The following is a 43,796-nucleotide window of genomic DNA, read 5'->3' as shown; positions in this document are numbered from 1 at the left end:
GTCCTGATGCAAGGTCGTCGGAAGCTCCCACTCTTGTAAATATCCTGTCGCATATGCCTATATTGGCAGATGCCGCAGGGACAAAGCTTCCTACCTGAGCCATGAGAACTATGAGCGCAGTCTGTCTCATATATGTGGATTTACCAGCCATGTTAGGACCGGTGATGATAGATATCCTGCTCTCATGGTTGTTCAGATATGTGTCGTTTGTGATGAACATATCGTTGTTCAGCATCTTCTCAACGACCGGATGACGTCCGTCCTTTATGTCGATGACTCCTTCTGTATTGATCTCAGGTCTAACATACCCATTTGCAACAGCCACATATGAGAGTGAACACAGAGCATCGAGCATGGCTATGCTGTGTGCTGTTCTCTGTACCCTTGTGAGCTCTGCAGCAAGGGTGTCCCTGAGCTCAACATATGTGTTGTACTCCAGCGCAACAAGCTTGTCGGATGATCCGAGTATAACTCCAGCCAGTCTGTCAAGCTCCTCGGTTGTGTATCTCTCAGAATTGGCAAGTGTCTGCTTTCTGATGAAATAATCCGGCACAAGACTCTTATATGAATTGGTTACATCAAAATAATATCCGAACACCTTATTAAACTTTATCTTGAGATTCTTGATTCCGGTCTTTTCCTTCTCTCTGGCCTCGAGTTCTGCTATCCAGTTCTTGCCATCAGTTGTGGCATTCTTCAGAGTGTCTATGTCCTCAAGATAGCCATCTTTGAATATTCCGCCCTCTCTAATAAGTATAGGCGGCTCATCAACTATGGCACGGTCAAGAAGGTCATAGAGATCCTGCAGATCATCTATTCCATCCCTGATCTCGGTGAGCTCATCCGAATGGAATTCACCGAGAAGCTGTATTATAAATGGAAGAAGCTGTATGGACGTCTTAAATGCCAGAAGATCTCTCGGATTCGCTGTTCTTAACGATATCCTCGTCATAAGTCTCTCGAGATCGTATATGGTATTCATGTACTCACGGAGTTCGTCTCTGGTTATGACAGAGTCGTTGAGCTCTGTTATCGCGTCAAGTCTGGCTTCTATATCAGCTTTGTGGATAAGGGGCTGCTCTATCATATTTCTGAGCATTCTCGCTCCCATGGCCGTTTTGGTCTTGTCAAGCACCCAGAGTAGTGAGCCTCTCTTCTGCTTATCCCTGAGTGTCTCTGTCAGCTCCAGATTTCTTCTGGATGAGCTGTCTATGATCATGAAGTCCTCTATGGAATATATATCTATCCTGTTGATATGATCCAGTGAGTTCTTCTGTGTCTCATGTAGATACTGGAGAAGTGCGCCCGCTGACAGCAGCATATCCTCCTGCTCATCTATGCCGAGACCATCTATTGATCCGACCTTAAACTGTCTTTTAATGAAATCCTCACAGGTGTCATCGTTAAAATAATGAGACGGAGCCTCCGATATCGTTATCTTCATCTTCTCCTTCATGTAATCAAAGTTCAGGCCACATGACAGAAAAACCTCATTCCCTATGATCTCCGTCGGTGAATATTTGTTGATCTCATCGTACAGCTTGGATGTGGATGAGATATGACATGATCTGAACTCTCCGGTAGTGATATCACACACTGCCACGCCATACTCATCATTACAGCCAAATATACACATGAGATAATTATTCCTCGTCTCATCAAGAATAGCCTGGGACATATTTGTACCAGGCGTAACTATACGTATAACTTCTCTTTTTACTATACCCTTTGCGAGCTTCGGATCTTCCATCTGCTCACATATGGCTACCTTGTAGCCCTTCTCTATCAGCTTGTTCAGGTATATGTCACAAGCATGATACGGAACACCGCACATCGGTGCGCGCTCCTCCTGACCACAGTCCCTGCCGGTCAGTGTTATCTCAAGTTCCCTGGATGCCGTCAGGGCATCGTCGAAGAACATCTCGTAGAAATCTCCCAGTCTGTAGAAGAGAATACAGTCCTTATACTGATTCTTAACTTCCATATACTGAGCCATCATTGGTGTTAATGCTGCCACTTCAACTACTCCTATTCTGCTAATTCACCCATGTAATAAAATCCCTTACACTCAACAAGCTTTACATTCAGAATCTTTCCAACCATCTCCGCACACCCAGGGAAATGGACAAGTATGTTGTTGGAGAGTCTTCCGGTCAGAAGGCCGTCGCCCTTCTCGTCAAAGCCCTCAACCAGAACCGGCTGTGTCTGTCCCTTTATCGCAATGGTCTTCACATCACTTATCTCCTGCACACGCCTTAAAAGCCTGTTGTATCTATCCTGTATCTCTTCCTTTGTGGAACCATTCTCCATTCCGGCGGCAGGAGTTCCTGTTCTCTTTGAATATATAAATGTAAATGCGGTGTCATACTGTACTTTCTCAACCACGTCCATGGTCTCAAGGAAATCCTCCTCGGTCTCACCAGGGAATCCCACGATTATATCAGTGGTGAGTGATATCTCCGGAACCTTTGCCCTTATGCGGTCAACCAGTGCAAGATATGACTCCTTTGTGTACCGTCTGTTCATCGCATTCAGTATCTTTGTCGAGCCCGACTGTACCGGCAGATGGAGATGTCTGCAGATCTTTTGATTCTCCGCGATGACATCTATCAGTTCATCCGACAGATCCTTTGGATGTGAGGTCATGAATCTTACTCTCTGTATCTTCTCTATGGCACACACACGCCTCAACAGTTCCGCAAATGTGATCGGATGCTCAAGATTCTTGCCATATGAATTGACATTCTGCCCGAGGAGCATGATCTCCACCACTCCGTCGTCAGCAAGCCTCTCACACTCAGCTATGATATCCTCCGGATTTCTGCTTCGCTCCCTTCCTCTTACATATGGAACTATACAGTAGGTACAGAAATTGTTGCATCCAAACATGATATTTACACCTGATTTGAATGGGAATTCCCTCACCGCAGGAAGATCCTCCACGACCTCCTTGGCGTCCTTCCAGATATCTATGACCATGCTTCCGGATTCTATCCTGCTCACAAATATCTCAGCAAGCTTATATACATTGTGTGTTCCAAATACCATATCGACAAACCTATAGCTCTTGCTTATGGTTGTCACCACATGCTGCTCCTGCATCATGCATCCGCACAGAGCTATCTTCATCTCAGGATTTTTCTCCTTGAGGTGCTTCATGAGACCAAGGTGACCATAAACCTTTCTGTTGGCATTCTCCCTGACCGTACATGTGTTATATATTATAAAGTCCGCATGTTCGGACTCGGTCCTAACATATCCCATCTGCTCAAGTATTCCGGCAAGCTTCTCAGAATCCCGGACGTTCATCTGACAGCCAAATGTCTGTATGGAACAGGTAAGGTCACGTCCCAGCTCTTTGCTTCTTGCTGTGACATACTCCCTGCCCTTTTTTATAAAATAATACTGCCTCTCCGGTTCCTCAAACGGAGCTGGAAGCCCCAGATCTATGCCGTCAATAACTTTTTCCAAATCATTCATAATATCTATGTATCCTTATCTATTTCTTTAAAGCTGCGTAAATCCGACTGGAGTTATTCCTCTATGCCTAGCTTACCAAGTATCCTGCCTATGTTATCCATAGTATTTTTCACGCTGGAATCCGCGGCATCCATCCTCATCTGAGTCTGTATATCCGCAAGATCAATATCCCTGTAATGATCCAGCGCCGCGATGTAATCAGGATCATTCTCAAAATGAACCTTAAGTGCCCTCATGGCATCCTTATAACCGAGCAGGCTTCTGAATTTTACTGAATTTGCAGAGAAATTCAAGGTTCCATCTATCAGATCTCCCAGGCTTACACTTGGATATATCTCTATGATATCCGCATCTGTATATGCAGATATGTCTTTCTTTGAGTCGGGATTAAGGCCGCACACAACGATATTCCTATATCCCATATCATACAGAGGTTTCACCGGAACATTGTCGGCGAGACCGCCATCACAATACTCCTTACCGTTATAAGTCACAGACTCATAGAGCATAGGCAGGGTGGATGATGCCATGACAACTGTCCTGATCTCCTCCGCATCCATTCCTGCAAGGCTTATATACTCAGCCTGTCTTTCACCTTCCTGCGCGCACTCAGCTATGGCTGCATACACGGTGACCTGCCCATCAGACAGCTTTCCGTAATCCACATAGCTGTCCATGAGCTTTATCATCTCCCTGCGCGACATGAATCCCGATTTGTCGTTGAACATCAGATCAGGATCAACGTCAAACACCGTCTCAAAATGTATCTTCTTCCATGCCTCCTCGCTTCTGTCAGGATCATTGCACGCGAAAAGCACGGCATTTATCGCACCTATGGAAGTTCCTGATATGGCTGTAACCTTGTCCATAAGTCCATACTCTGCAAGTGCTCTGTACACCCCGAGCTGGTACGCTCCTTTACCGCCGCCACCGCCAAGGCACAGCGCATAGCTGTCAGCCTTCACTCCATGCTCTGCAGATCCCACAACACTTCCTGTGCTGTATGCACCATTTTTTTGCAGCTTATCCATCTGTATCTTCTTTTCCAGTTCAGCGATCTTTGCTGTTATCTCGTCTCTGTTCATTGACCCTCCATTATGATATAACTTCCGATTCTGTTACTATGATATGTGGTCTGATATCTGTAGGTTCACTGTCTATCTTATCAACTATCTGGAATTCATACGCAAGTGCCACCGTGACAAGCCCTGCATGCCTCGCCAGATATCTGTCGTAATACCCTCCGCCAAAACCTATGCGGTTGCGGCTGTGATCAAATGCAATCCCAGGCATGAACATAAGCCCATCTTCGATCTCCTCAAAATCATCAGAAACCGGTTCGAGTATCCCAAAGTTTCCGGATGTAAGTTCTCCGTAGTCTGTTATCTCAATAAACTCCATGTTTTGTCCATAAACCTTTGGAACATATACATGCTTTCCATCCGCCCACGCCCTCTCAACTATGAGCCTTGTATCCACTTCATTCCCTTTGGAAATATATGCACATATATTGAGAGCATTCTCGTATTCAGGAAGCTCAGACAGACGTCTGCATATAAGTTCAGATCTCCATGCACAGTCACCCCTGTCCATGGCATTTCTAACCGCTTTTATTGTTTTCCTTATATCGGCTTTGCTGCCGGGTTTTACACTGTCTTCGCTATTCATAATACAGTCGTGCCTACGCCTTTCTTGTAGGATCAAGGTCCTGAAGTCTGGTTATGGAGCCGTCCTTCTCTTTGATATCTATATTGTTGAGCGTGCTCCTGAGATTATTCTTCACAGCAAATATATATTCCTGCCTTAACTGCTGCTGTTCCTTCTTCTCAGCGTCGGTGAGCCCCTCAGCCTTGGACTTGTGATATAACTCATTTATACGTGCGATCTTTGCCGCATCGATTATCGTCTCTTTCATAACTATATAAGATACTCCTTATTCAAAATAAATCTGACAACGTCAAAGTCATGATCCTTATATTCTGTGAACAGAGTTCCTATACTTTCTCCGTTCATTACCTTAACAATATTGTCCATATCCGCTCCGGATACTATGACCATATCCGAGTTGGAGTTGGTTGCTATCCTGGCGGCTGCGATCTTGGTCGTCATTCCGCCGGTTCCGTACTTGGAGCCTGCACCTTTACCCATATCCATTATATGGTCGTCTATACAGTTCACCTCTGGTATAAGCTTTGCATCAGGGTTATTGTGTGGATCATCAGTGTACAGACCGTCTATATCCGTGAGAAGTATCAGGAGATCTGCATGGATCATGGATGCAACTATGGCAGACAGTGTATCATTGTCGCCAAATGCCACGCTGTCATCCAGCTCATCGATGGCAACCGTATCGTTCTCATTGACGATCGGTACGACACCGAGCTGAAGAAGCTCGTTGAATGTGTTGATGGCATTCTTTCTCCTCTCATCCGACGATATAACATCAAATGTTAGCAGAACCTGAGCTGCTGTGCTGTGATACTCTTGAAAAAGCTTCTGATATATCATCATTAGCTGTCCCTGTCCCACTGCAGCACACGCCTGTCTGAGCGAGGTCGTCTTAGGTCTTCTGGCAAGTCCCAGCGCCTGTACTCCGACTCCGATGGCTCCCGATGATACGAGGACCACATCCTTGTCCTGATTTCTCAGATCACATATGATGCGCACCAGCTTCTCAAGCTTTGTATAGTCAAGTCCACCCGTCTCCTCGTGAATAAGTGAAGATGAACCAATCTTTATTACTATCTTTTTCTTGTCTTTCAAATACTCTCTATCCATTTATATTCTCCTGTGTACCGTCTGTTATTGCCTCATTGCTGAATCTGGATGCTATGGCCTCGGCCACCTTCATACCATCGACAGCGGCTGAGGTTATTCCCCCTGCATAGCCCGCGCCTTCCCCGCACGGGTATATACATGTCCCCTCACAGCGCAGCTCATCGCCTCGTATCATACGAACAGGTGATGAGGTTCTGGCCTCGATTCCTGAGAGAACTGCATCGTCAGATGAATATCCCGGCATCCTCTTATCAAATGACACAACTCCTTCTATTATAGCATCCTTTATATACTCTGGCAAACAGCATTTGAGGCTTGTAAGCCTGTACTTACCCATAATCTGAGGCTTAACACCGCCCAGCTTTTCCGTAGGAATGTCCCTTCTGTAATCTCCGAAGAGTTGCACCGGAACAGCCCCCTGTCCGGCCTCGTATGCGGCCTTCTCCCATCTTCTCTGAAAATTCATTCCCGCAAGAGGATGATCTGACCCGTAATCCTCCGGGGTAACATTTACCACAATGGCGCTGTTGGAATTCTCACCATTCCTGCCGCTGTAGCTCATACCATTCACACACGTCTCACCGTGCTCGGATGATGCATTCACCACGTAACCTCCAGGGCACATACAGAATGAATATACAGCCCTGCCATTTGACGCCTGATGCGTCATCTTGTAGTCTGCCGCCGGCAGCAGCTTTGCATACGCCGGATCATCGCCATACTTCATGACATCTATATCTGCTCGCTTGTGTTCGATACGAAGTCCCATGGCAAATGGCTTTGGCTCCATCGGAACACCTTTTTTGTAAAGCATCTCCACAGTATCCCTTGAGCTGTGTCCAAGTGCCAGAACAAGGGCATTTGTCCTGTATTCCTTCTCACTGCCATCTGAAAGGTTCTTTATATGTACACACACCTCATCCTGTGTGATCTGATCATAACCGGTAAAAAGTGAATCAAAATGTACCTCTCCGCCAAGTCTCTTTATATCCTCACGCATATTCCTTACAATACCAGACAGCACATCAGTGCCCACATGTGGCTTATTTATATACATTATGGACGGATCTGCACCATACTCCACAAATGTCCGCATGACCTCAGTGCGTCTGCCCGAGCCATCCTTTATGACCGTATTCAGCTTGCCGTCCGAAAAGGTTCCTGCGCCGCCCTCTCCAAACTGTACATTACAATTTGGATCAAGTCCTTCCTCACCCTTCCAGAATCTCTCTATATGCTCCATTCTCCTGTCAACATCCATGCCGCGCTCAAAAACAACCGGTCTGTATCCGGCTCTGGCAAGATACAGTGCAGCAAATAAGCCACCCGGTCCTGTTCCTATCACCACAGGCCTATAGGTCATTTTGACATTTCCCGGCTCCGGAAATCTATATTGGGTAGCATTTGTTAACATAACATTATTATTGTGAAGTCTTTTCAATAATTTTTCCGGATTCGGAACATCCACATCTATGGATGCAATATATTTCACCTGGTTTCTCCGCCTGTCATCAAGAGACAGCTTGAAAAAAATATACTCAAACTCCTTATCTGTCTTCAGCGTCTTTTTGATAACACTTCTAACATCTGCCTCTGTAAATCCAAGCTGCAGTTTTACATTGTTAATTCTGATCATCTTTTATTCTCTTTCCTGCAGACTCCCCGGCTCTCATGCCGCTTATAACAGCCCACATTATATTATATCCACCACATTTGCCGGTCACATCGACATACTCTCCAGCGGCGTATAAGCCTCTGTGTCCATCAAGTTCCAGGTTATCTGCCCTGAGCTGCAATGTGTCAACTCCACCGCTTGCCGCCTGGCTGTCCTCATAGCTGCCGAATCCATCTATGTTGAATCTCATATGTTTGAGCATATCACATATGGATGTTATATCAGCCGCGTCAAGTCCGGCCGCTTCAGAAGCTTTGATACCAAGACTTTTTATAATATACCCGGCGATCTTCTCGTTGACAATACCATTGAGCATCGCCTCGACTCTCCGTCTGCCATTTACCTCGGCAAATCGTCTCATCCTGTCCGCCAACATATCATCACTGATGTCCGGAACAAGTTCAAGTTCTATGTATGGCTTTTTGCCAGTCTCCATCAGATTTATACACTGTATACTCATATTAAAAACCGCTATGCCCGAAAGATATCCCGATGCAAACTGAACCTCGCCTCTCTCGTGGTCATACTCCTCTCCATCACACATTAGGCGGACAACAGCCTTTGCACGTACCCCTGACATATCAGATATATATTCATGGCATTTTAATTTACACAGAGCCGGATGCGTTTTCACAAACCGTACATTCAGATCATCCAGAAGTCTGTATACTCTATCAGATCCGCCAAGCTTTGGCGCAGCCGCACCTCCGGGTGCAAGTATCACCTGGGTCGTCCTATACCCGCCTTTGTCTGTGTCTACAATATATGTACCATCTTTCCCCTGTTTTATACTCAGGACTTCCTCCGATGTGCTGTTTTCTATACCAAGAATTTTGAGCCTGTCCGTCAGTGCCCACACTATGGTAGATGCCTGCAGCGATGCAGGATATATATATCCATTATCATCATAGCTGGAAACACCAAGGCTTTCAAAAAAATCCATGACATCATTATGACTGTCCGTTGTTACGAACTGAAATGGGAAAAATTCATTTGCACTGGAATAGCATGACAGATCAAGCTTCGTATTTGCAATGTTACATTTGCCATTTCCCGTCGCATACAGCTTCTTTCCGAGTTTTTTGTTTTTATCTATAAGCTTTACCGAAGCCGATGGTGCTGTCTCTTTTGCTTTTATTGCGGCTGTCATCCCAGCCGGGCCACCGCCGATAACTATAATATCATAAATCATTCCGATACACCTTTCCCATAATCATTTATCATACGTTTTACAGGCTGTCAATAAACCTGTTCATGTCATCTATATCATTGAAATACACGTGCTTGTGGATCAGTTCTCTTATACGTTTGTCCAATGAATCCACTGTACAAGTCGTCTCCCTGCAAAGACTGCCAAATCTGTTGTACACCGCCACATGTCCATTATAAGTGCTCACATAGAAATTGCCATGTGGTGTTCCACCCTCAGCAGCAATCACGAGCCCTCCGTAAAGCTCCGGTTCACTCTCATTTGATATGGGTAATATATGCCCGCTATCCATACCGTCAAATTCTCTATACACACTTTTACTGTCTCCGGATCTGCACGCCGTACTCACCACGATCTCTCTAGTTATAAAAGATAACACAAATACCGCTATAATGATAACAAAAAAATACATAATTCTTTTAAACATTACCACACCTTCTCTTCATAACAAAAAACAGAAGACAGGATATTCCATCCCATCTTCTGTCCTTGTTAATATATGTGGTTTATGTCTGTATTATTCCCATACAACTCCGGCCTTATTGTCACTCTCAAATACTGTGACATATGTCTTGCCCGGATTGAGCTGAAGTTCTTTTCCATCTGCTGTTGAATACTTTGTCACGGAGTCATCGGTTGACTTTGTCCATGTGATAGGAACGATCTTTCCATCTGAAACATAGTATCCGTCTCCTGTGCCAACGAGATCGATCATCTGTCTGTCGTGATCATCAATGCTGGTGTAGTGAGCAAACTGTATGATGATATTCTTGAATGTGAGCTGCTTTCCTGTGAGGTCATCGATCTGCTTGTCACCATACTGGAATCTGTTATATACCTTATTCTTTGAATCATATTCAAACCAAGGCTGTGTGTAAACTGACATGTTGAGTGTGAGCTTGTTTACAGACTCGCCCTCAGGAACCGTATCTTCCTCATTGAACTCAAACTTGCTCTTGTATCCCTTGTTGTGGGTAGTTGAGCATCCAAGATAATCAAGACCAGCCTTGATCATATCGCTGTTTGTGTACACATTGTGTGGAGCCTCGCGGTCTGATGATCTGTAGAAAGATACAGATCCTTCTCCACCAAGTCCGCTTATATGATCTATTCCTGTCCTGTCAAGCTCCTCCTGTCCCTGTGGAGACTGACCATAATGCATGTATATAGCATCAAACTCCATGGCAGTTGTAACATAGTAAGGTCTGCAGCTTCTGATCGAACCGACCTTCTCAAGATTGTCATAGTCGTTGAATATTGCAAGCATTCTTGTTATTCCGCCCTCAACGACAAACTCATATAAAACATCAGCCTGGCCTATGCCTGACTGAGGAATCGCATTCTCAATATTGTTGATCATTATAGCGATCGGTCTTCCGTACTCTTCCTTTCTGTCGGTGTTCCACTCGCCTGTAAGATCATTATATACTCCCTCATGGTAAGTCTCATCAACCGCTGTGGCAGACTTCATCATATCGGCCTGTGATACATCCACCTCTGCCTTAGCCTCCGTTGTAGTGACATTCTCCTCCGTTTTCTTCGAGCCGCATCCAAAAAGTGATAATCCCATCACAAGAGCGGTTGCCAGAACTAATCCCGTCTTAATTCTCCTCATAGTCTCTTGTATATCCTTTCATTGTAAGTATTTTTTCCTGCATCTCTTCCATGACCCTGCGCTCATCGTCCTCCATATGGTCATATCCTGACAAATGGAGCATGCTGTGGGCTACAAGAAAAGCCAGCTCTCTCGTCTTTGAGTGATTGTACTCAGTTGCCTGCTCATACACCTTATCAATAGATATAACGATATCTCCCAATAGCAGTTCATCTGTAGTAAGATCAAAGTAGTCACACCGGCTATCCTCGAGACCATCAAAGTTTCCAGGAATTGTATAATCAATCAGTGGAAATGACAGAACATCTGTCGCCCTGTCTATATTCCTCTGCTGGTTATTGATTTCATGTATGGAGTCATTGTCCGTGAGCAGCACGTTCACCTCGCAGGGATATGGACACCCAACGAATTCCAGCGAAGCCTGGACGATACTTGTTATGACATCCTCATAATTCTTAATATCAATATCTCCATACTCATTCTCAATATTAACTGACATATTATTTTCCTCTGTTTTTCTGAGCAGTTGTGGTTTTTCTAGGCTTTGCCTGTCTGCTCCTCTTATCCTCATATTTCTCATACGCATTTACGATCTTCTGCACCAAAGGATGTCTCACAACATCAAGACTCGTCAGATGGCAAATGCTTATGTCATCAATATCCTTTAACACCTTGAGTGCAACATCAAGACCTGACTGCGCGTCGTGTGGAAGATCCTTCTGTGAAAGGTCTCCTGTTATTATGGCCTTTGAGCCAAATCCTATTCTGGTAAGGAACATCTTCATCTGGGCAGGAGTGGTATTCTGGGCCTCATCCAGCACAATATACGCATTATCAAGAGTTCTTCCTCTCATGTAGGCAAGAGGAGCAACCTCGATCAGTCCCTTTTCCATATTCTTCATAAATGCATCAGCACCCATTATCTCATACAATGCATCATAGAGCGGCCTAAGATAAGGATCAACCTTGCTCTGAAGGTCACCCGGAAGAAATCCCAGTTTCTCACCGGCCTCTATGGCCGGCCTTGTAAGTATGATCCTTCCAACCTCATTATTCTTAAATGCCGTTATGGCTTTTGCCATGGCAAGATAAGTCTTTCCTGTTCCGGCAGGTCCCACTCCGAATACTATCATGGACTTTTCTATTGAATTGACATATGTTCTCTGTCCGACAGTCTTCGGTTTGATCGGCTTGCCGCTCATCGTGTGACAGATTATGTCCCTGTCAAGCTCAGCAAGACTCTCCTTAGCCTCCTGCGGGTGTTCATTGACTATCGATATAGTGTAGTCTACCTTCTGTTCATCGATGGACGAGCCACGGTCTGCCATCTGGAAGAGCTGTTCTATAACCTGAATAGACTTCTTCACGCCTTCCTCGGAGCCGCTGACCTTAAGCTTGTCATCGCGAAGTATCATTGACACACTGTATTCTTTCTCAATCTTTTTTATATTGGCATCAAACTGTCCAAACACAGTCTGTATATAGTTTGATGCAACAGTTACGGATTCTGAATATTCGCTCAATACTTGTATCCCCTGTCATTATTATTTGTCAGTCAGGCTCCACCTCTTCGCTCCCCGATGTATTGTTTACGTCAATATATCTCGGCACAGCAACCGGGAGTCTGATACTGATATCGCCTTCAGCCGAAGCCTCACCGCGTTCATTAGTAATAATAACATTTTTTCGGACAATTTGCACCCCTTTTTCTTGCATTTTGCCAATATAAACATGCAGATGCTGGTTAAGTCTGTCTTTCTGCTCCTTATCCGTAAGCTTACGTGTATTTACTTTATAGAACACTTTTCGCTCTATATTCACGGATAACGGAAAATACATATCGCCGATATGCAGCCGTTTTTCCTCGGCGGAAAGGTCGTATGAGCCGTCTGAGGCAGCAGTTTTATACGGAGTAAATACCCGACGTCCAATTTTTATATCTACTTTGTTTACCTTCCTGTCTGTAGTCTCCTTTTCCTGGAGCTCACTCTCAACCACATCTCTGTACTCTACATCACAAAGACCATATATCTCTCCGGAAGCAGGTACAAACACCGTATCCACAACCTCACTGTCATCATTGTATATGTTAACTGTTCCCGATATAAGAGTATCCCCTTTTTTCACTTCATCTCCAACCGATGCAACAGGCGTCCCCGCCGATGCAACAAGGGAATAGATCGTACAATCCATTGTGGCCACGAGATCACACGGTCTGCCATCTTCCGGAACTGTAAATACATCCACGGACTCCTTGAGCGCAACTGTAAGCTTTGTCCCACTGATGCTGCAGGATGCCCAACATATCTCCCCAAGATTATCCGTCAGCATGTCTGTCAGTTCGCTCAGATCAATACTCTTTTTTCTATGTCCATAGCACGGATACTCCATCTCGATAAGATCTGCAATTTCCTCACTTGTATAATCCTCACATCCGTCAATTTCTATGTACCATACATACCCTGATTCCCAGTATACAAACAGCAAAAATAATAAAACTCCGAGTAATATCGAGATCCTCTTCCTATTGCCCAGCAAACCGGTTCTCAGAGTCTTCTTCTCAGCTATTCGGATATCTATCATACATTTGTCCGCTATCTCTTCAAGTCTTTTTCTGTCATCGGAGTATATGCAGAAGTTTTCTGCCTTGCCATTCCATTTACTGTCATTCTGTTTACTGCCGTTCTTTTTTCTGTTCTTCTTTACATCCCTCTCGCACCATGTACGTATTCCTTTATGGCTGCATATATTCATCAGGCGCAGAGCTGCGCGGCTGTCACAGCTCACATAGCACACACCTCTTATTTCCCTTCTAATATTCATGCAGTCACACTGTCAGCCAATCTACACTGTTTATCGAACCGCATATTTTCACTTCATAGGATGCGTAGTAAGCAATCTGTAATCTTTTCCCATATATATTCAATATCCCTTTCCGGGTCTTAACAGACACTCTCTCGTCGTCAGAGTAGATCACATGTCTGAAATTCTCTATCACCAGCTCATCATTGTTGAACATGGTGAGTCTGGAGGTCGTTCCCGCCGAGTCCGGACACCAGCACGGAGGTTCAAATGCTATAACTTTTTTCGCTCTGTCTTTCATGAATACCACCATAACGCTTTTGGAACATTATATGAATACACATAAAAAAAGAGTACCGAATAAACTCGGTACTCTTAGAAATCAATTTAAAATCAAATATATATACTATGATTTATTTGTACTTGCGCTTTCTAGCTGCCTCTGACTTCTTCTTACGCTTTACACTAGGCTTTTCGTAATGCTCTCTCTTACGAATCTCCTGCTGAATACCAGCCTTCGCACAATTTCTCTTAAATCTGCGAAGAGCGCTATCTAAGTTTTCGTTCTCTTTAACTATTACACTTGACATTCTCTCACCTGACCTCCCTCCAGTTGTAAAATTATGCTACCAAATAACAACTGATTGGGTATTTTTAAGCACAAAATGTATTATATACATAAAATTCCTAATCGTCAACAGGAAAATGACAAATTAATAAAATATCTGTCACGAAACCTTAAGCTATCTGATTCTGAGCCTCTGTAACCGCCTGGGCAAGAGCTGCTTCGATTCCGTCAGGATTCTTTCCACCGGCCTGAGCCATGTTAGGACGACCACCGCCGCCACCACCTACAAGGCCAGCCACGGCCTTGATGATATTACCGGCATGGGCTCCCTTAGCAACTGCGCCGTCTGTAGCCATGGCAATGAGATTTACCTTGCCATCCTTTGCAGATGCAAGAACAACAACGCTGTCACCAAGCTTGCTCTTGAAGTCATCTCCGAGGTTTCTCAGTGAATTCATATCTGTATCCGGGATAGCCGCTGTCAGAATCTTGATTCCATCCTTGTCTATAGCACTTGAAAGAACGTCTCCAGCTGCCTCCTTTGCCATCTTATCCTTGAGCTTCTTATTCTCATTCGTAAGTTCCTTAACCTCTGCAAGAAGCTGTTCTATTCTCGATGCCACACCATAGATATCAGTCTTAGCTGCCTTTGCAGCATCAATGAGCTCCTGCTCTACATTTCTGTAGTAATCAAGTGCTCCGACAGATGTAAGTGCCTCGATACGTCTTGTACCTGCGGCCACACCGGCCTCTGATATGATCTTGAATGTTTTTATAGCTCCTGTGCTGGCAACATGTGTACCACCGCAGAGCTCCTTTGAGAAGTCTCCCATTGATACCACACGGACCTTCTCACCATACTTCTCACCAAACAGAGCCATGGCTCCGGTCTCCTTAGCCTCATCTACAGACATTACATCCGTGCATACAGGTATATCGAGCTGGATCTGCTCATTTACAATATCCTCAACCTTCTTGATCTCTTCCTTAGTCATCGCCTGATCATGTGAGAAGTCAAATCTCAGTCTTCCCGGCTCAACGAGTGAACCTGCCTGCTCTACATGATCTCCGAGAACCATCTTGAGTGCTCTCTGAAGAAGATGTGTTGCGGAATGGTTGTTACATATGAGTGCTCTGTTCTCAGCATCAACTGTGAGTTCTGCCTCATCACCAACATTGAGTTCGCCTGACTCAACATAACCGATATGTGCGATCTTGCCGCCTACAACCTTGACAGTATCCTCAACAACGAATGTACCGTTCTCTGTCTTGATGATTCCCTTATCACCGATCTGACCACCCATGGTAGCGTAGAAAGGTGTCTCAGGAACTATAACTGAAGCCTGTGCTCCCTCAGATACAGTATCTGCAAGAACTGACTTCTTATCATCACCCTCACCAACCTCTGTTGTGATGGCTGATATAGTTGACTTGTATGTCAGCTTGTCATATCCGACAAACTCAGATGTCATGTCAACAGGAAGCTGCTCATATACGGTTGCGTCTGCACCCATGTATGTTGTGGTCTTTCTGGCCTTTCTTGCAGTCTCCTTCTGGATATTCATGCACTCGGTGAATCTGTCCTCATCAACCTCGATCCCCTCCTCCTCGAGGATCTCCTTTGTGAGATCAAGAGGGAATCCATAGGTGTCATAAAGCTTGAATGCCTTGTCACCTGAGAGAACCTTCTCACCTGCAGCCTTAGTCTCGTCTATATAATCCTTGAGGATCGCAAGACCTGTATCTATGGTCTTATTGAAGCTCTCCTCTTCCTTGTCTATCTTATTGAAGATATATTCCTTCTTCTCACTGAGCTCAGGATATGCATCCTCTGACACCTCGATAACTGTCTTTGCAAGCTCTGACAGGAACTTGCCCTTGATGCCGAGAAGTCTTCCGTGTCTTGCAGCACGTCTGAGAAGACGTCTAAGAACATAACCACGGCCCTCGTTCGATGGAACGATACCATCTGATGTCATGAATGTAACTGAACGGATATGATCAGTTATAAGTCTGATCGATACATCCTTCTCATGATCTGTCTCATATTCCACGCCTGCCATCTCACATACCTTGTCGCGGAGAGCCTTGATCGTATCAACATCAAATATAGAATCAACATCCTGAACAACAACTGCGAGTCTCTCAAGACCCATACCTGTATCTATGTTCTTCTGCTCAAGCTCTGTGTAGTTGTTGTGTCCGTCATTGTTGAACTGTGTAAATACGTTGTTCCAAACCTCCATGTATCTGTCACAGTCACAGCCTACAGTACAGCCAGGCTTACCGCAGCCATACTTCTCGCCTCTGTCATAGTAAACCTCTGAACAAGGACCACAAGGACCAGCTCCGTGCTCCCAGAAGTTGTCCTCCTTGCCGAATCTGAATATACGGTCAGCATCGACACCGATCTCCTTATTCCATATATCAAATGCCTCATCGTCATCCTGGTAAACCGATGGATAGAGTCTGTTCTTGTCAAGTCCTACAACCTCTGTGAGGAACTCCCATGTCCATGATATAGCCTCATGCTTGAAATAATCGCCAAATGAGAAATTACCCAGCATCTCAAAGAATGTACCATGACGGGCTGTCTTACCTACATTCTCGATATCTCCTGTTCTGATACACTTCTGACATGTTGTCACACGTCTTCTAGGTGGTACCTCCTGACCTGTAAAGTAAGGCTTAAGTGGTGCCATACCTGAATTGATCAGCAGTAAGCTGTTGTCATTGTGTGGAATAAGTGAAAAGCTCTTCATTCTAAGATGACCCTTGCTCTCCATGAATTCCAGGAACATTTTTCTCAGTTCGTTCACGCCATAATTTTGCATTGTCTAATATCCTCCACTCTATCTTCTGTCAGCCAGTTCTTCTGTAATATCTTTCCAGCTGATTCCTCTCTCTACCATCAGACACATGAGATGATAAAGGAAGTCAGATATTTCATATTTTATATCCTCTGAATCAGGATTCTTGGCAGCTATGACTATCTCCGTAGCTCCCTCACCGACCTTCTTCAGGATCTTGTCAATACCCTTGCCGAACAGATAATTGGTATAAGAATCATCTCCTGGCTGATCCTTTCTGTCGCGTATGGTATTGTATACCTCCTCGAATACCTTCATAGGATTGGTATCATTGTACTCCTTTCTCACCAGATCTGTAAAGAAACAAGTACGGCTGCCTGTATGACACGCAGCTCCTATCTGTGACACCTTGGCAAGTATGGTGTCCTTGTCACAGTCTATCGTAAGAGACTTGACAAACTGATAATGACCGGATGTATCACCCTTGGTCCACAGCTCATTGCGGCTGCGGCTCCAGTATGTCATGCGTCCTGTTCTGATGGTCTTCTCATACGACTCCTTGTTCATATAAGCGACCATGAGCACTTCACCGGTCTTATAGTGCTGTGTAACACATGGAATAAGTCCATCCGAATTGAGTTTGAACGCCTCAAAAGGCATGGACGATTCAAACAGATCCACATCTATATTTGCCTCACGGCAATGCTGTTTAATCTCCATTATATCCATCTTCTGGAGATTGTACAGAGAAATTGATTCAGCATTTGTCTCATTGAGCATCTCTGCCACAGCTTCCCCGTTAGTGGAATAGGTAGAAACTATAACAGGAAGTGCAACATTTTCTCTTATGGATTTTACTATATCCAGATATTCCGGCACCATGTTGTTGTGAAGCAGCAGAAGTTCTCCCGCTCCAAGCGTCTTCAGTTTTCTGGCATATCCGACAGGATCATCACACTCACTAAGATCTATAGTACAGATTATTCGCTCTGAACCAAATCTGTCAGAAGCCTCAGTGACAAGCTCCGGCGTGTTCAGCGCCGCAGATTTCATACATACCTTGGATGCACCTGCATACAGAAGCTTCTTGACATCTTCAAGCTCCCTCACACCGCCACAGGCAATAAGTGGAATATCAACACTGTCACATATCTGTCTTATAATGGCAACATTGGGTTCTCTGCCATCTTTTGTTGCCTTGCTGTCAAAATAAGCTATCTCATCAGCTCCGGCATCATTGTAATATTTTGCCATCTCGACCGCATTGTTCAGATCCAGACATGGAATTATCTTTTTGCAGATCATATCATTATCCATAGTGAACCAGCACCTCCTTAAAGTGTGCCCTTGGTAGAAAGCACCTTTCCGTTTAATCTTCTGTCATAAGTTGTCGCCTCATCAAGAGCCTTCGCAAATGCCTTGAATGCGGCCTCTATGATGTGGTGATCGTTCTCCCCTGAGAACTGCTTAATATTGAGATTCATCTCAGCAGCGTATGATACTGCATAGAAGAATTCCTTGACCATCTGTGTGTCGAAGTATCCAACCCTCTCTGTGCGGAGGTTCAGATCATAGACAAGATATGGTCTTCCCGACAGATCTATGGCACACATTACGAGAGTCTCGTCCATCGGCAGGAAGAAATTGCCAAATCTCTTGATGGCCTTCTTGTCTCCAAGAGCCTCCTTGATGGCCTTGCCCAGCACAATTCCCACATCCTCAATGGTATGGTGACAATCCACATACAGATCTCCCTTGACTGTAACGTTGAGATCAAAGAAACCATGCTTCGCAAAACTTGTGAGCATGTGGTCAAAGAAACCGATTCCTGTGTCGATCTTTGACTGTCCTTTTCCATCTATATTAAACTCGAGGGTTATGTCTGTCTCGTTTGTCGTTCTTGTACATTTGGCGATTCTAGCTGCTTTCTCTGCCATATCCCTGTCTCCTTCCCATATTCTATATCATTATGTCTTATTTTTCAAATCTTACTGCTATTGAATTGGCATGTGCTGTGAGCTGCTCAGCCTTGGCAAATGCTTCAATGTCAGTGTGAACTGCCTCAAGTGCCTCTCTTGAATAGTAGATTATGCTGGATTTCTTGATGAAATCGTCTACTGAAAGCGGTGAGAAGAACTTTGCTGTACCGTTTGTTGGAAGTACATGGTTAGGGCCTGCAAAGTAATCTCCAAGAGGCTCTGATGAGTATTCTCCGATAAATATAGCTCCAGCATTCTTCACTCTTGTCATCACGTCAAATGGATTGGCTGTGACGATCTCGAGATGCTCTGATGCAATGTCGTTGACAGCATCTATGGCATCGCTCATGTTGTCTGCAAGAAGAATATATCCATAATTGTCTATAGACTTTCTCATTATCTCTTTTCTTGAAAGCTCATCGATGAACTTGTCAACCTGAACTGATACCTTCTCGGCAAGCTCCTCTGATGTGGTCACAAGTATGGCTGATGCCATCTCGTCATGCTCTGCCTGTGACAGCAGATCTGCAGCCACGTATCTAGAATTGGCAGTCTCATCGGCAAGTACCATTACCTCTGATGGGCCGGCTATGGAATCTATGCTGACATGTCCGTATACGGCACGCTTTGCAAGAGCGACAAATATGTTTCCAGGGCCAACTATCTTGTCAACCTTAGGTACTGACTCTGTTCCGTATGCAAGGGCAGCTATGGCCTGCGCGCCGCCTGCCTTGTATATCTCATCCACTCCTGCTTCCTTTGCTGCAACGAGTGTTGTGGCGTACACCTCACCCTCAGCATTACATGGAGTTGTCATGACTATCTTCTCAACGCCTGCAACCTTTGCCGGCATAACATTCATCAGAACTGATGAAGGGTAAACAGCCTTTCCACCCGGAACATAGACACCTACAGATGCAAGTGCTGTAACCTTCTGTCCGAGAAGAGTTCCATTTGGCTTGGAGTCAAACCAGCTATACTGCTTCTGCTTCTCATGGTACTCCCAAATGTTCTTCTTGGCTTTTCTGATAACGTCAAGGAGCTCAGGGCTGACCTGTGTATATGCGTAGTCTATCTCTTTCTGTGTAACCTTGACATTTTCTGCTGTTATATCTGCCTTGTCGAACTTCTTTGTGTATGAGAAGAGTGCGGCATCGCCGTTATCTCTCACATCGTCAACTATTTCCTGTACAGTCTCTGCATAGTTACCGAAATTACTTGGACTTCTCTTCAGAAGATTCTTCAGAAGATCCTTCTTTGTCTCTGCATTAAGCTTTACGATTCTCATCTCTGTTATGCCTCCGTGTGATTATCAATTTGTTATATCATAGGTCGTCGTGCGTGAGCGCGATGACCTGCGCATGCCTCAGCGTGCTTCATTATATCATGATTCGCACCTACGGTGCTTTCCGTTGCTTTCGCAACTATCATGATCCAATTCGCCGCTCGCCAATCATGCAAGCATGTTGGCTCACTTGCGCTCATTATATCATCTATATATGCTACTTGTTCTCTTCCTTTATAAGTCTGTTGAGATCTTCCAACAGCTTGTGTATCCTCTCATTCTCCATCTTGAGACTTACCTGGTTCACAACCATGCGGGCTGAGAGTGGACAAATTTCCTCAAGCACCTCAAGTCCGTTCTCCCTGAGTGTGCTTCCTGTCTCAACTATATCTACGATCACCTCTGAAAGTCCAACTATAGGAGCGAGCTCCACTGAACCATTGAGCTTGATTATCTCAACTGTCTGGTGCTTACGGTTGTTGAAGTAATCCTTTGCGATCACCGGATACTTACTTGCAACTCTTATGATCTCATTCTTCTTGAGAAGCTCTCTGGCAGATGCCGGTCCGCATACACACATGCGGCACTTTCCGAAACCGAGATCCATGACCTCATACAGGTTTCTTCCCTCCTCAAGTATTGTGTCCTTACCTACAACGCCTATATCGGCCGCACCATATTCTACATAAGTAGGAACATCTGTGGCCTTTGACAGGAAGAACTTCATCTTAAGCTCCTCGTTCACAAATATAAGCTTTCTTGTGTCGGGATCCTTCATCTCCTCACATGTTATACCTATCTGTTCAAGCAGCGCAAGTGTCTTTTTTGCAAGTCGCCCCTTAGCAAGGGCAAATGTTAAATATCTCATCTCTCCATAACCTTTCATCTAATTCAATCTATTCTCAATCAAGCCGTAAAAGTTTCTTCTATAAATTGCCATCCCACTTGGAGTGTGATCGGCTTATCAGATCGTATGCCACCGCATCGCCTGACTGTTCAAAATATATAAGGCCTGAGAAATGCTCTCTACCCGCATACTCGATATAGTCATCAACCGATTTCTTCTGTGACTTTCTTATGAGCTCTATCTTGCGTCCCTCACTTCTGAGCTTCATACCGGCCTTGATAGCCTTGCCCTGATTCTCTATATCATAGAGGATGATCGTGTTTGAATAATCCACATCTATGTCTATATTCTGTCTGTTCATGGCCATTATGAGCTCCTCAACAGTGAAGGCAAAACCGATAGACGGTGCATCCTTTCCAAACTGCTTGAGAAGATTATTGTAACGGCCGCCCTTGACAACAGCATCACCGGTTCCATAAGTATATCCGCGGAATATGATTCCTGTATAATAGTTGTATCCGTCAAGCATACCGAGATCAAAGCTTATGTGATCCTGATATCCGTAGCACTCAAGGGCTGCATATACTCTTCTGAGCCTCTTCACAGCCTCAAGTGATGTCTCATTTGACACATATCCCTCAGCCTTGTCAAGCATGGATATTCCGCCGAACAGAGAATCAAATGCAACAAATGCTTTCTTAAGAGAGTCACTTATATCAAGTGCATCCACATACTCCTCAAGTCCGAAAAAGTTCTTGATATGGATGTACTCTTTTATCTGATCCTCCTCGTCCTCACTGATACCAGATTCAGCAACCAGACCCTTGAAGTAGTCTATCTGGCCTATCTCTATCTGGAAATCACTGATCCCGATCTCGTTGAAGCAGTCTATCACAGTTGCGATTATCTCAGCGTCAGCAGCGGATGAATCATCATTTACAAGCTCGGCACCGATCTGTGTGACCTCCTTGAGTTTTCCCTGAAGCTTGAGTGTGTTTGTATAGGTATTGCCTGTATAGCAGAGTCTGACAGGAAGTTCCTCATCTGCATAATACTTTGCAACACATCTCGCTATTGAAGGTGTTATATCCGGCCTGAGCACCAAAGTATTGTTGTCCCTGTCAAAGAACTTGTACATCTCATTGGAAGGTGCTGAACCCTTATCTCTGTTAAATATATCAAAAAACTCAAATGTAGGTGTCTCTATATCGTGATAGCTGTATAACTCCAGAATATGATGGAGTTCATGCATAACCTTTCTCTTCTTCTTACATTCTACATCGTAGGTGTCTCTCACTCCATCTGGGGTCTGTAACAGTTTGTCCTGCATAATCATATCTCCTTGTCAATTAAACTTTGCCATGCTTCACGTTCTTTATTATTGCTTTATCGCATTAAAGTGATAATTTGCTACTTTGGTAGCATGTCAACGTGCACATTATATTAAAGCGGATTGTATTTGTCAACCTCTATCATCAAGATCCCTGCTTAGAGGTTCAAGATAATGTACCAATGCACCACCCTTGGCTCTTATAAAGAAATTGGGATCAAGTTCATTGTACTTGAAGTTGTTGGCATGCCCATTCTGGACTCTCTCAAGATACCCCTTAAGCTCCTCGAATCTCATATAATACAGTTCATTTCGTCCGGAGAACATTATGATAAGAAAGCTTACACCGTTCTGTCTCTCGAAATCCTCCATGAACCTTATCTGATGCTCATGAATGTTACGCATTGTAAATGTATCAGTGGCACATTCCTTTGCATCGAAACATACCGGAACTCCCTGGACAACACCTATATAGTCGACGGTTGAATCCTTCTCGAAATACGCCAGGGTGATCTGGCTGCTGTCCTTGTCAATCTTTATCGGCGTGATAGGTGTCGGGATCTTCTGGACCAGCGCGAGGTTCTTCTGTCTGTAATATTCATTTGTGTTGTTTATCATATCCTCCAGTGTGGAGCCACGAAGCCCTCGCGAATTCCATGTAGCCATCTATTCAAACAAATCCTTTTCTATTCTTTTATACATATCAGGCTTGAATGCTGAGAAGCTCTTGCCCGTCAGATAATCCAGTCCACCGACAACATCGGTAAACTCCACCTCGCCGCAGTGCAGAATCTGGTTTCTAAGCTTGTATGTCTGTCTGAAATGTATGTTTGTCTCCCTGTCACCATACTTCTGGTCACCGATCACCGGATACCCCATGTGCTGGAGCTGTGCCCTTATCTGGTGAGTCTTACCCGTTATGAGCTTTACCTTAAGCTCTGTATATTTTCCATTTGTTCTGACCGGCTGGAATATGGTGTGGATCTTATCATAGCCCAAGTCCCCGGCAGCCCTGCGTATCTCCTCCACGCTGTCACGTATTGTCACAGTGTTCTTCTTATCATCCTTCACGAGATATGCCGTAATATCCTGCGTCTCTGTCATATTTCCCTTGACTATGGTGTAGTAATATTTGTCTATGCGTCTCTCCCTTATGATCCTCGAAAGCTCCTGACTTCCCATAAGTGACACTCCACACAGAACAAGGCCGGAGGTATTCCTGTCCAGCCTGTTGCATACAGAAGGCTTGAAGGTTCTGAGCTGAGTCTCAGTTATATACTCATTGTCAAGCAGATAATCGATGACACTCTCATTGATCGAGTAATCGTCCTTCGATGCCTTCTGTGACAATACACCCGCCGGTTTATTGACTATAAGTATGTTGTGGTCGTGATATATGATCTCCGGTTTAAACCTGTTTCCACCTGTGAAAGCACCGGCTCTCACGCTGTCATCCCTGAATGATTCTATGGTCTCATCCGACAGATAGAGCTGTATCACATCCCCAACATACACGATCTCATTTCCAACCGCCTTGCCGTTATTAAGTTTTATGTTTTTCTTTCTTATCATCCTGTAGACGAAGCTTGAAGGAGCCTTGTTAAGGTACTTCATGACCAGCTTGTTAAGCCTCTGGCCGGCTTCGTTCTTTGAAATAACTATCTCTCTCATTTTTGTCTATATTCCCAGCTCATATAATCTGTTTCTGATCTTCTCATCGGCACCGACAAATTCATCTGAAGGTGCTTTGATCTTCTCGGCCTTTGCCACAAAACCATCAATGTCTGTGGCTATGATCACAACATATTTTTTCTGGTCTGCCAGAGCCTCTGTAATGATCTTCTTGAGCGCTGCCTCATCAGGTATCTTTTTGCCATATCCACCATTGTAGTAAAACAGCATTCTGCCATCTCTTATGACCGCAGCAGGGAAATACACTATTCCCTCGTACCTGCTTATCGACACATCATATACAAGTGACGGATCTCCAAAGTATGATAACTTCTCAAGTTTAGCGTACTCATCCTTCGTGAGTTCCTTGAACCCTGCACACATTATGTATGCCACAAGCTGTTTTGCAAGCGGCAGGGCGACGAGTATCGGTATGACTATAAATACAGTCTTTCTTGTGTCAAACATAGCCACAGTAAAGAATACTCCGGCTATAACAAACAATCCAAGTACAATGATACTTATAAGAACATTTCTCTTATGCCTGTTCATGTATCCGTGTTGTCCTTTTTCCATATCATCCTCCATTTATCTCTGGTCTGGCTGTAGAGCTATGTCCGCCTGCAGCCCATATATCTACTTCATAAATCTGATCAGCAAACTGTGAGGCAGGTACTTGCTCACAAGTCTGAACGCCTTCATAAGCGGCGAATACACCGATATATCGCTCATATAATACGCGTCAAACAGTGCCTTTTTTACAACCTTCACAGGATCTGCTCTTAGAATCATCTTATACGGCTTGGACTTTGTGTACTTCTGCGCAACATCGAAGAACTCTGTCTTGACAGGTCCCGGGCAGACAGCCGTAACAGTTATCCCCTTTTCCTCAAGCTCTCTGTTAAGTGCTCTTGAAAAGCTCAGCACCATTGATTTGGATGCCGCATATATAGCAAATGATGGCTGAGGCAGAAAAGCTGCAGATGAAGCAAGATTGATTATATTTGAAGGGCCTGACATATATGGCAGAGATATATGTGTTATGGCAGCCAGCGCCCTGCAGTTGAGATTCAACATTCCAGTCACGTCGTCCACTGTCATATTCTCAAAATGGCCTGCTATTCCGTATCCAGCTGCATTTACAAGTACTCTTATTGATGGAGCCTGTCTCTCAAGAAGATTTCTGTAGAACTTGATATCAGTCTCATCGGTTAGGTCAAGCGCAAGTATCCTTACAAGCTTTCCACTTACCGCGTTTATCTCGGTCTTAACCTCAGCAAGCCTGTCTTTTCTCCTTGCTATAAGCCATATCTCGTCGATTGTCCTGTATCGCTGTGCTATCTGAAGTGCAAATTCTCTTCCAATCCCTGAAGATGCTCCTGTGATTATCGCTACCTTTCTCATGACATCATCCTCCATCCCGATAAATATTTGTTTTTTAATACTCCTCTGTTGTTCTTGGCCCACCCGAGCGGATATCCATCCACGCAGACAAGCACATACCCATTCTCTATATCCTGATCATCTTCCAGCTCGACGGTCTCTCCCTTTAAATACTTTATGACCCTTATGTCATCCGCCAAAAAACTCACAACATTGTCAAACTGATCTGACTTGAGATACATCGCAAGTGACTGACTCGGTTCAAATCTGTTCTTCTTGACCTCACCGAGGAACAGTCCATGCCTCAAAAGCCTGAGTCCCTTAACATCAGGCATTCCCTCTGATATATAATAAAGTCTTCCATTATTTTCCTCTATCCTGTCTGTCTTTATACCCGCAGACTCAGATACATGCTTTATAAATGCGATGAAATCCTCATCCGGCCTGTACGACTTGAACGAGTATGTTGAGTTTCCTCTATATGAGTCATCCTGATCCTTTTCAAACAGAGCTATGAAATGACCTTCGCCCTTCACGTGATGAGGCCACAGTCTTGAACATTTCACAAGCTCAGGATTGCCGGTCTCTCCCCAGGCCGGATTGCCGTCATCAAATTTCTCATATTTAGGAAAATCCACAAGATGCATACTGTCATCTATCGACAGCAGATACTCCACCGACCTCTCATCCTCCTCGGGGGAAAATGTACATGTGGAATAAAGCAGCTTTCCGCCCGGTTTCAACATCTTGCACGCTTCATTTAATATTCCTCTCTGCAGTCCGGCAAAAAGTTCAGTTCCGTTGTTCTCCCATGCAGTCATCATCGATGAAGATTTTCTGAACATGCCCTCTCCGGAACACGGTGCATCTATAAGTATCTTATCGAATGTACCCTCAAATGCCTTTGACAGATTATTTGGAGGTTCACTTACCACACACATGTTTCCTATTCCGAAAAGTTCCAGGTTCTTCAGAAGCGCCTTGGCTCTCGAGTTGCTTATATCATTGGATATAAGTATTCCCGTGCCATTAAGCTTTGCCGCAAGCTCGGTGGATTTGCCTCCCGGTGCCGCGCATATATCTAGTACCACATCTCCATCCTCTATATCCAGAACGCTGGCAGGTGTCATGGCACTTGGCTCCTGTATATAATAGAGCCCCGCATAATAGTATGGATGCTTGGACGGCGTATACTTCCTGTGATCATAGTAAAAACCATTCTTAGTCCACGGCACAGGCTCCAGCTCGAAAGGACTTATCTTAAGAAAGTCCTCCACGGATATCTTGGATGTATTCACCCTGATTCCATGATACATATCACTGTCAAAACACTTTATATAATCCTCGTATTCATCGCCAAGCTGTATTCTGATCCTCTCGTCAAACGCCTTTGGTAAAGTCATAACAAACTCCTTTATCTTACGCTCTGGGCCTTGTAACCCTCAGCTATTATGTCAAGCTGCTTTGCAAAATTCTCAAGCAGCTCCATATCATCCTTCTTATATATAGAATAAAACTCATCCTGAATCTTCTGGATCTCTCTTGGATTTCCCACCTTGTACAGATTCTGGATATTAACAATGATCTCCGAAACTATATTCGCCTTGATATTGAACGAATTCTGTGCATCCATGATCTCTCCGCGGACATATGACATCTCCCTGTCAAGTGCAACGGTGGCATCCGCAGCATTCTTGAGCTTCGCCCTTATGTCCTCTGGAATTCCCTTCCTGTACTTGTACTGCAATGAATGTTCTATGGTTGCCCAGAAGTTCATCGCCATTGTCCTTATCTGGATCTCCGCCTGTATGGTGGTGCATCCATTTACCGTATATACATCGTAATCAAGTATGATGTGATAGCTCTGATAGCCGCTGGCCTTGGCATTTGCTATATAATCCTTCTCCTCACGTATCCTCATGTCCTGTCTGCCACGTATAATCTCAACCACCTTGCTGATATCCTCGGTGAACTGGCACATGATCCTGATTCCGGCTATGTCATCCATCTCCTCAACGATCCGGTCCATAGGAATATTCTTCTTCTGAAGCTTATCGATAATACTGGAGACCGTTTTCACCCTTCCGGTCACGCTCTCTATAGGTGAGTACTTTCCCATACTCTTGTACTGCATTATTATGTGGTTGAACTTCACGAGAAGCTCATCAACCGCCTGCTCGTAAGGAGACAGTATCTCCTTCCAAAGCTGAATCTCCATATAAAATAACTCCTCCCAATACAAATACTACTGTGACACTCTTGTGCTCAGGAATGTATACTCCTTCTGTCCTTTCTCATAATCCGGATACTCAGACACAAGCTGTCCCGCTATCTCATAAGCCTTATCGTAATCCTCGTTCTTCTCATAATATGTTATCTCAAGCATCAGGAGCTCTTTTCTGTATATCTTGTCTCCACTGTCAAGTCCATTTGTAATATATGCGATCGCAGACTCCATATCACCGTTATTCAGATAATATGAACCGTACATGGCATATACATACGAGTTGAATCCAAATGTCTGGACATATTTTTCATAGCTCTCAAACATCTTATCGGACTCATCAGTAACTGCGTAGCATGTTCCTATGTACATATAAAGCTCCGGATATGTCTCCGCCTGCTTCAGAAGAACATCGAGAGCACCGCCATAATTTCCCTGTGAGAAATCACTGAGTGCAGTTGCCAGTTCCTTCAGATCTTTTACATTTGATCCGGTAAATGAATCCTGTATCAATTCGTTGTATGTATTTGCGGCCTCTGTGTACTGCGCACTCTTGAGATACGCATCAGCCAGATACAGCTTTATATTCTGATCCTTTTTCTTTGAGAACAACTGATTCTCTGCCAAGGCATTGTCAAATGAATCTATTGCCTCCTGATACGAACCTGACTTGTAATATTTTACGCCCTGATCGTAAAGTTCATCCTTCTGTGACACTATTGCCGATATAGCGTATGAGATCAGCAATACAGCCACACACGCAAGTATCACCAATGCAAAAATTAGTTTATAGTTGATCTTTCTTCTCTCTTTAAATATGCTGCGTTTACGTCTAGACATATGTTATCTCCTTTGAATCACAGTATTTTTATTACACGGCATAGCTACCGCAGTTTATACATCATTTTATATTAGCACAATCCAACAAATATATAAAGTAAAAAAGCGGCTTTGCTGATTTTCATCAGCAAAACCGCTCTCAATTCTTCTATAAATACAATATCTGACGCCGACAGGTCTGGCAGATTAGTGATGGAATAATCTGATTCCTGTAAATACCATGACCATATCGTACTTGTCAGCACACTCGATAACAAGATCGTCACGAACTGATCCGCCAGGCTGTGCAATGTACTTGACACCGCTCTTGTGAGCTCTCTCTATATTGTCTGAGAATGGGAAGAATGCATCTGATCCAAGGACAACATCTGTGTTCTGCGCAAGCCATGCCTTCTTCTGCTCTGCTGTGAACACCTCAGGCTTAACCTTGAATCTCTTCTGCCACTCGCCTTCCTTAAGAACGTCCTCATACTCATCACCCATGTATACGTCGATGGCATTGTCTCTGTCGGCTCTTCCAAGTCCGTCAACAAACTGAAGTCCCATAACCTGTGGTGACTGACGAAGGAACCAGTTGTCTGCCTTCTGTCCTGCAAGTCTTGTACAATGGATTCTTGACTGCTGTCCGGCTCCGATACCTATAGCCTGTCCGCCCTTTACATAGCATACTGAGTTTGACTGTGTATACTTGAGTGTGATGAGCGCGATCTTCATATCGATCTCAGCCTGCTCTGGAAGATCCTTGTTCTTTGTAACAAAGTTTGACAGAAGATCCTTGTCGATCTTGAGCTCATTTCTTCCCTGCTCAAATGTAACACCGTATACCTGCTTTCTCTCGATCTCAGCAGGAACATAGTTCTCATCTATCTGGATGATGTTGTAATTTCCCTTCTTCTTTGCAAGAAGAAGTTCCATAGCCTCATCTGTGTATCCAGGAGCGATAACACCATCTGATACCTCTCTCTTGATAAGGCGTGCTGTGTCTGCGTCACATACATCTGAAAGTGCGATGAAATCGCCGAATGATGACATTCTGTCAGCACCTCTTGCTCTTGCATATGCGCATGCAAGTGGTGAGAGCTCTCCGAGATCATCTACCCAGTAGATCTTTGCAAGTGTATCTGTAAGTGGAAGTCCAACTGCAGCGCCTGCTGGTGAAACATGCTTGAATGATGTTGCTGCTGGAAGTCCTGTTGCCGCCTTGAGTTCCTTTACGAGCTGCCATCCGTTAAATGCATCAAGGAAGTTGATGTATCCAGGCTTGCCGTTTAAAACCTTAACAGGAAGATCACTGCCATCCTCCATATATATTCTTGATGGCTTCTGATTTGGATTACAACCGTACTTTAACTGAATCTCGTTCATGATCAAATATCTCCTTTATTCTTTAATTACTTATTCTTGTTCACGATCTTTGTCTCATACTCACCTGTTGCGATGTCAATATATCTGACGAACAGTGACACCTTGTTGTCCTCATTGAGGCTGTTCCATACCTTGTCTGTGAACTCATCGATATCACCGGATATCTTAACCCACTTTGGCTCACCCTCAAAGCTTGGGAGCGGATTGCCATCGTGCATATATGTGTGAATGAAATGTCCCTCACCGGCTACAGGGTTCTCGTATGAAAATGTGTATCTGTTATTTGCAGCAGGGTTGCCGTTGTTGCTCTTAAGTATGGACATTGAATAGTCGAACACACCATTCTTTATGTGCATAACACCTGAGATTCTAGGTGTGTAGTTAGGGCCGTCAGGCTCAAACTGTCTGCTTCTGAGTGACTGCTCAAATGTGAGCTCATCGTCAAGTCCGTCATATATAGTGTCTGTCTGATCGCCATTTGTAACTATAGTCTTGTTGCCAAGAACTCTTACAGGTGCATAGATGATAAGGCTTGGATCCTCAAGCTTTGAAGGATCAAATGCCTCTGTTCTGATACCCTCACCCTCTGTCACAAATACTCTGTTACGGCTGTTTGAGCTTCTTCCCATGATGAAGTAGGCTGTAACTGCCTTCTTGCCATCCTCTGACACACCGATCACGATTCCACGTCCCGGATATGTATTTTCGCTAAGTTCCTTCTCAAGTGATAACATTTCCATTTTCTGTTGTACCTCCATGTGTTTTCTCGTACCTGTGAGCTGATGTTATTGTCTCATATTTTTATTCGCTGCTATAGTCGAAAAGTCTTGTATAAACAAATAACTTTGACTAGCTATATGCGCAAATAAATAAAGAAGCCGGCCACCTGCGCACACAAATACATGTCTTGATATATTTGCTTGCCCAGGCGGTCGGCTTGTCTTAACAGTACACTCCCTGTAGGTAATTCCTACCAGCCTTTCGGCCGTCTCCGCCAGTCGTGCACCAACATATTTTTATAATATAGTAAATCTTTTGTTATTTCAAGTACAATATACAACTTCTAAATTGATGAATCTGTACAAAATTTCCTCCATCTTACCCGTTTTTATTCAAATATAGCATGTGGCATTATCTATATGCAAATTTTGCAATTAAATTGATAATTATTATATCTTTGATGATATAATATATAAGTTCTGGCTTAACGAGGTGGATATGAAAAACATATTTTTTGTGGATAGTGAAAATGTCGGTGATTCATGGATAGAATTATTCGATTATCTAAAAGGCGAAGATATTATCCTTGTATTTTACACAGACAAATCACCCAATATGTCATACGCAAACCTGATCACATTGAAACAATCACCATTTTTCCCTGAATTTATCATGTGTGAAAATGGGACTGAGAACTCTCTGGATTTTCAACTTGTAACCTACCTTGGTTCATATACAGTAAAAAATCCAGAAGACAATCTCATAATTGTTTCAAGAGATAAAGGATTTGACAGTGTAGTTCATTTTTGGTCTGACCGTGGATATAATATATGTCGCAAAGCACCATCAATATTCTACACATTATCTAATGAACATGTGACAGAAGTATTTGACAGCTCTGACCAGTGCTCTGACAGTCATCCAATTACTGATACTTCAGAGAATACTGAGGTTACTGATGCAAATGATAATTCATCCATATCTGACCCAATACCACAGATTGAATATGATAAAGAACAAGTTGACACTTTACTTTCATGTGTAGGCAAGAGTAATCTGTCCGCTATTCACAACATACTCATATCGATATATGGGCAGACCATTGGTGGTTATATATATGGCAAAGCCAAAAACTCTTCATATGTAATACCAACAGTTAATTGGCAGAAAAAGACCAAATACAAAAAATTTCTGAATATTGTTTATCAAAATTCAGGTATAGTATTAAATGATGATTTTTATAAGAGTTTATATCCGATGAAAGCAAATTTACAAAAGATATACAAACTATATATTGAAAAGTTTGGTCAGGCTAAAGGTGCTGAATATTATAGGATCTATAAACCTTATGCAGAATTTCTTCAAACAACATTCTAGTATTTAACAAAGCAAATAAAAAGAAGCCAGAACAAAAAATGTGCGCCGTAAAATTCTTACGACGCACATTCATTTTATACTACAACTATTATTTTTTAGAGCTTGTGACTACATCCGCCGTGACAGCTCGAGCAGTCACCACCACATATGTGTTTGCCCTTTTTTCTATCCTTTACCATACCTCTGACAATGAAGAACACCATCAGAACGATTATGGCTGCCACAATGATTGTACCAAGATACTCTGACATAAGTCACCACTCCTTTTATATAATCCTTATAAACACTTATATTAAGCGTTGAGGAACTCCTTGCTTGTCTTTACCTTCTTGTTTGGATCCGGACGGAACAGCATGAAGAAGAACAGAACAACAAGTGCAATTGCTACTACTGACCATACACCGAATGTACAAGCTCCTGTGAAGAGACCTGCGATTCTGTATACAACAAGTGCTACAAGGTAAGCAAATCCACACTGATATCCGATTGCGAACCAGAACCACTTAGCACTGTTCATCTCTCTCTTGATAGCACCCATAGCTGCGAAACATGGTGCGCAGAGAAGGTTGAATACAAGGAATGAGAATCCGCTTGCTGTTGTGAATGCGCCTGCAAGTGCCTGGTAAACTGTACCATCTCCACCACCGTAGAGGATACCCATTGTACCAACGATGTTCTCCTTGGCAACAAGACCTGTGATAGATGCTACAGTTGCCTGCCAGTTGCCCCAGCCCTGTGGAACGAAGATCCATGCTATCGCATTACCGATCTTTGCAAGGATACTGTAATCGATCTGGCTCTCATCAAGCATCTGGAATGAACCATCAACAAATCCGAAGTATGTTGTGAACCATACAGCAATTGTTGAAAGTGTGATTATCGTACCAGCCTTCTTGATGAATGACCAGCCACGCTCCCACATACTTCTGAGTACAGAACCTACTGTTGGGATATGATAAGGTGGAAGCTCCATAACGAATGGTGATGGATCTCCGGCGAACATCTTTGTCTTTTTAAGTATTATACCAGAACATATAATTGCTGCAATACCAATAAAGTAAGCACTTGTTGCAACTATTGATGAACCACCGAATATAGCACCGGCGATCATAGCGATAAATGGAACCTTAGCACCACATGGTATAAATGTTGTTGTCATGACTGTCATACGACGGTCTTTCTCATTCTCAATTGTACGTGAAGCCATGATACCTGGCACACCACAACCTGTACCTACAAGGATAGGTATGAATGACTTTCCTGAGAGACCGAACTTTCTGAAGATACGGTCCATGATGAAGGCGATACGTGCCATATATCCACAGTACTCAAGGATTGCAAGTAAGATGAACAGTACGAGCATCTGAGGTACGAAACCAAGTACAGCACCAACACCGGCTACAATACCATCGATGATAAGTCCATGTAACCAATCTGCACATCCAATCTTGTCAAGTCCTGCAGAGATGAGATCTGGGATTGAAGGAACAAATACGCCATAATCAGCAGGATCAATCTCTGCCATCTGTGTCTCGTTGAAGTAATCAACTGCATCAAGATATGACATTGCGTTTGTTGTCTCTTCGTCAGCATTTGCTGGAACCTCTGAGTAGTATACATCGATATCGTATGTATCGAGTGTCTCCTCATCTTCCATCTCATACTTAACGCTTGCCTCTGTGTTTGTGTTTGCCTCGATAGCTGCCTTTGTGGCATCTACATCAACAGCATCCTCGTCATCTGTTACGAGTACGCCGTATGCATCAAGTGCTGTTGTTGCTGCATCATAGTCACCTGATGCATCTTCATAAGCTGAGCTTCCGATGCCGAAGAGATGGAAACCATCGCCGAACAGGTTATCATTTGTCCAGTCTGTGCACCATGCACCTACTGTTGACATTGCTATATAATATACGAGCCACATGATGAGAACGAATATAGGAAGTGCAAGGATACGGTTTGTTACAACACGGTCGATCTTATCTGATATTGTAAGCTTCTGTCCATTTGCAGCCTTCTTTACACACTTGTCAATGATTGATGAAATGTATGAATATCTCTCACTTGTGATAATACTCTCTGTGTCATCATCGAAGTCATCCTCAAGCTTCTTGATCTCTGCTGAGCAATCTGGAGCATTCTTCATCTGCTCTATGATCTTGCTATCCTTCTCGATGAGCTTGATCGCGAAGAATCTCTTTCTGTTCTCCTCCATGTCAAGCTTAGTGCTTACGCTCTCGATTGCAGCCTCAACAGCCTCATCAAAGTTGTGAACTCTTGCATTTGCTGTCTTGGACTTTGCTGCTGCGATAGCCTTCTCTTTAACATCGTCAATACCGGTACCCTTAAGAGCTGAGATCTCAACGACCTCACATCCAAGAGCTTCCTTCAGGTTCTTGATGCTGATGGAGTCGCCGTTCTTCTTTACAAGATCCATCATGTTAACAGCCATGACAACAGGGATTCCGAGCTCAATAAGCTGTGTTGAAAGATAAAGGTTTCTCTCTATGTTAGTACCATCGATAATGTTGATGATGGCATCAGGATATTCCTGAATAAGATAATTTCTGGCAACAACTTCCTCAAGAGTATATGGAGAAAGTGAATAGATACCAGGAAGGTCGGTTATGATAACATCCTTGTTACCCTTAAGCTTACCCTCTTTCTTCTCAACTGTAACACCTGGCCAGTTACCTACGTACTGGTTAGCGCCAGTTAAAGCATTGAATAATGTTGTTTTACCGCAGTTAGGATTTCCTGCAAGTGCAATCTTTACTGACATTGTTTACCCTCTTTCCTATTGTATTGTGCAGACGCATTTAAAGGGGCTTACGCACGGCGTCTGCGTACTTCATATTAGCCTTTTCTATCATATGTTAGCATATACTAACGTATGAACAAAAAAATAAGCTGTTACTCTACCTCTATGATCTCAGCATCAGCTTTACGTATTGATAACTCATAGCCTCTTACAGTAACCTCTACAGGATCACCGAGAGGGGCAACCTTACGAACATAAACCTGTACACCCTTTGTGATGCCCATGTCCATGATACGTCTCTTTACAGGACCCTCGCCTGCAATCTTCTTGACAGTGACAGTACTGCCAACCTTGACATCTTTTAATGTGCTCATGATCTTACTCCTTTTACATACTTTTGTCGTCAGTCAGATACATGTAATCGTACCTATACAAGTATCTTGCTGGCCATATCTTTATCAATGGCAACACGGGAATCTTTGATATTAACTATAAGATTTCCTGCATTCTCTGCCACGACAGTTACAACACTGCCTTCAACAAAGCCCAGCTTTTCAAGAAACAATCGTGTTTTCTCTCTCCCGCCAACCTTTTTGATCACATTGGCCTCTCCCGGTTTTGCAAATGTTAATGGCATAATTGCACCTCCTTAACTAGCAACTTAAACCACTGATTTTCATATCGTGGTTAGTATATACTAACATCAATTAGATGTCAATAATATTAATCATTTTGGACTAATTGAACAAAACACGGCTCTTTTATTGATAAAAAGTGCCTATTTGTCGAAATTCGTATTTCAATTATCAAATTGAATAAAAAATTCATTTATGATATATTATTTATAATTGCTACATTGATACAGATACATTTATAATGTTAAATATAAGGGGGATATATAATAATGTTGACCACGAATGAATCAGTAGAGAATTATCTTGAAACCATTCTCGTTCTCAGCCAGAAGCTTCCGGTCGTCCGAAGCGTTGATGTTGCCAACGAGACTGGCTATAAGAAATCAAGTGTAAGCGTTGCTATGAAGAATCTCAGGGAGATGTGTTATATAGAAGTAAGCGATTCAGGATACATAACTCTCACAGCAGCCGGTAAAAAAATTGCAGAGATGATATATGAGAGGCACCAGCTTCTGTCTTCATGGTTCACAAGTCTCGGCGTTGCAAAAGAGACCGCAGCCGAGGATGCCTGCAAGATCGAACACGTTATAAGCCAGGAGACTTTTGAGGCCATCAAGAGGCATGTGAATTCTACAAATGCATAACATAGAATATAAGTTCTGACACAGACAGGATAAACAACAAAACAGGAACAGCGTATAGCTCCATAGCAAGCTATACGCTGTTCCTGTTTTATATGGAATATATAATATTGCTCTTAACGTACATATCCAACCAGCTCGCCCTGTCTGACTCTGGTCTCAATATCTTTTCTAGAATTTTCAACTATTCTGTCTAAAGGAGCGACTTTGTCCTTCTGGATGAGAAGAATGATTGTTGAGCCACCAAACTCAAAATAGCCCTTTTCCTCTCCTCTTCTGACATCCGTGGAATCCACATACCTGTTAACTATACGACCAACCAGAAGTGCTCCAACCTCCATATCAATGATGGTTCCCGCATCCTGCGTCCTTATAAGACAATACTCTCTGGTATTTTCTTTGTAAATGTCGTAATATTCACTGGCTATAGGGTTAACTGTGTGATATAAGCCTTCTATACGTCTGACATCAGACTGCTTTCCAGACACGTTATATATGTATCTGTGATAATCATCGACACACAGTCTGAACAGCCACAATTTTCCACCTCTGTAGTGTCTCGCAAGCTTTTTGTCCCTGAGGAGGGATGCCACCGTGTACTCTGAATCCTTTATATTGAAAGTCTGTCGTTCTGTGTCTTCTATATCATATACCGTAAGCCTGCTGTCACATGGACTCACAAAACCTTCATCGGTCATATCTATGGTCCTTGCTCCCGGCACCAGCTTTCTCTTGAAGAAATCGTTATATGAGTCAAACTCATTCTTCTGACACACAGATATATCAATATCATTTTTCTTAATGAATGGATTGATCATGATTCTGGATAATCCAGTGTCCATGAATCTTCCCACAAGCTTTGACACCTCTGGTCTGATCAGCCATCCCAGCACCATACGACCCGCTCTGTTGCCATATAACAGGCGCAGGACTCTGTCCTGTGTCGATACACACTCATTATGTTTTGATCTTTTGTATATTGCATATTTGTTCTTTATCATATCTTATACATCATCCTTCATCGCTTCTGTATATCCGGTATAGCCAAATTACTTCTATATCTTTTATTTTCCATAGCTCCTATACACTTATAATAGAAGGGATATAAAATAAGGAATAGTTATGATATGACGTCTGACCATGTATCTTATCATAAGCCAAACTACGGCAACTGCCACAATGACAATTATCACCATAAGTTCCTTTGTGGTTGGCTTAGGGAATCTGAAATCTGTTATGAAAAGTATCATTGCAAGTATCATGATTCCATGAAGCAGAATTGGGAAAGAGGACCCAAGCAAAGGTGACGTAACGTATATTATAGGAAGCCCCACCGATATTGCGGTGATCGGCATTCCATGGAAATACTTTCTTCCATCTGGCTGCTCTATGACCTCAGCATCATCATCGTCATTGTTCTTCTTCTCCTCGAGCACGTTATAGTATGCAAGTCTTATCATTCCAGCCAGACAGTACAGTGCAAGAATAACCATTCCAAACGGCGTGTTCATTCCTGAATACCAGCACAATACAACAGGAAAAACTCCAAAACTCACCAGGTCACAGAGAGAATCTATCTGGATACCAAATCTCTTCTCATCCATAGTCCTATCCTTCTTGCTCCTTGCGACTTTTCCGTCAAATGCATCAAACAGACCGGAAAGTGCAAGACACAATATTCCTATGCTAAGGTGTCCGGTAAATGTAAAGAACATGCCTGTGATAGATGACACCAGGCTCATATATGTCAAAATAACTGTATAATTATAAAATCCTACCATATGTGAAATACCCCGTTTTTTTCTTTTATACTTGCAAAAAGCACGTATGAATCAAATTATACACAATTACTTGACATAAAACCACATCTTTTTGCAAATCTTTCATACAATTAATCCTTTGAAGCTGTTTTCCATACACACGGTCCCCCAGCCTGTATATCTGTTCGGGTAACTGCCCAGTGAACCGAGAGGCTTTGCTCCCCTTATAAGCTGAGCCTTAACCCTCTCTCCGTACATAAATGGATCGTTCCCCAGGACTATCCCCCATTCCATGATAAGTGCCGCACAGCCAGACACAAATGCCGCCGCCAGCGATGTGCCATCGGCATTTCCGTATCCATACTCACCATAGCTGACAGTCACTCCGACACCCGGAGCTGCAATATCCGGTTTTATGGCATTATCCGACGTAAAACCCCTGCCTGAAAATCCCGTTATGGATGCATTTACCTGATCATAGGCAGCCACCGTTATTATATTTGATGCCGTACCCGGGATCGTGAGGGTTCCATACACCGAAGGATTCTCAAATGCAACCTGCCCCGTCACATAACTGTCACCGGGTAGATACGCATTGAATATCCCATTTGCAATGCTCTTCGGTGCAATCCTCACATGCCATATCCCCTGCTCTATATCCCCGGTCTCAGACTGGAAAAATACATATATGAGCTGCTTGACATTGTAAGGTGAAGGTCCCTGGAATATCCCAAGCAACTCCGTGCTCCCATAATACGCCCCGGATACTATCTGTCCCTCCGTGAGATACGCCACAAGGTCGTAGGACGGCGAATAGACGAGCACATCGAAGCTGTCGATATAGTTTTTCCATATCTGCAGGCCAAAGTTTTTCACACCGGCCGCCACCGCAATGTCAATACTCGCATAGCTTACATTTCCAAGCATACCGCTGGTATGCAGTTGTCTTCCACCGTCATTTCCTGAACCCGTGACAACACACACCTTAGCCATCTGGGCCACAGAATTAACAAACAGCTCAAGTGTCGACGTACCATCATGGGCTCCAAAGTTATTTCCATATGAAAGATTTATCACTACCGGAGTTCCAGTCTCCATGCTGTATCTCACAAGTAGATCTATCCCCATCATTATACCTATCGTGTCCGGCAGCGCGCGTTCAAGCGACTGTTCAACGACAATGATCCGGGCTTTTCCCGCCACTCCTATATTGCTCCCGGCGGCCACAGATGCAACCTCCGTGCCGTGCTGCTCTCCCATGACACCGGGCAGCCGCCTGTCCTCATACATTTGCCCGATCTCACTTTGATCATATATCCGTCCAAGGCCATAGCGGTTTGGGTAAGTCCTTTCATAATCTGTATTCTGGTTCCAATACATGACTATCCTGGAGCCGGCGTCATCTGCAAATTCCCGGTTGAGGATATTCACGCCGCTATCTATAATTCCGATACATACGCCTTCGCCTGTGAGCCCATACTTCGACATGAAATTTTCCGTTATGCAGGATATGTATCTGTCATAGGCGACACCCGCACCATAACTGTAATATTGAGCTTTATCGATATAAAGTACCCTCGGCTCCTCCTGAAGCCTTTTTATATTGTAGGAATACACGTTCACTATGGCATATCCCCCGAGCAGATAAACGCAGCTATTCAGAATATCTCCCTCAAGATCATCTATGTCACCGGAATGTCTGATTATCAGCATCCACGAATCATCGGATGCGTTATATCCAAGATAAAGACTGCTGTACGGCATGTAACCATCCGCATCCATGGCAAGTTTAAGTTCAGGGCTTATTTTGTCATCCATACATATACATTTCTCATTTTTTATCATTATATTGCACAAAATATCGCTCTATGTCGCAAATTGTTTGCTTATTTCGCACTTTTTAGGATGTTTTAGCACTTTTCCACATTATCCACAGATTTATACACATTTTTCAAATATATAGTCGTATATTGAAAAACTTAACCACATTTCCATCAACATATTAAAAATTCAATCGAAATATCGATGCTTCATTTATTGTAATACGACCATTTTCTTACCGGCCCACATATATAATTCCAATTGCACTACATGAAAAGAAGTGAATTATTTGAACTTTCTGACAAATGTATTACTAGGCAGACATTCAAGGATCACCAATGCTATCGGTTACCTGGACACAGGTAACACGCTAAGATGCAATCTCACAGGACGCAACGTCGCCGTGACTACATACGCCGTAGCCATCGAACTGGCTCCACCGCAACTGACTCCACTGCTCGATGACTACATCAAAAAACCGTCTTCCATATATGAATATGATTACCGTGATGACATTCCGGCCGGAATACACATAATTCCCTACAATACGATATGCTCCGGAAATCAGCTTATGCTCGCCATGGACATTGACTACATGTTCATCGACAGCTCATACATGGAACACAGACCACTGATCGGTATCAGCCCAAATACATTTAATATACTTCACACAGACAAATGTATTCTTTTAAGCAAATATTATATGAAAAGAGGCAAAAGACATGTTAAACACAATAAGGGGTAACGACTTCAAATTTACTGTTGCCAGCAATATTTCACTGCGCTCCCTGAAAAGCGGCAAAGATATATATTATATTGGAGGAACCGAGGTACTTCCCGCCCCGCTGGAGCCCCACGAGGAGGCCGTGGTCATAAACGAACTCACAAACAACCAGTCGGATTCCGCAAAGAAAATGCTGATAGAGCGAAATCTGCGACTTGTCGTATACATTGCTAAAAAATTTGACAACACGGGTGTCGGAATTGAGGATCTGATATCCATAGGCACGATCGGTCTCATCAAGGCCATAAACACCTTCAAAAATGACAAAAACATAAAGCTTGCCACCTACGCATCAAGATGTATTGAAAATGAGATACTCATGTTTCTCCGTCGCAACAGCAAGCTCAGAACAGAGGTGTCCATCGATGAACCGCTGAATGTTGACTGGGACGGCAACGAACTGCTTCTGTCCGACATTCTGGGAACGGATGAGGACGTAGTCTACCGTGATCTGGAGACAGAGGTAGACTACAATCTCCTCGACAATGCCATATCAAAGCTCTGTGAAAAGGAACGTACCATCATAGAACTGCGGTATGGAATAAACACCATAGGTGGGGTAGAAAAGACTCAGAAGGAGGTGGCTGATCTCCTGGGAATATCCCAGTCCTACATATCCAGGCTGGAAAAAAGAATAATCAAGAAGCTTCGCAGAGAGATAATGAAGCAATACTGATACACACAGACAAATATGACCGGGAAGCTACATACATCCGTTGTTCTGCAGTCTCCCGGTCATAATCTTTCAGTGACGATATTATGTCATTATGACATACTGTCAGTGATGATATCCCGCCATACGTCTCTTGTAATCATCCACTTTATCCCTCAGTTTGGTGTAGTCCTTTTCCTTGAGCTGCCCCTCCTCATTAAGCTTCGTAACCAGCTCATCAAGTTCCTTCAAGGCTTTATGCGCCAGATCCTTGTAGTTGTTCGCCAGATTCATATCCAACTCATTCACAGCCGAATTCACCTGCTGTTTTACCTTTCTACTCATCATAATATATCACCGCCCATTCATTTCAAGATCTTATTCCCACGTATACCAAAAGAGCCTGAAACCCTTGATTCTACTCAGGTTTCAGGCTCAATATAATGCCGGCTGCGGGACTTGAACCCGCACGATGTTGCCACCAACAGATTTTGAGTCTGCCTCGTCTGCCAATTCCGACAAGCCGGCGCTTGCGACATTTGTTATATTAACACATGCCCCATTTAGTGTCAACTACTTATCATCCCCTGTTATCCTTCGCGCAACCACGACAAATCTGCCATCCTCAGTGTGTGAAGCGCATGTTGAAAGTGTGATGAGTTCATCACCGTACTCAGCCGTAACACCGCTGTCATATGCTGTGTTTGACTTGACAAAATCAATATATTCATCAAATTCCGCCTTATCCGCAGCGTTAAAGAACTCATAATAATGATAGTGCTCCGTGTCATCGTCAGGATATATCTCCGATCGGAATGCACCGATAACCTCGTATGTTCCGGTCTCATACAACGTGTCAAACTTGATATTCTTATGCTTCTTATAAAAGCTCTCGTCCTCATACTGAAGCAGCTCTCTGAACATTATTCCCGACTTCATGTTATGTCCGTATATGAGAACATTGTCCGTTCTGTCATCAAACGGCCTGCAGTTCATATCTATGAACGGTGTACCCGGATCACTCCAGTTCTTATCGAAGTCCAGATGCAGATAATAATCGTTGTCATCGGGAGTGTACATGACCGGATAATCTATGGTCGTGCCATCGATCGTGAGCCATCCTGCAATATCACTGTTCTTCTCGTATAACTTCTCGAACTTCTTGAGTATCTTCTTCTCGCCATTGTCCTTACTTTTATCCGAGACCTCCACCGTAACCTTTTCGGTATCATCCCCATCGGTATCGAGCATTCCTTTAAGATCATTGAAGTTATTCTGCGCATTCTTCGCAATATAATAATACCTTCCAAGATACGCACCGCTCCCAACTGCTATAAGTAAAAAAACGACCAACAGTATGTCCAGAACTATATCCTTTGCTGTTCTCTTTTTCTTTTGTTTTGATCTGTCTGCATTCTTTCTGTTCATGTCTTACCCTCAAAAGAAAACTAAAAAGGCTTCTGTACCTGCATACAGAAGTCCTTTTGTTGATTAATAATACTTCTTGTTTCCCCACAGATTCTTTTTCTTAAGATCAACATACTCTGAATATGCCTGTTCAAGTATCTGCTTCTCGTTAGGAAATTTCAGAAGGTGGTAGGCTTCATGGTATTTGTAGTAACCGGAATCCACGAAATACTCTTCTCTCTGTGGCTTGCTGTAATAGCTGTCAGACATCATGAGATACCAATGAACATCCTTATTTACCACATCAAATGCCGTGTTAAAAGTGTAATTGCTCTTTCCCACGTATTTGATTATAGATGCGCTTACACCTGTCTCCTCTTTCACTTCTCGCAAGGCGGTCTCATCGTGCTCCTCGCCCTTTTCAACAGTTCCCTTGGGGAGAACCCATCCTTCGTATTTGTTCTTGTAGTTCTTATACAACAACAATACTTTTCCTCTGAAGATTACCACCCCTCCACAGCTTGTTGCTTCTATCACTGCAATTCCTCCTGTTTCTTCCGGGTGTGTAATTAAAACTTGAAGTCAGTATATCATATGTCAAATTATTTTTAAAGTAAATATGATCACGTATTAATGGCATACGCATCATTTTGTGCAATTATTTCACATAATTATAGTATGCGTCAAAGAGCTGTCTGGCAATATACTTTGCTGAAGCTCCAGTTGAGCTTGCATTCTCAACTATGACACATACGACTATATCCGGATCATCAACATTTGAGAATCCAACAAACCACGAATGTGAATCCATGTTGTCGTTGAACTCCGCAGTACCTGTCTTTCCGGCTATGGTATATGAGCAATCTGCAAATGCATCCGATGCCGTACCATATGATGTTACGCCAAGCATCAGATCCTTCAGAAGTCTTGCGTCAGATGCAGATATGATCTTACCGTAGGTGTTCGGCTTGAATGTCTTTACAAGATTGCCATCGCATGTCTCTATCCTGTCGATGAGATATGGGGACATCATGACTCCTCCGTTTGCTATGGTGCTCATGATCATGGCACTATGCAGAGGTGTTATAAGTGTGTCGCCCTGTCCTATGGCTGTCTGAGGTATCTCCGAATCATCTGAGGTTGCATTTAACTCGAATACTGATTTTCTGTAATATCCGTCATAAGGAAGATCCTTGTTAAACAGGAACTTCTCACACAGATCCTTGTACGACTGCTTGTTGAGCTTCATTCCTATATTGGCAAATGAAGTGTTACAAGATTTCGCCAGTGAGTCCGCCAGATCCACAGTTCCATGAACCGCATAATCTGAGCAGTGTATCTGTACTCCGTCAAATATATCCTCGCCCTCGCACTCA

45 protein-coding genes, 1 tRNA gene and 1 riboswitch are annotated in these 43,796 nt (G+C 43.5%); of the genes, 4 read left to right on the top strand and 42 right to left on the bottom strand.

All coding sequences use genetic code 11. From position 1 onward, the window contains the following. The 30 genes from mutS to ABUA34_RS02910 form a co-directional block, all read right to left on the bottom strand. Positions 1-1,999: DNA mismatch repair protein MutS (gene mutS, locus ABUA34_RS03055; protein WP_349822815.1), on the bottom strand; the 1,999-nt coding region annotated here is incomplete at its 3' end. 29 nt (positions 2,000-2,028) lie between these two features. Further along, positions 2,029-3,480, bottom strand: coding sequence for a tRNA (N6-isopentenyl adenosine(37)-C2)-methylthiotransferase MiaB (miaB, locus tag ABUA34_RS03050; RefSeq protein ID WP_055144470.1), 1,452 nt, complete (start codon positions 3,478-3,480; stop codon positions 2,029-2,031). A gap of 53 nt (positions 3,481-3,533) precedes the next feature. Next, positions 3,534-4,565 (bottom strand): patatin-like phospholipase family protein, encoded by a 1,032-nt coding sequence (locus ABUA34_RS03045; protein ID WP_055144473.1) that lies wholly within the window; start codon positions 4,563-4,565, stop codon positions 3,534-3,536. Positions 4,566-4,575: 10 nt separating this feature from the next. Continuing rightward, on the bottom strand, positions 4,576-5,148 hold the full coding sequence (locus tag ABUA34_RS03040) for a 5-formyltetrahydrofolate cyclo-ligase (RefSeq protein ID WP_238050264.1): 573 nt from the start codon (positions 5,146-5,148) through the stop codon (positions 4,576-4,578). A 13-nt stretch (positions 5,149-5,161) separates the two neighbouring features. Further along, on the bottom strand, positions 5,162-5,395 hold the full coding sequence (locus ABUA34_RS03035; protein WP_015534916.1) for a DUF896 domain-containing protein: 234 nt from the start codon (positions 5,393-5,395) through the stop codon (positions 5,162-5,164). Positions 5,396-5,397: 2 nt separating this feature from the next. Continuing rightward, a complete protein-coding gene (proB, locus tag ABUA34_RS03030) occupies positions 5,398-6,258 on the bottom strand; it encodes a glutamate 5-kinase (protein WP_022216486.1) in 861 nt (286 codons plus the stop codon). After that, entirely contained in the window at positions 6,251-7,894 is a 1,644-nt protein-coding gene (locus ABUA34_RS03025) for an NAD(P)/FAD-dependent oxidoreductase (RefSeq protein ID WP_238050263.1), read from the bottom strand. The genes proB and ABUA34_RS03025 overlap by 8 nt, the downstream gene beginning before the upstream one ends. Further along, entirely contained in the window at positions 7,881-9,125 is a 1,245-nt protein-coding gene (locus ABUA34_RS03020; protein ID WP_238050262.1) for an aminoacetone oxidase family FAD-binding enzyme, read from the bottom strand. Before ABUA34_RS03020 ends, ABUA34_RS03025 begins: the two co-directional genes overlap by 14 nt. Positions 9,126-9,162: 37 nt before the next feature. Next, positions 9,163-9,570 carry a hypothetical protein gene (locus ABUA34_RS03015; RefSeq protein WP_055279963.1) on the bottom strand — a complete coding sequence of 136 codons (408 nt, stop codon included), beginning with the start codon at positions 9,568-9,570 and terminating at the stop codon, positions 9,163-9,165. 90 nt (positions 9,571-9,660) lie between these two features. After that, positions 9,661-10,758 carry a DUF3048 domain-containing protein gene (locus tag ABUA34_RS03010; protein WP_015534912.1) on the bottom strand — a complete coding sequence of 366 codons (1,098 nt, stop codon included), beginning with the start codon at positions 10,756-10,758 and terminating at the stop codon, positions 9,661-9,663. Continuing rightward, positions 10,745-11,257: an rRNA maturation RNase YbeY gene (gene ybeY, locus ABUA34_RS03005; RefSeq protein WP_015534911.1), complete on the bottom strand. Its 513-nt coding sequence runs from the start codon at positions 11,255-11,257 to the stop codon at positions 10,745-10,747. The genes ABUA34_RS03010 and ybeY overlap by 14 nt, the downstream gene beginning before the upstream one ends. A 1-nt stretch (position 11,258) precedes the next feature. Then, the gene (locus tag ABUA34_RS03000; RefSeq protein WP_022216489.1) at positions 11,259-12,281 is read right to left on the bottom strand and encodes a PhoH family protein; all 1,023 of its coding nucleotides are present in this window, start codon (positions 12,279-12,281) and stop codon (positions 11,259-11,261) included. A gap of 28 nt (positions 12,282-12,309) precedes the next feature. Next, the gene (locus tag ABUA34_RS02995; RefSeq protein WP_082423595.1) at positions 12,310-13,581 is read right to left on the bottom strand and encodes a sporulation protein YqfD; all 1,272 of its coding nucleotides are present in this window, start codon (positions 13,579-13,581) and stop codon (positions 12,310-12,312) included. 4 nt (positions 13,582-13,585) lie between these two features. Further along, positions 13,586-13,861 carry a YabP/YqfC family sporulation protein gene (locus tag ABUA34_RS02990; RefSeq protein WP_022216491.1) on the bottom strand — a complete coding sequence of 92 codons (276 nt, stop codon included), beginning with the start codon at positions 13,859-13,861 and terminating at the stop codon, positions 13,586-13,588. A gap of 112 nt (positions 13,862-13,973) precedes the next feature. Further along, positions 13,974-14,150 (bottom strand): 30S ribosomal protein S21, encoded by a 177-nt coding sequence (gene rpsU, locus ABUA34_RS02985; protein ID WP_004851031.1) that lies wholly within the window; start codon positions 14,148-14,150, stop codon positions 13,974-13,976. Positions 14,151-14,298: 148 nt separating this feature from the next. Next, positions 14,299-16,962 (bottom strand): alanine--tRNA ligase, encoded by a 2,664-nt coding sequence (gene alaS / locus ABUA34_RS02980; protein WP_238050261.1) that lies wholly within the window; start codon positions 16,960-16,962, stop codon positions 14,299-14,301. 18 nt (positions 16,963-16,980) lie between these two features. Beyond that, on the bottom strand, positions 16,981-18,255 hold the full coding sequence (gene hisIE, locus ABUA34_RS02975) for a bifunctional phosphoribosyl-AMP cyclohydrolase/phosphoribosyl-ATP diphosphatase HisIE (protein WP_015534908.1): 1,275 nt from the start codon (positions 18,253-18,255) through the stop codon (positions 16,981-16,983). 17 nt (positions 18,256-18,272) lie between these two features. After that, entirely contained in the window at positions 18,273-18,875 is a 603-nt protein-coding gene (gene hisB / locus ABUA34_RS02970; protein WP_015534907.1) for an imidazoleglycerol-phosphate dehydratase HisB, read from the bottom strand. 37 nt (positions 18,876-18,912) lie between these two features. After that, on the bottom strand, positions 18,913-20,205 hold the full coding sequence (gene hisD, locus ABUA34_RS02965) for a histidinol dehydrogenase (protein WP_055144485.1): 1,293 nt from the start codon (positions 20,203-20,205) through the stop codon (positions 18,913-18,915). A 214-nt stretch (positions 20,206-20,419) separates the two neighbouring features. Further along, the gene (hisG, locus tag ABUA34_RS02960) at positions 20,420-21,070 is read right to left on the bottom strand and encodes an ATP phosphoribosyltransferase (protein WP_022216493.1); all 651 of its coding nucleotides are present in this window, start codon (positions 21,068-21,070) and stop codon (positions 20,420-20,422) included. A gap of 58 nt (positions 21,071-21,128) precedes the next feature. Further along, positions 21,129-22,379, bottom strand: a complete 1,251-nt coding sequence (hisZ, locus tag ABUA34_RS02955; RefSeq protein WP_022216494.1) for an ATP phosphoribosyltransferase regulatory subunit — start codon at positions 22,377-22,379, stop codon at positions 21,129-21,131. Positions 22,380-22,511: 132 nt separating this feature from the next. Continuing rightward, positions 22,512-23,045 (bottom strand): Holliday junction resolvase RecU, encoded by a 534-nt coding sequence (locus ABUA34_RS02950; protein WP_022216495.1) that lies wholly within the window; start codon positions 23,043-23,045, stop codon positions 22,512-22,514. Next, entirely contained in the window at positions 23,046-24,050 is a 1,005-nt protein-coding gene (locus ABUA34_RS02945; protein ID WP_022216496.1) for an RluA family pseudouridine synthase, read from the bottom strand. A gap of 6 nt (positions 24,051-24,056) precedes the next feature. Further along, a complete protein-coding gene (locus ABUA34_RS02940; protein WP_015534904.1) occupies positions 24,057-24,626 on the bottom strand; it encodes a hypothetical protein in 570 nt (189 codons plus the stop codon). 60 nt (positions 24,627-24,686) lie between these two features. Next, positions 24,687-25,454, bottom strand: coding sequence for an SDR family NAD(P)-dependent oxidoreductase (locus ABUA34_RS02935; protein ID WP_015534903.1), 768 nt, complete (start codon positions 25,452-25,454; stop codon positions 24,687-24,689). Beyond that, complete coding sequence (locus ABUA34_RS02930; protein ID WP_055273010.1) at positions 25,451-26,836, bottom strand: RsmF rRNA methyltransferase first C-terminal domain-containing protein; 1,386 nt, start codon at positions 26,834-26,836, stop codon at positions 25,451-25,453. Before ABUA34_RS02930 ends, ABUA34_RS02935 begins: the two co-directional genes overlap by 4 nt. Before the next feature lie 11 nt (positions 26,837-26,847). Beyond that, positions 26,848-27,651 carry a GTP pyrophosphokinase gene (locus tag ABUA34_RS02925; protein ID WP_022216499.1) on the bottom strand — a complete coding sequence of 268 codons (804 nt, stop codon included), beginning with the start codon at positions 27,649-27,651 and terminating at the stop codon, positions 26,848-26,850. A 27-nt stretch (positions 27,652-27,678) separates the two neighbouring features. Then, positions 27,679-28,497, bottom strand: a complete 819-nt coding sequence (locus ABUA34_RS02920) for a tetratricopeptide repeat protein (RefSeq protein WP_015534900.1) — start codon at positions 28,495-28,497, stop codon at positions 27,679-27,681. A gap of 186 nt (positions 28,498-28,683) precedes the next feature. Further along, the gene (locus ABUA34_RS02915; protein ID WP_015534899.1) at positions 28,684-29,862 is read right to left on the bottom strand and encodes a phosphoribosylaminoimidazolecarboxamide formyltransferase; all 1,179 of its coding nucleotides are present in this window, start codon (positions 29,860-29,862) and stop codon (positions 28,684-28,686) included. Between the two features lie 26 nt (positions 29,863-29,888). Further along, the gene (locus tag ABUA34_RS02910; protein WP_238050259.1) at positions 29,889-30,602 is read right to left on the bottom strand and encodes an IMP cyclohydrolase; all 714 of its coding nucleotides are present in this window, start codon (positions 30,600-30,602) and stop codon (positions 29,889-29,891) included. Positions 30,603-30,777: 175 nt separating this feature from the next. Next, positions 30,778-30,874: riboswitch (ZMP/ZTP riboswitch) on the bottom strand. A 206-nt stretch (positions 30,875-31,080) separates the two neighbouring features. On the opposite strand from ABUA34_RS02910, the gene ABUA34_RS02905 reads away from it, so the two are divergent. Continuing rightward, entirely contained in the window at positions 31,081-31,959 is an 879-nt protein-coding gene (locus ABUA34_RS02905; RefSeq protein ID WP_238050258.1) for a PIN domain-containing protein, read from the top strand. 95 nt (positions 31,960-32,054) lie between these two features. Here the strand turns inward: ABUA34_RS02905 and ABUA34_RS02900 are convergent, their stop codons facing one another. The 4 genes from ABUA34_RS02900 to ABUA34_RS02885 form a co-directional block, all read right to left on the bottom strand. Next, complete coding sequence (locus ABUA34_RS02900; protein ID WP_004851061.1) at positions 32,055-32,210, bottom strand: FeoB-associated Cys-rich membrane protein; 156 nt, start codon at positions 32,208-32,210, stop codon at positions 32,055-32,057. 41 nt (positions 32,211-32,251) lie between these two features. After that, complete coding sequence (feoB, locus tag ABUA34_RS02895; protein WP_161171796.1) at positions 32,252-34,741, bottom strand: ferrous iron transporter B; 2,490 nt, start codon at positions 34,739-34,741, stop codon at positions 32,252-32,254. A gap of 131 nt (positions 34,742-34,872) precedes the next feature. Continuing rightward, on the bottom strand, positions 34,873-35,094 hold the full coding sequence (locus ABUA34_RS02890) for a FeoA family protein (protein WP_022216503.1): 222 nt from the start codon (positions 35,092-35,094) through the stop codon (positions 34,873-34,875). 53 nt (positions 35,095-35,147) lie between these two features. Next, on the bottom strand, positions 35,148-35,357 hold the full coding sequence (locus tag ABUA34_RS02885) for a FeoA family protein (RefSeq protein ID WP_004851067.1): 210 nt from the start codon (positions 35,355-35,357) through the stop codon (positions 35,148-35,150). Positions 35,358-35,624: 267 nt separating this feature from the next. Here ABUA34_RS02885 and ABUA34_RS02880 point away from each other — a divergent pair, with 267 nt between their 5' ends. Then, entirely contained in the window at positions 35,625-35,999 is a 375-nt protein-coding gene (locus ABUA34_RS02880; protein WP_055144499.1) for a metal-dependent transcriptional regulator, read from the top strand. A 113-nt stretch (positions 36,000-36,112) separates the two neighbouring features. Here ABUA34_RS02880 and ABUA34_RS02875 read toward each other — a convergent pair whose 3' ends face one another. The 3 genes from ABUA34_RS02875 to ABUA34_RS02865 all read right to left on the bottom strand — a co-directional run bounded on the left by ABUA34_RS02875 (position 36,113) and on the right by ABUA34_RS02865 (position 39,574). Further along, positions 36,113-36,997, bottom strand: a complete 885-nt coding sequence (locus ABUA34_RS02875; protein ID WP_055144502.1) for a phosphatidylserine decarboxylase — start codon at positions 36,995-36,997, stop codon at positions 36,113-36,115. An 87-nt stretch (positions 36,998-37,084) separates the two neighbouring features. After that, complete coding sequence (locus ABUA34_RS02870) at positions 37,085-37,777, bottom strand: CDP-alcohol phosphatidyltransferase family protein (RefSeq protein ID WP_055144505.1); 693 nt, start codon at positions 37,775-37,777, stop codon at positions 37,085-37,087. 102 nt (positions 37,778-37,879) lie between these two features. Beyond that, complete coding sequence (locus ABUA34_RS02865) at positions 37,880-39,574, bottom strand: S8 family peptidase (RefSeq protein ID WP_055273013.1); 1,695 nt, start codon at positions 39,572-39,574, stop codon at positions 37,880-37,882. A 283-nt stretch (positions 39,575-39,857) separates the two neighbouring features. Here ABUA34_RS02865 and ABUA34_RS02860 point away from each other — a divergent pair, with 283 nt between their 5' ends. Both ABUA34_RS02860 and sigE read left to right on the top strand, forming a co-directional pair. Then, the gene (locus tag ABUA34_RS02860; protein ID WP_082419753.1) at positions 39,858-40,322 is read left to right on the top strand and encodes a sigma-E processing peptidase SpoIIGA; all 465 of its coding nucleotides are present in this window, start codon (positions 39,858-39,860) and stop codon (positions 40,320-40,322) included. Further along, positions 40,300-41,037 (top strand): RNA polymerase sporulation sigma factor SigE, encoded by a 738-nt coding sequence (gene sigE, locus ABUA34_RS02855; RefSeq protein ID WP_015534897.1) that lies wholly within the window; start codon positions 40,300-40,302, stop codon positions 41,035-41,037. The genes ABUA34_RS02860 and sigE overlap by 23 nt, the downstream gene beginning before the upstream one ends. A 102-nt stretch (positions 41,038-41,139) precedes the next feature. On the opposite strand, the gene ABUA34_RS02850 is transcribed toward sigE, so the two are convergent. The 5 genes from ABUA34_RS02850 to ABUA34_RS02830 all read right to left on the bottom strand — a co-directional run. Beyond that, the gene (locus tag ABUA34_RS02850) at positions 41,140-41,361 is read right to left on the bottom strand and encodes a hypothetical protein (protein WP_015534896.1); all 222 of its coding nucleotides are present in this window, start codon (positions 41,359-41,361) and stop codon (positions 41,140-41,142) included. Positions 41,362-41,457: 96 nt separating this feature from the next. Further along, positions 41,458-41,541 (bottom strand) — tRNA-Leu (locus ABUA34_RS02845). 45 nt (positions 41,542-41,586) lie between these two features. After that, positions 41,587-42,441, bottom strand: coding sequence for a class B sortase (locus tag ABUA34_RS02840; protein WP_055144512.1), 855 nt, complete (start codon positions 42,439-42,441; stop codon positions 41,587-41,589). Between the two features lie 63 nt (positions 42,442-42,504). Next, positions 42,505-42,957, bottom strand: a complete 453-nt coding sequence (locus ABUA34_RS02835; protein ID WP_022216509.1) for an NUDIX hydrolase — start codon at positions 42,955-42,957, stop codon at positions 42,505-42,507. A 121-nt stretch (positions 42,958-43,078) separates the two neighbouring features. After that, a partial coding sequence (locus ABUA34_RS02830; RefSeq protein ID WP_349822810.1) for a penicillin-binding transpeptidase domain-containing protein occupies positions 43,079-43,796 on the bottom strand: 718 nt, incomplete at its 5' end.

The sequence above is a fragment of the Coprococcus sp. RTP21428st1_C9_RTP21428_210409 genome (genome assembly GCF_040227395.1).
Taxonomy (GTDB): domain Bacteria; phylum Bacillota; class Clostridia; order Lachnospirales; family Lachnospiraceae; genus Coprococcus; species Coprococcus aceti.
Note: the sequence above shows the minus strand (reverse complement) of the source record. Positions and strands in the feature narration are given on the sequence as shown.

Bases quoted from the DNA above. Each gene is read 5' to 3' on its own strand.
- miaB (WP_055144470.1), bottom strand. From the start codon at position 3,480: ATGAATGATTTGGAAAAAGTTATTGACGGCATAGATCTGGGGCTTCCA.
- ABUA34_RS03045 (WP_055144473.1), bottom strand. From the start codon at position 4,565: ATGAACAGAGACGAGATAACAGCAAAGATCGCTGAACTGGAAAAGAAG.
- ABUA34_RS03040 (WP_238050264.1), bottom strand. From the start codon at position 5,148: ATGAATAGCGAAGACAGTGTAAAACCCGGCAGCAAAGCCGATATAAGG.
- ABUA34_RS03035 (WP_015534916.1), bottom strand. From the start codon at position 5,395: ATGAAAGAGACGATAATCGATGCGGCAAAGATCGCACGTATAAATGAG.
- proB (WP_022216486.1), bottom strand. From the start codon at position 6,258: ATGGATAGAGAGTATTTGAAAGACAAGAAAAAGATAGTAATAAAGATT.
- ABUA34_RS03025 (WP_238050263.1), bottom strand. From the start codon at position 7,894: ATGATCAGAATTAACAATGTAAAACTGCAGCTTGGATTTACAGAGGCA.
- ABUA34_RS03020 (WP_238050262.1), bottom strand. From the start codon at position 9,125: ATGATTTATGATATTATAGTTATCGGCGGTGGCCCGGCTGGGATGACA.
- ABUA34_RS03015 (WP_055279963.1), bottom strand. From the start codon at position 9,570: ATGTTTAAAAGAATTATGTATTTTTTTGTTATCATTATAGCGGTATTT.
- ABUA34_RS03010 (WP_015534912.1), bottom strand. From the start codon at position 10,758: ATGAGGAGAATTAAGACGGGATTAGTTCTGGCAACCGCTCTTGTGATG.
- ybeY (WP_015534911.1), bottom strand. From the start codon at position 11,257: ATGTCAGTTAATATTGAGAATGAGTATGGAGATATTGATATTAAGAAT.
- ABUA34_RS02995 (WP_082423595.1), bottom strand. From the start codon at position 13,581: ATGAATATTAGAAGGGAAATAAGAGGTGTGTGCTATGTGAGCTGTGAC.
- ABUA34_RS02990 (WP_022216491.1), bottom strand. From the start codon at position 13,861: ATGAAAGACAGAGCGAAAAAAGTTATAGCATTTGAACCTCCGTGCTGG.
- rpsU (WP_004851031.1), bottom strand. From the start codon at position 14,150: ATGTCAAGTGTAATAGTTAAAGAGAACGAAAACTTAGATAGCGCTCTT.
- alaS (WP_238050261.1), bottom strand. From the start codon at position 16,962: ATGCAAAATTATGGCGTGAACGAACTGAGAAAAATGTTCCTGGAATTC.
- hisIE (WP_015534908.1), bottom strand. From the start codon at position 18,255: ATGGATAATGATATGATCTGCAAAAAGATAATTCCATGTCTGGATCTG.
- hisB (WP_015534907.1), bottom strand. From the start codon at position 18,875: ATGGCAGAGAAAGCAGCTAGAATCGCCAAATGTACAAGAACGACAAAC.
- hisD (WP_055144485.1), bottom strand. From the start codon at position 20,205: ATGAGAATCGTAAAGCTTAATGCAGAGACAAAGAAGGATCTTCTGAAG.
- hisG (WP_022216493.1), bottom strand. From the start codon at position 21,070: ATGAGATATTTAACATTTGCCCTTGCTAAGGGGCGACTTGCAAAAAAG.
- hisZ (WP_022216494.1), bottom strand. From the start codon at position 22,379: ATGCAGGACAAACTGTTACAGACCCCAGATGGAGTGAGAGACACCTAC.
- ABUA34_RS02950 (WP_022216495.1), bottom strand. From the start codon at position 23,045: ATGGCTACATGGAATTCGCGAGGGCTTCGTGGCTCCACACTGGAGGAT.
- ABUA34_RS02945 (WP_022216496.1), bottom strand. From the start codon at position 24,050: ATGAGAGAGATAGTTATTTCAAAGAACGAAGCCGGCCAGAGGCTTAAC.
- ABUA34_RS02940 (WP_015534904.1), bottom strand. From the start codon at position 24,626: ATGGAAAAAGGACAACACGGATACATGAACAGGCATAAGAGAAATGTT.
- ABUA34_RS02935 (WP_015534903.1), bottom strand. From the start codon at position 25,454: ATGAGAAAGGTAGCGATAATCACAGGAGCATCTTCAGGGATTGGAAGA.
- ABUA34_RS02930 (WP_055273010.1), bottom strand. From the start codon at position 26,836: ATGACTTTACCAAAGGCGTTTGACGAGAGGATCAGAATACAGCTTGGC.
- ABUA34_RS02925 (WP_022216499.1), bottom strand. From the start codon at position 27,651: ATGGAGATTCAGCTTTGGAAGGAGATACTGTCTCCTTACGAGCAGGCG.
- ABUA34_RS02920 (WP_015534900.1), bottom strand. From the start codon at position 28,497: ATGTCTAGACGTAAACGCAGCATATTTAAAGAGAGAAGAAAGATCAAC.
- ABUA34_RS02915 (WP_015534899.1), bottom strand. From the start codon at position 29,862: ATGAACGAGATTCAGTTAAAGTACGGTTGTAATCCAAATCAGAAGCCA.
- ABUA34_RS02910 (WP_238050259.1), bottom strand. From the start codon at position 30,602: ATGGAAATGTTATCACTTGAGAAGGAACTTAGCGAAAATACATATCCG.
- ABUA34_RS02905 (WP_238050258.1), top strand. From the start codon at position 31,081: ATGAAAAACATATTTTTTGTGGATAGTGAAAATGTCGGTGATTCATGG.
- ABUA34_RS02900 (WP_004851061.1), bottom strand. From the start codon at position 32,210: ATGTCAGAGTATCTTGGTACAATCATTGTGGCAGCCATAATCGTTCTG.
- feoB (WP_161171796.1), bottom strand. From the start codon at position 34,741: ATGTCAGTAAAGATTGCACTTGCAGGAAATCCTAACTGCGGTAAAACA.
- ABUA34_RS02890 (WP_022216503.1), bottom strand. From the start codon at position 35,094: ATGAGCACATTAAAAGATGTCAAGGTTGGCAGTACTGTCACTGTCAAG.
- ABUA34_RS02885 (WP_004851067.1), bottom strand. From the start codon at position 35,357: ATGCCATTAACATTTGCAAAACCGGGAGAGGCCAATGTGATCAAAAAG.
- ABUA34_RS02880 (WP_055144499.1), top strand. From the start codon at position 35,625: ATGTTGACCACGAATGAATCAGTAGAGAATTATCTTGAAACCATTCTC.
- ABUA34_RS02875 (WP_055144502.1), bottom strand. From the start codon at position 36,997: ATGATAAAGAACAAATATGCAATATACAAAAGATCAAAACATAATGAG.
- ABUA34_RS02870 (WP_055144505.1), bottom strand. From the start codon at position 37,777: ATGGTAGGATTTTATAATTATACAGTTATTTTGACATATATGAGCCTG.
- ABUA34_RS02865 (WP_055273013.1), bottom strand. From the start codon at position 39,574: ATGGATGACAAAATAAGCCCTGAACTTAAACTTGCCATGGATGCGGAT.
- sigE (WP_015534897.1), top strand. From the start codon at position 40,300: ATGTTAAACACAATAAGGGGTAACGACTTCAAATTTACTGTTGCCAGC.
- ABUA34_RS02850 (WP_015534896.1), bottom strand. From the start codon at position 41,361: ATGATGAGTAGAAAGGTAAAACAGCAGGTGAATTCGGCTGTGAATGAG.
- ABUA34_RS02840 (WP_055144512.1), bottom strand. From the start codon at position 42,441: ATGAACAGAAAGAATGCAGACAGATCAAAACAAAAGAAAAAGAGAACA.